Origin of the sequence: Candidatus Methanosphaera massiliense, assembly GCF_028890305.1 — an archaeon.
GTDB classification, from domain to species: domain Archaea; phylum Methanobacteriota; class Methanobacteria; order Methanobacteriales; family Methanobacteriaceae; genus Methanosphaera; species Methanosphaera massiliense.
Genome location: NZ_JARBXM010000001.1, coordinates 1,260,858 through 1,318,528 on the forward strand (window position 1 = coordinate 1,260,858; position 57,671 = coordinate 1,318,528).

At 27.3% G+C, this 57,671-nt stretch carries 69 protein-coding genes and 1 pseudogene (1 of these 70 only partly in view); 31 read left to right on the forward strand and 39 right to left on the reverse strand.

Annotated features, from left to right (window positions below):
- Positions 1–129: 129 nt before the first annotated feature.
- The 3 genes from OTK55_RS06055 (at position 130) to dtd (ending at position 4,136) form a co-directional block, all read left to right on the forward strand.
- The gene (locus OTK55_RS06055; protein ID WP_274871235.1) at positions 130–780 is read left to right on the forward strand and encodes a queuosine precursor transporter; all 651 of its coding nucleotides are present in this window, start codon (positions 130–132) and stop codon (positions 778–780) included.
- 170 nt (positions 781–950) lie between these two features.
- A complete protein-coding gene (locus OTK55_RS06060; protein WP_274871237.1) occupies positions 951–3,680 on the forward strand; it encodes a bifunctional glycosyltransferase/CDP-glycerol:glycerophosphate glycerophosphotransferase in 2,730 nt (909 codons plus the stop codon).
- Positions 3,681–3,689: 9 nt separating this feature from the next.
- Positions 3,690–4,136 carry a D-aminoacyl-tRNA deacylase gene (gene dtd, locus OTK55_RS06065; protein WP_274871238.1) on the forward strand — a complete coding sequence of 149 codons (447 nt, stop codon included), beginning with the start codon at positions 3,690–3,692 and terminating at the stop codon, positions 4,134–4,136.
- 22 nt (positions 4,137–4,158) lie between these two features.
- On the opposite strand, the gene OTK55_RS06070 is transcribed toward dtd, so the two are convergent.
- The 5 genes from OTK55_RS06070 to OTK55_RS06090 all read right to left on the reverse strand — a co-directional run bounded on the left by OTK55_RS06070 (position 4,159) and on the right by OTK55_RS06090 (position 5,363).
- Positions 4,159–4,314, reverse strand: a complete 156-nt coding sequence (locus OTK55_RS06070) for a 4Fe-4S dicluster domain-containing protein (RefSeq protein WP_326520468.1) — start codon at positions 4,312–4,314, stop codon at positions 4,159–4,161.
- A gap of 24 nt (positions 4,315–4,338) precedes the next feature.
- Positions 4,339–4,623: a hypothetical protein gene (locus OTK55_RS06075; protein ID WP_274871239.1), complete on the reverse strand. Its 285-nt coding sequence runs from the start codon at positions 4,621–4,623 to the stop codon at positions 4,339–4,341.
- Complete coding sequence (locus OTK55_RS06080) at positions 4,598–4,780, reverse strand: hypothetical protein (protein WP_274871241.1); 183 nt, start codon at positions 4,778–4,780, stop codon at positions 4,598–4,600. The genes OTK55_RS06075 and OTK55_RS06080 overlap by 26 nt, the downstream gene beginning before the upstream one ends.
- Before the next feature lie 104 nt (positions 4,781–4,884).
- On the reverse strand, positions 4,885–5,085 hold the full coding sequence (locus OTK55_RS06085) for an aldo/keto reductase (RefSeq protein WP_274871778.1): 201 nt from the start codon (positions 5,083–5,085) through the stop codon (positions 4,885–4,887).
- A gap of 20 nt (positions 5,086–5,105) precedes the next feature.
- Positions 5,106–5,363: an aldo/keto reductase gene (locus OTK55_RS06090; protein WP_274871242.1), complete on the reverse strand. Its 258-nt coding sequence runs from the start codon at positions 5,361–5,363 to the stop codon at positions 5,106–5,108.
- 181 nt (positions 5,364–5,544) lie between these two features.
- Here OTK55_RS06090 and OTK55_RS06095 point away from each other — a divergent pair, with 181 nt between their 5' ends.
- Positions 5,545–6,066 (forward strand): DUF308 domain-containing protein, encoded by a 522-nt coding sequence (locus OTK55_RS06095; RefSeq protein ID WP_274871245.1) that lies wholly within the window; start codon positions 5,545–5,547, stop codon positions 6,064–6,066.
- Positions 6,067–6,243: 177 nt separating this feature from the next.
- Positions 6,244–7,671, forward strand: a complete 1,428-nt coding sequence (locus OTK55_RS06100; protein ID WP_274871246.1) for an SAP domain-containing protein — start codon at positions 6,244–6,246, stop codon at positions 7,669–7,671.
- Here OTK55_RS06100 and OTK55_RS06105 read toward each other — a convergent pair.
- From OTK55_RS06105 to thiM, 3 genes are all read right to left on the reverse strand, one after another.
- Complete coding sequence (locus tag OTK55_RS06105; protein ID WP_274871247.1) at positions 7,668–8,612, reverse strand: zinc ribbon domain-containing protein; 945 nt, start codon at positions 8,610–8,612, stop codon at positions 7,668–7,670. The genes OTK55_RS06100 and OTK55_RS06105 overlap by 4 nt on opposite strands.
- 80 nt (positions 8,613–8,692) lie before the next feature.
- The gene (locus tag OTK55_RS06110; protein ID WP_274871779.1) at positions 8,693–8,998 is read right to left on the reverse strand and encodes an MTH1187 family thiamine-binding protein; all 306 of its coding nucleotides are present in this window, start codon (positions 8,996–8,998) and stop codon (positions 8,693–8,695) included.
- Positions 8,999–9,016: 18 nt separating this feature from the next.
- Positions 9,017–9,883: a hydroxyethylthiazole kinase gene (thiM, locus tag OTK55_RS06115; RefSeq protein ID WP_274871248.1), complete on the reverse strand. Its 867-nt coding sequence runs from the start codon at positions 9,881–9,883 to the stop codon at positions 9,017–9,019.
- A 106-nt stretch (positions 9,884–9,989) separates the two neighbouring features.
- Between thiM and OTK55_RS06120 the strand changes: the two genes are divergently transcribed.
- Positions 9,990–10,265 carry a hypothetical protein gene (locus tag OTK55_RS06120; RefSeq protein WP_274871249.1) on the forward strand — a complete coding sequence of 92 codons (276 nt, stop codon included), beginning with the start codon at positions 9,990–9,992 and terminating at the stop codon, positions 10,263–10,265.
- Positions 10,266–10,271: 6 nt separating this feature from the next.
- Here OTK55_RS06120 and OTK55_RS06125 read toward each other — a convergent pair whose 3' ends face one another.
- The 7 genes from OTK55_RS06125 to OTK55_RS06155 form a co-directional block, all read right to left on the reverse strand.
- Entirely contained in the window at positions 10,272–10,673 is a 402-nt protein-coding gene (locus OTK55_RS06125) for a hypothetical protein (RefSeq protein WP_274871250.1), read from the reverse strand.
- Between the two features lie 102 nt (positions 10,674–10,775).
- Positions 10,776–11,411: a hypothetical protein gene (locus tag OTK55_RS06130; RefSeq protein ID WP_274871251.1), complete on the reverse strand. Its 636-nt coding sequence runs from the start codon at positions 11,409–11,411 to the stop codon at positions 10,776–10,778.
- Positions 11,386–13,449 (reverse strand): glycosyltransferase, encoded by a 2,064-nt coding sequence (locus OTK55_RS06135; protein WP_274871252.1) that lies wholly within the window; start codon positions 13,447–13,449, stop codon positions 11,386–11,388. The genes OTK55_RS06130 and OTK55_RS06135 overlap by 26 nt, the downstream gene beginning before the upstream one ends.
- Before the next feature lie 426 nt (positions 13,450–13,875).
- The gene (locus OTK55_RS06140; RefSeq protein ID WP_274871254.1) at positions 13,876–14,292 is read right to left on the reverse strand and encodes a response regulator; all 417 of its coding nucleotides are present in this window, start codon (positions 14,290–14,292) and stop codon (positions 13,876–13,878) included.
- 389 nt (positions 14,293–14,681) lie between these two features.
- Positions 14,682–15,026, reverse strand: a complete 345-nt coding sequence (locus OTK55_RS06145) for a response regulator (protein ID WP_274871256.1) — start codon at positions 15,024–15,026, stop codon at positions 14,682–14,684.
- A 29-nt stretch (positions 15,027–15,055) separates the two neighbouring features.
- The gene (locus tag OTK55_RS06150; RefSeq protein ID WP_274871257.1) at positions 15,056–15,775 is read right to left on the reverse strand and encodes a sensor histidine kinase; all 720 of its coding nucleotides are present in this window, start codon (positions 15,773–15,775) and stop codon (positions 15,056–15,058) included.
- On the reverse strand, positions 15,757–16,119 hold the full coding sequence (locus OTK55_RS06155) for a hypothetical protein (protein ID WP_274871258.1): 363 nt from the start codon (positions 16,117–16,119) through the stop codon (positions 15,757–15,759). Before OTK55_RS06155 ends, OTK55_RS06150 begins: the two co-directional genes overlap by 19 nt.
- Positions 16,120–16,544: 425 nt before the next feature.
- Between OTK55_RS06155 and bsh the strand changes: the two genes are divergently transcribed.
- Positions 16,545–17,522: a choloylglycine hydrolase gene (gene bsh, locus OTK55_RS06160; protein WP_274871259.1), complete on the forward strand. Its 978-nt coding sequence runs from the start codon at positions 16,545–16,547 to the stop codon at positions 17,520–17,522.
- 322 nt (positions 17,523–17,844) lie between these two features.
- Here bsh and OTK55_RS06165 read toward each other — a convergent pair whose 3' ends face one another.
- On the reverse strand, positions 17,845–18,387 hold the full coding sequence (locus tag OTK55_RS06165) for a hypothetical protein (RefSeq protein ID WP_274871260.1): 543 nt from the start codon (positions 18,385–18,387) through the stop codon (positions 17,845–17,847).
- A gap of 154 nt (positions 18,388–18,541) precedes the next feature.
- Between OTK55_RS06165 and OTK55_RS06170 the strand changes: the two genes are divergently transcribed.
- From OTK55_RS06170 to OTK55_RS06190, 5 genes are all read left to right on the forward strand, one after another.
- Complete coding sequence (locus OTK55_RS06170; protein ID WP_274871262.1) at positions 18,542–19,096, forward strand: hypothetical protein; 555 nt, start codon at positions 18,542–18,544, stop codon at positions 19,094–19,096.
- Positions 19,097–19,273: 177 nt separating this feature from the next.
- Positions 19,274–19,723, forward strand: coding sequence for a universal stress protein (locus OTK55_RS06175; protein ID WP_274871264.1), 450 nt, complete (start codon positions 19,274–19,276; stop codon positions 19,721–19,723).
- A 257-nt stretch (positions 19,724–19,980) separates the two neighbouring features.
- Positions 19,981–20,469 (forward strand): helix-turn-helix domain-containing protein, encoded by a 489-nt coding sequence (locus OTK55_RS06180; protein ID WP_274870716.1) that lies wholly within the window; start codon positions 19,981–19,983, stop codon positions 20,467–20,469.
- Between the two features lie 176 nt (positions 20,470–20,645).
- Positions 20,646–21,296 carry a transposase gene (locus OTK55_RS06185; RefSeq protein ID WP_274870718.1) on the forward strand — a complete coding sequence of 217 codons (651 nt, stop codon included), beginning with the start codon at positions 20,646–20,648 and terminating at the stop codon, positions 21,294–21,296.
- A 158-nt stretch (positions 21,297–21,454) separates the two neighbouring features.
- Complete coding sequence (locus tag OTK55_RS06190) at positions 21,455–21,859, forward strand: PH domain-containing protein (RefSeq protein WP_274871265.1); 405 nt, start codon at positions 21,455–21,457, stop codon at positions 21,857–21,859.
- 105 nt (positions 21,860–21,964) lie between these two features.
- On the opposite strand, the gene OTK55_RS06195 is transcribed toward OTK55_RS06190, so the two are convergent.
- The gene (locus OTK55_RS06195; RefSeq protein WP_274871266.1) at positions 21,965–22,552 is read right to left on the reverse strand and encodes a hypothetical protein; all 588 of its coding nucleotides are present in this window, start codon (positions 22,550–22,552) and stop codon (positions 21,965–21,967) included.
- A 146-nt stretch (positions 22,553–22,698) separates the two neighbouring features.
- Here OTK55_RS06195 and OTK55_RS06200 point away from each other — a divergent pair, with 146 nt between their 5' ends.
- Entirely contained in the window at positions 22,699–22,935 is a 237-nt protein-coding gene (locus OTK55_RS06200; protein ID WP_274871267.1) for a hypothetical protein, read from the forward strand.
- A gap of 160 nt (positions 22,936–23,095) precedes the next feature.
- Here the strand turns inward: OTK55_RS06200 and OTK55_RS06205 are convergent, their stop codons facing one another.
- On the reverse strand, positions 23,096–23,476 hold the full coding sequence (locus OTK55_RS06205) for a DUF5655 domain-containing protein (protein ID WP_274871268.1): 381 nt from the start codon (positions 23,474–23,476) through the stop codon (positions 23,096–23,098).
- Positions 23,477–23,658: 182 nt separating this feature from the next.
- Here OTK55_RS06205 and OTK55_RS06210 point away from each other — a divergent pair, with 182 nt between their 5' ends.
- On the forward strand, positions 23,659–24,825 hold the full coding sequence (locus OTK55_RS06210) for an NAD(P)/FAD-dependent oxidoreductase (protein ID WP_274871269.1): 1,167 nt from the start codon (positions 23,659–23,661) through the stop codon (positions 24,823–24,825).
- A 13-nt stretch (positions 24,826–24,838) separates the two neighbouring features.
- Here the strand turns inward: OTK55_RS06210 and OTK55_RS06215 are convergent, their stop codons facing one another.
- The 3 genes from OTK55_RS06215 to OTK55_RS06225 all read right to left on the reverse strand — a co-directional run bounded on the left by OTK55_RS06215 (position 24,839) and on the right by OTK55_RS06225 (position 28,316).
- Positions 24,839–26,386 carry a coiled-coil domain-containing protein gene (locus OTK55_RS06215; protein WP_274871271.1) on the reverse strand — a complete coding sequence of 516 codons (1,548 nt, stop codon included), beginning with the start codon at positions 26,384–26,386 and terminating at the stop codon, positions 24,839–24,841.
- A gap of 183 nt (positions 26,387–26,569) precedes the next feature.
- Complete coding sequence (locus OTK55_RS06220; RefSeq protein WP_274871272.1) at positions 26,570–27,718, reverse strand: aldo/keto reductase; 1,149 nt, start codon at positions 27,716–27,718, stop codon at positions 26,570–26,572.
- 172 nt (positions 27,719–27,890) lie between these two features.
- Complete coding sequence (locus OTK55_RS06225; RefSeq protein ID WP_274871273.1) at positions 27,891–28,316, reverse strand: hypothetical protein; 426 nt, start codon at positions 28,314–28,316, stop codon at positions 27,891–27,893.
- Between the two features lie 484 nt (positions 28,317–28,800).
- Here OTK55_RS06225 and mtaA point away from each other — a divergent pair, with 484 nt between their 5' ends.
- Together mtaA and OTK55_RS06235 are read left to right on the forward strand one after the other, a co-directional pair.
- Complete coding sequence (mtaA, locus tag OTK55_RS06230; RefSeq protein WP_326520469.1) at positions 28,801–29,814, forward strand: methylcobamide:CoM methyltransferase MtaA; 1,014 nt, start codon at positions 28,801–28,803, stop codon at positions 29,812–29,814.
- Positions 29,815–29,946: 132 nt separating this feature from the next.
- Entirely contained in the window at positions 29,947–30,339 is a 393-nt protein-coding gene (locus OTK55_RS06235; protein ID WP_274871276.1) for an SAM-dependent methyltransferase, read from the forward strand.
- Between the two features lie 59 nt (positions 30,340–30,398).
- Here OTK55_RS06235 and OTK55_RS06240 read toward each other — a convergent pair whose 3' ends face one another.
- Both OTK55_RS06240 and OTK55_RS06245 read right to left on the reverse strand, forming a co-directional pair.
- On the reverse strand, positions 30,399–30,617 hold the full coding sequence (locus tag OTK55_RS06240) for a ferredoxin (protein ID WP_274871277.1): 219 nt from the start codon (positions 30,615–30,617) through the stop codon (positions 30,399–30,401).
- 120 nt (positions 30,618–30,737) lie between these two features.
- On the reverse strand, positions 30,738–31,265 hold the full coding sequence (locus OTK55_RS06245) for a nitroreductase family protein (protein WP_274871278.1): 528 nt from the start codon (positions 31,263–31,265) through the stop codon (positions 30,738–30,740).
- Between the two features lie 72 nt (positions 31,266–31,337).
- Here OTK55_RS06245 and OTK55_RS06250 point away from each other — a divergent pair, with 72 nt between their 5' ends.
- Complete coding sequence (locus tag OTK55_RS06250) at positions 31,338–31,541, forward strand: hypothetical protein (protein WP_274871279.1); 204 nt, start codon at positions 31,338–31,340, stop codon at positions 31,539–31,541.
- A 79-nt stretch (positions 31,542–31,620) separates the two neighbouring features.
- Here the strand turns inward: OTK55_RS06250 and OTK55_RS06255 are convergent, their stop codons facing one another.
- From OTK55_RS06255 to OTK55_RS06270, 4 genes and pseudogenes are all read right to left on the reverse strand, one after another.
- Entirely contained in the window at positions 31,621–32,232 is a 612-nt protein-coding gene (locus OTK55_RS06255) for a flavodoxin family protein (RefSeq protein ID WP_274871280.1), read from the reverse strand.
- A 141-nt stretch (positions 32,233–32,373) separates the two neighbouring features.
- The gene (locus OTK55_RS06260; protein ID WP_274871282.1) at positions 32,374–32,562 is read right to left on the reverse strand and encodes a hypothetical protein; all 189 of its coding nucleotides are present in this window, start codon (positions 32,560–32,562) and stop codon (positions 32,374–32,376) included.
- 15 nt (positions 32,563–32,577) lie between these two features.
- A pseudogene (locus OTK55_RS06265) lies at positions 32,578–32,715 on the reverse strand (flavodoxin family protein); the annotation flags it as partial.
- A 422-nt stretch (positions 32,716–33,137) separates the two neighbouring features.
- Complete coding sequence (locus OTK55_RS06270) at positions 33,138–35,138, reverse strand: Ig-like domain repeat protein (protein WP_274871283.1); 2,001 nt, start codon at positions 35,136–35,138, stop codon at positions 33,138–33,140.
- Between the two features lie 834 nt (positions 35,139–35,972).
- Here OTK55_RS06270 and OTK55_RS06275 point away from each other — a divergent pair.
- Positions 35,973–37,172, forward strand: a complete 1,200-nt coding sequence (locus OTK55_RS06275) for an MFS transporter (RefSeq protein ID WP_274871284.1) — start codon at positions 35,973–35,975, stop codon at positions 37,170–37,172.
- 14 nt (positions 37,173–37,186) lie between these two features.
- Here OTK55_RS06275 and OTK55_RS06280 read toward each other — a convergent pair whose 3' ends face one another.
- The gene (locus OTK55_RS06280) at positions 37,187–37,870 is read right to left on the reverse strand and encodes a flavodoxin family protein (RefSeq protein ID WP_274871285.1); all 684 of its coding nucleotides are present in this window, start codon (positions 37,868–37,870) and stop codon (positions 37,187–37,189) included.
- Positions 37,871–38,240: 370 nt separating this feature from the next.
- On the opposite strand from OTK55_RS06280, the gene OTK55_RS06285 reads away from it, so the two are divergent.
- Entirely contained in the window at positions 38,241–38,627 is a 387-nt protein-coding gene (locus tag OTK55_RS06285) for a putative zinc-binding protein (protein ID WP_274871286.1), read from the forward strand.
- 42 nt (positions 38,628–38,669) lie between these two features.
- Here OTK55_RS06285 and OTK55_RS06290 read toward each other — a convergent pair whose 3' ends face one another.
- The 4 genes from OTK55_RS06290 to OTK55_RS06305 form a co-directional block, all read right to left on the reverse strand.
- Complete coding sequence (locus OTK55_RS06290; protein ID WP_274871287.1) at positions 38,670–39,071, reverse strand: hypothetical protein; 402 nt, start codon at positions 39,069–39,071, stop codon at positions 38,670–38,672.
- Positions 39,072–39,095: 24 nt separating this feature from the next.
- Positions 39,096–39,275, reverse strand: a complete 180-nt coding sequence (locus OTK55_RS06295) for a 4Fe-4S binding protein (RefSeq protein ID WP_274871288.1) — start codon at positions 39,273–39,275, stop codon at positions 39,096–39,098.
- Between the two features lie 33 nt (positions 39,276–39,308).
- Positions 39,309–39,689, reverse strand: coding sequence for a hypothetical protein (locus tag OTK55_RS06300; RefSeq protein ID WP_274871289.1), 381 nt, complete (start codon positions 39,687–39,689; stop codon positions 39,309–39,311).
- A gap of 294 nt (positions 39,690–39,983) precedes the next feature.
- Positions 39,984–40,904: a manganese-dependent inorganic pyrophosphatase gene (locus OTK55_RS06305; RefSeq protein WP_274871290.1), complete on the reverse strand. Its 921-nt coding sequence runs from the start codon at positions 40,902–40,904 to the stop codon at positions 39,984–39,986.
- A gap of 174 nt (positions 40,905–41,078) precedes the next feature.
- Between OTK55_RS06305 and OTK55_RS06310 the strand changes: the two genes are divergently transcribed.
- Together OTK55_RS06310 and OTK55_RS06315 are read left to right on the forward strand one after the other, a co-directional pair.
- The gene (locus OTK55_RS06310) at positions 41,079–41,408 is read left to right on the forward strand and encodes a hypothetical protein (protein ID WP_274871291.1); all 330 of its coding nucleotides are present in this window, start codon (positions 41,079–41,081) and stop codon (positions 41,406–41,408) included.
- 89 nt (positions 41,409–41,497) lie between these two features.
- Positions 41,498–41,848 carry a hypothetical protein gene (locus OTK55_RS06315; protein WP_274871292.1) on the forward strand — a complete coding sequence of 117 codons (351 nt, stop codon included), beginning with the start codon at positions 41,498–41,500 and terminating at the stop codon, positions 41,846–41,848.
- 70 nt (positions 41,849–41,918) lie between these two features.
- Here OTK55_RS06315 and OTK55_RS06320 read toward each other — a convergent pair whose 3' ends face one another.
- Both OTK55_RS06320 and OTK55_RS06325 read right to left on the reverse strand, forming a co-directional pair.
- A complete protein-coding gene (locus OTK55_RS06320; protein ID WP_274871293.1) occupies positions 41,919–43,301 on the reverse strand; it encodes an MATE family efflux transporter in 1,383 nt (460 codons plus the stop codon).
- Positions 43,302–43,314: 13 nt separating this feature from the next.
- Complete coding sequence (locus tag OTK55_RS06325) at positions 43,315–43,764, reverse strand: MarR family winged helix-turn-helix transcriptional regulator (protein ID WP_274871294.1); 450 nt, start codon at positions 43,762–43,764, stop codon at positions 43,315–43,317.
- Positions 43,765–44,000: 236 nt separating this feature from the next.
- Between OTK55_RS06325 and OTK55_RS06330 the strand changes: the two genes are divergently transcribed.
- Together OTK55_RS06330 and OTK55_RS06335 are read left to right on the forward strand one after the other, a co-directional pair.
- Positions 44,001–45,119, forward strand: a complete 1,119-nt coding sequence (locus OTK55_RS06330) for an aldo/keto reductase (protein ID WP_274871295.1) — start codon at positions 44,001–44,003, stop codon at positions 45,117–45,119.
- 168 nt (positions 45,120–45,287) lie between these two features.
- Positions 45,288–46,952 carry an SWIM zinc finger family protein gene (locus OTK55_RS06335; RefSeq protein WP_274871296.1) on the forward strand — a complete coding sequence of 555 codons (1,665 nt, stop codon included), beginning with the start codon at positions 45,288–45,290 and terminating at the stop codon, positions 46,950–46,952.
- Between the two features lie 37 nt (positions 46,953–46,989).
- Here the strand turns inward: OTK55_RS06335 and OTK55_RS06340 are convergent, their stop codons facing one another.
- The 3 genes from OTK55_RS06340 to OTK55_RS06350 form a co-directional block, all read right to left on the reverse strand.
- The gene (locus OTK55_RS06340) at positions 46,990–47,400 is read right to left on the reverse strand and encodes a PadR family transcriptional regulator (RefSeq protein WP_274871297.1); all 411 of its coding nucleotides are present in this window, start codon (positions 47,398–47,400) and stop codon (positions 46,990–46,992) included.
- 220 nt (positions 47,401–47,620) lie between these two features.
- Complete coding sequence (locus OTK55_RS06345; protein WP_274871298.1) at positions 47,621–49,015, reverse strand: glutamate--cysteine ligase family protein; 1,395 nt, start codon at positions 49,013–49,015, stop codon at positions 47,621–47,623.
- Positions 49,016–49,153: 138 nt separating this feature from the next.
- Complete coding sequence (locus OTK55_RS06350; protein ID WP_274871299.1) at positions 49,154–51,511, reverse strand: right-handed parallel beta-helix repeat-containing protein; 2,358 nt, start codon at positions 51,509–51,511, stop codon at positions 49,154–49,156.
- A gap of 518 nt (positions 51,512–52,029) precedes the next feature.
- Here OTK55_RS06350 and OTK55_RS06355 point away from each other — a divergent pair.
- The 7 genes from OTK55_RS06355 (at position 52,030) to OTK55_RS06385 (ending at position 55,647) form a co-directional block, all read left to right on the forward strand.
- Positions 52,030–52,425: an acyl-CoA thioesterase gene (locus OTK55_RS06355; RefSeq protein ID WP_274871300.1), complete on the forward strand. Its 396-nt coding sequence runs from the start codon at positions 52,030–52,032 to the stop codon at positions 52,423–52,425.
- Positions 52,426–52,786: 361 nt separating this feature from the next.
- The gene (locus OTK55_RS06360; protein ID WP_274871301.1) at positions 52,787–52,921 is read left to right on the forward strand and encodes a hypothetical protein; all 135 of its coding nucleotides are present in this window, start codon (positions 52,787–52,789) and stop codon (positions 52,919–52,921) included.
- Positions 52,922–53,092: 171 nt separating this feature from the next.
- Positions 53,093–53,662: an MBL fold metallo-hydrolase gene (locus OTK55_RS06365; protein WP_326520470.1), complete on the forward strand. Its 570-nt coding sequence runs from the start codon at positions 53,093–53,095 to the stop codon at positions 53,660–53,662.
- A gap of 88 nt (positions 53,663–53,750) precedes the next feature.
- Positions 53,751–54,374, forward strand: a complete 624-nt coding sequence (locus tag OTK55_RS06370; protein WP_274871303.1) for an HAD family hydrolase — start codon at positions 53,751–53,753, stop codon at positions 54,372–54,374.
- Between the two features lie 25 nt (positions 54,375–54,399).
- Entirely contained in the window at positions 54,400–55,017 is a 618-nt protein-coding gene (locus tag OTK55_RS06375; protein WP_274871304.1) for an HAD family hydrolase, read from the forward strand.
- A 21-nt stretch (positions 55,018–55,038) separates the two neighbouring features.
- Positions 55,039–55,254: a hypothetical protein gene (locus tag OTK55_RS06380; protein WP_274871305.1), complete on the forward strand. Its 216-nt coding sequence runs from the start codon at positions 55,039–55,041 to the stop codon at positions 55,252–55,254.
- Between the two features lie 177 nt (positions 55,255–55,431).
- A complete protein-coding gene (locus OTK55_RS06385; RefSeq protein WP_274871306.1) occupies positions 55,432–55,647 on the forward strand; it encodes a hypothetical protein in 216 nt (71 codons plus the stop codon).
- Positions 55,648–56,068: 421 nt separating this feature from the next.
- Here the strand turns inward: OTK55_RS06385 and OTK55_RS06390 are convergent, their stop codons facing one another.
- Positions 56,069–56,491, reverse strand: a complete 423-nt coding sequence (locus OTK55_RS06390; protein WP_274871307.1) for a hypothetical protein — start codon at positions 56,489–56,491, stop codon at positions 56,069–56,071.
- 146 nt (positions 56,492–56,637) lie between these two features.
- Between OTK55_RS06390 and OTK55_RS06395 the strand changes: the two genes are divergently transcribed.
- Positions 56,638–57,228, forward strand: a complete 591-nt coding sequence (locus tag OTK55_RS06395) for an NAD(P)H-dependent oxidoreductase (RefSeq protein WP_274871308.1) — start codon at positions 56,638–56,640, stop codon at positions 57,226–57,228.
- A gap of 170 nt (positions 57,229–57,398) precedes the next feature.
- Here OTK55_RS06395 and OTK55_RS06400 read toward each other — a convergent pair whose 3' ends face one another.
- On the reverse strand, positions 57,399–57,671 hold the end of the coding sequence (locus OTK55_RS06400; RefSeq protein ID WP_274871309.1) for a pyridoxamine 5'-phosphate oxidase family protein. The gene runs 342 nt beyond the window's last position; only the last 273 of its 615 coding nucleotides appear in the window; its start codon lies off the right edge, out of view — the gene reads right to left on this strand; the stop codon is at positions 57,399–57,401.

Consider the following 57,671-nt stretch of genomic DNA (forward strand, 5'->3'; position numbering starts at 1 on the left):
CAATAATAGAAATTTATGGATAATTCAAACTAAGGGATATAAACTATTTTTTTTAGGTTAATATCTAATATACATATTTCAGTTAAAGAAAATTGTTTATATTTACTAATTAAAGGTGTAATGATTATAATGAATTGGAATTTTGATTTCACAGAAAAACAGATAATCATTACAGTATTCTTTTGTATGGCATTCACAATATCAAATCTAATTACTGTTAAAATTATAGATTTACACTTTTTAGGATTAGAAGTACCAGCAGGAGTACTTATTTATCCATTAGTTTATATTTTAACAAATGTAATTACAGAAGTATATGGTGAAAAAACAGCACAAAAAACTTTAGCACTAGGTATAGCTGCTGATGTATTATTCGTATTCATGACAACATTAATATTAGTATTACCATCACCAGCATTCTATACAGGTGATTCAAGTTTACAATTTGTATTTACACAAACACCTAGAATACTAATAGCATCATACATCAGTTATCTAGCAGGTAACCTTGTAAATGCAAGAGTAACAACAATTGTAAACCGTGGAACATCCTATTTACAAATTAAAAACTTAGGAGCAATAGCTCTTGGTGAATTAATTGATAATATAATATTCATAGGATTAGCATTCATAGGATCTGTACCAGTAATTGACATAGTTATCATGATATTCAGTCACTGGGTAATCAGTTTAATATGGAATGTAATAGCACAACCATTCACTGCTAGAACAGTTAAATGGGCTGCTAAAGGAAAACCAGAAGATACTGTTAATGCATAAATAAATAGGAATGATATTCTATTTTTATTAAACATATTCTTTTTTTATTTTTTTATATACTTTTTTTATACACAATATATTCTAAGAAAAAATATATTAATCCTTTAATAAAGATTATATTGACTAGATTAAAATAAAATATAATTTTAATATTAAGGGGAAAGACTATTTTGTCGAATAACATAAATTCAATTAATAATCCGAATAATAAGTCGTTTAAGATTTCAGTAATAATGGCTGTATATAATACAGAAAATTATCTGAATCAAGCTATTGATTCGATTCTACATCAAACAATAGGCTTTAGAGAAAATATACAACTTATATTGGTTAATGATGGTAGCACTGATGATTCAGAGGATATCATGAGAAGTTACCAGGAACAGTATCCTGATAATATAATTGTTATATCGCAGGAAAATCAGGGGCAGTCCGCTGCTCGTAATAATGGTTTAAACTATGTTAGAGGTAAGATTGTTAACTTCTTAGATAGTGATGACTACATATCAGAATCCGCATTTGAGGATGTTTACTACTTCTTTTTAGAAAACTATGATAAAACAGATGTTGTATCAATACCATATTATTCATTTGGTAGAATTGAACAACCTCATAAACTAAATTATAAATATGAATCAACTAGAATAATTGATTTACTAGAAGAACCAGATAATCCACAATTATCCGCATCTTCTGCATTCATAAAATATGATGTACTTAAAGACTTTACTTTTTCAACAGATTTGGTAGGATCTGAGGACGCTTTACTTATAAATATGATTCTATTAAACAAGAAAACATTAGGTGTAGTTAATTCTGCACAATACTACTATCGAAAAAGAAAAGATGCTAGTTCTACAATAGATGTTATCTACAAGATAAAAGAAGGTTATACAGATAGATTAGAGAACTATTTCATGGAACTAATAAACTATTCTATATCAAAGGTAGGTTATGTTCCAGAATTTATCCAGTACACATTAGCATATGATTTACAGTGGATAATACAACTTCCAAACCTAAAATATGTCTTTGATAAAAAAGGAGAAATACCTGAATTTTGGAAGATAATGAATGATGTAATTAGTTACATTGAAGACGATGCTATAATTAATAACAGAGGTATAGTTTCAAACCAACATAAATCATTCCTAATATATCTAAAAAACTTAGAACTAAGATATGAGATAAAAGATGATGATATTGTATTAATGTCAGCAGATCATCAATTAGATAAACTTAAAGACCATTCATTACATATAGATATAATAGAAATTAAAAATAACACGCTAAATATATCGGGATATACTCATACTCACTTTAAATCAGATAAAATAACAATACAAGCAGTAATTAATAATAATTCAGATAGATATCTAGGAAAAATGGTACATTATCCAACTCGTGATAATGTTAAATTCTTATCAATACCATGGACATTAATTTACAATTTTGACATAAAAATACCATTAGATGTTGTAATGAATTCACAAGTCAAAATTAAAGTGAATTACCACATTGACGGAGATACAAGTAATTTCAGCAGGGACAACTTAATCTCTGATTATCTAGAAATAAAATTCTCAAAAAATGCAAGATTATCTAAAACAAGCATATACTCTGTCAGAGATTCAAAAGTTATACTGTTTAAAAATAATTCATTTTATATTAGTAAATATGATTTCTTTTCAATACTTAGACATGAAAGAAGCATATTTAAAAAGATATTACAAGAAAAAAAATTTGGATACAAAGAAATTCTAAAAATTAAACTATTATATCTACTAAAACATTTTTTAAAGGGATATAGAAAGCCAATTTATCTTTTCATGGATCGTCCAGAGCAAGGTGATGATAATGGTGAACACCTATTTAAACACGCGTTAACTTGTAATGATAACATAAGAAAATATTTCATAGTGGAAGAGGATTCTAAAACATTTAAACCAGTATCACGATTAGGTGAAGTAGTACCCTACAAATCACTAAAACATAAATTATTATTCCTATTTGCAGATAAAATTATTACTTCACATCCTGACGAACCAGTAATTAATCCATTTTTCTCATACAGTCCAAATAAGGATGAAAGACATTTTATCAGTGGTCTTGGAAATGCTGAGATATACTTTTTACAACATGGAGTGACAAAGGATAACATTTCACCTTATCTTAAAAAGTATGATAAGAACTTATCATTAATAGTAACAGTATCTGACAAAGAACATGATTCATTTATGGATGATGGATATAATTATGATGAAAATATTATTCAAACACTAGGATTTCCACGATTTGATAATCTGGAAAGTCATCCATGTAAACAAATATTAATTATTCCAACATGGCGTGATTATCTTGAAGGAAATGAAGATTTATTCATAAATTCAGGATATTATACTAAATTAAACAATCTATTAAATGATGAAAGATTAATAAAATTAGCAAAAGAATATGGCTATAAAATAGTATTCAAGCCACATCCACGTTTAATGCATAAAATAAACGAAAAAACTAATAAAAGATATATTGATTTAATAAAATTTAATCAGTATATTAGATTAAGTACAGATGATTTATATCAAGAATTATTCAGCGAATCATCATTATTAATCACTGATTACTCATCAGTATTCTTTGATTTTGCATATTTAAAGAAACCAGTAATATATTATCATCCAAATAATGATTATCATCACTCAAAAAGTTACTTTGATTATGATAAGATGGGATTTGGTAGTGTTGAGATGAATGATAAATCATTAATTAATAAAATAGCTGAATATCTTGAAAATGATTGTGAAATGGAAGATATATATAAACAGAGAATTGACCAGTTTTTTAAATTTAAGGATAAACATAATTCACAGCGTGTCTATGATTGGATAAAGAATCACTAGGTGTAATATATGAGATTAGTTATACAGAGAGTAAACAATGCAAAGGTTGAAGTAGATAATAAAGTAGTAGGTAATATTGATAAGGGCTACATGGTACTAGTAGGCTTTGGTAAACATGATACTAGAAAGGAAGCTGACTACATGGTTAATAAAATTATGCATCTACGCGTATTTGAAGATGATGAGGGACGTATGAACCTAAATATTAATGATGTTCAAGGAGAGTTATTATTAATTCCACAATTTACATTATATGGTGATGTTAGTCATAATAACAGACCCTCCTTTTCTAATGCTATGAATCCGGAGGATGCTGAGAAGTTATTTGATTATTATTGTGATAAGTGTAGTGACTATGTTCATGTTGAAAGAGGTATTTTTGGAGCTTTCATGAATGTTAGCTTGGAGAATAATGGTCCTGTAACAATTCTTGCTGATAAAGAATATAAAAAATAAGAAAAAAGAAGAGAAGGTTAATTTAGCTAAATATTTCATTAGTTGCATCTGCTGCTGGGTCAAATTCCTCTGATACTTCTTTCATATATTTTGGTATATCCATGTGTTGTGGACATTGTTCTACACATGCTCCACATTTTATACAATCAGATGCTCTACCATATTCATCTCTTGTTATATAACTAAGGTAGTAGTTGAGTTGCTATGAGAAACCTTTCCATTCGGTCTGTTTTTCTGTATTATATAATTCAAAGTATTTAGATATGTATATATTTTTTGGACAACTGTTTATACAGTAATCACAGGACGTACATGGTATTGCTATTGCTGAATGAATAATATCTGCTACATTGTTTATTATTTCCTGTTCTTCATTATTAATTGGTTTAAGATTATTAAATGTTTCTAGATTATCCTCTAATTGTTCTTGATTACTTATTCCACTTAATACCATCATAACGTTATCTAATTCTGCTACAAATCTCAATGCCCATTACTCCACTTAATACCCTCATAACGTTATCTAATTCTGCTACAAATCTCAATGCCCATGATGCGGGTGATGCTTCACTATTATATTCTTTCATTAATTTTTCTGCTTTCGGTGGTACATTTGCTAAGGATCCACCTTTAACTGGTTCCATTATTATTACTGGTTTTTCGTATTTTTTTGATAGTTCATAGCATTTTCTTGCTTCTACTCCATTATCTTCCCAGTCAAGGTAGTTTAGTTGTAATTGTATGAATTCTATTTCGGGTGTTCTTTTAGGATTTTTTCCAGGTATTTAGAGTTATCGTGCATTGATATTCCAATGTTTTTTATTTGTCCTACTTCTTTTTTGTCTGCTATGAATTTGAAGCAATCAGCTATATCTAATGCTTTATCTGTCCATGAGCAGAGGTTGTGTAACATATAATAATCAAAGTATTCTACTCCTGTTCTTTCTATTTGTTCATTGAATAATTTTTCTAAATCTCTGGTTTTTTAACAAAGAATAGTGGAAATTTATCTGAAATTATGTAGGATTCTCTTGGATATCTTTTTACTACTCCTTCTTTAAATGCTACTTCACTTTTTCCATTATGGTAAGGGTATGCTGTGTCGAAGTAGTTGTATCCATTTTCCATGTAGGTATCTATTATTTTATTTAATTGTTCTTGGTCTATGTGTTCAGGGTTTTCATCTATTTGAGGTAATCTCATCATTCCGAATCCGAATTTTTTCATCATATCACTCCTCATTATTTAATTTTATATTAATTCTTGTTTTTAAATATTCACATATATGAATATAATAATTATGTAAGGAATAATTGTATTCTTTGATTAAATCATTTTATAATAAAATAGAGAGGTTTATATAAGATAATAAATTAAATATCTACTAATGAAAAACGGAGGTGTACTTATGGACATCGGTAATTGGGAGATTAACACACCTGCAATAATCATGATATTATTAGGTATTTTAGCATTAATCTTTCCAGCTGCATCAACTCAGACTATAGGTATAATAGTAGGTATATTATTCTTATTAATAGCAATTGTTTTAATCATAGCAGGTTTTGCTGAGATTGCTGTTTCAAGAGCTTTTGCAGGTTTTACATTGATAATAGCGATATTATGTATATTATTAAGTTATTTCTTAATGTTTAATCCGGCATCAGTTGCAATACTTGTAAGTGTAATAATATATTTACTTGGTATTATAATGATTATAGTTGGAATATTTAACTTAGTAACAGGTCAACTATTTAAACCATTAAGTGCAATGGGTATCACCGGATTAATATTTGGTATATTATTCATAGTAATAGGAGTCTTTGTAAGAAATCCTACTGTATTAGGTATAATAGTTGGTCTATGGCTAATAATATCAGGAATACTATCAATTTATGGAGATAATGATAAAAATTATATAGACATCTAATCTCCTTATTTAATTATTTTTTTTTAACCTATTTTTTCTTTTATTTTATTAACTAATTTTAATAGTAAATATTAACACTTATTTTTAATATAACATAAATTAATAACAATAATAAATATTTCTTTTTAGAAAAATCAGTATTAGAACCATAGAAATAATAAATGAGGTTAGATATTAATGGATTCAGTAGGTATGGATAAAATAAATGATTTAACAGAAGGTCCATTATTTGATGAGTTTATCAAGGCAACAGGTCTAACAAGTGATGATGCAATGTATCTTAAAAATCAATTAATAGATGATTATAATAATTATAGAATCAATGAAGATAGTGTGGAAGACCGTTTAAATGAATTAGTTAATACTATCTTAATTAGCAAGGGATATGATATTGGTTTGGATCCTGAGGAGAAACTCTTAACTTATTACTATAATCAAGATTATACATTAATGCATTGCACAGTATGTGGTAATCCAATACTCTATAATGATAATTACTGTAGCAAGTGTGGTAGTAGAACACAATATCATTCTAATACAAGTTTAGGCTTCTTTAATAATAGAAAGATTAATAATATTCCTGATAATAATACAATTCAAGAGGATTTCTCAGATAATACTGTAAATGAAATAATGTTTGATGATAATGTATTTAAGTATGCTATTGTAACGTATTTAAATATTTTAAATGATCCAAGTAGTGATAATTTGGATGATAACACATTTAACTACTATAATACCACTATTGATGATGTGAAACAGTTCTCATTAGATAATAATCTGATTAATGAAAGTGTTACTAAAGAGAATTTTCTCTCATTAGCAAATGGACTTAGTGTATCTCAATTAAAACAAATATTATCTGGCTATAAAATAGATACTAATGGAAATAAAATAGATTTAATAACACGTTTAATTGATAATCTTAATATAACAAATCTTAAAAAGATATTTGACACTAGAGCATATATATTGACTTCACAGGGATTGAATTTAATTATAGATAATCCACAGATATACTTCTACAATAAATTTCTAAAAACATACTCCTTAGAAAAATTTCAGCAACTATACCAGGAAAACAAAGATACATTGAATCTATCACAAATAGGCTTATTATACATGAATAACTATCGAAAGGAATATGCAAATAAACTAAAATGGGGATTATACAAGAATACATACTATGTAGACTATAATATATTCAAATATACAAATAAGAAAAACCCACAATTACTAAGCTTACTGAAAATACTCACATGTGATATAAACCTATGGGAAGACAACATACTTGATAAAGATTCACTACTACTAGCACCAGCAATAACAAATAATATATGTAAAATAGTTTATGATGAAAAGATACAACAAAGTGATTTGAAAGAATTTTTCATAAAAGCAGTAGATAGTCTTGAAATACCTGCATTACTCTTATCAAAAGAAGCAATGTTCCAATACTTAATAAAAATAATAAATAAAGAGCCACTTGATAAAATACAGGAAGAAATAAAAGAAAAATATAATAATTTAGAATCCAAGTATCATTTTGATAATCTAACACAACAACAGGAAGTAGTATATACTATTAATACCTTAATTAACTAACCTCTGTTTGCTTGTTCAAAGTTACCTGATAACATATATACAGTAATTATACCACTTGGACTCTGACTAAGCTCATTAAAAGTATTAATAATGATAGATTTAATAGCTTTCATCTTCTCCTTTCCGGTTTTATATTTAGGTTTATTATTTAACTCTGAATGTCCGGTACTAGGAATCATATGATCTTTCTTAAAAATATAATTAATTTCTTTTAAAAAATTTTCATCAAAGAAGGTTTTTAAAATATTAATAACATCATCAGCAATAGAATTGCCTAAAACATACATCTGCTCTACGATATTACTATCCAGGTTATTCATAGCTAATATTTGCACGACAGATTCATAATCCTTAGCAATATTATTAGTGAAATATCCCTCACATGTATAAGCAAGATATTCATTAGCAACTTTATGATACTGGTCAATCAGTACCATGTAAGCTACAAAACCCTCAATAAAGTCTGTTTTTCTAGAATCTAAAAAGTACATAATTAATTGTTCAAATATCTCACTAAATAAGTGGTGAGATAATTCATGTATTAATGTACAAATTTTCATTGATTCATTCAAATCGTTATCAATATAGATACTATTATAATTATAATATCCATAAACTCCATCTGCCTTATCATATCCTACCTTAGAGTATTGTTTTACAAGTTTTATTAGCTTATTAAGACAAGGTTCATTACTATATCTATTAAGATTCATCAAACCCATATCACGGATACTACGTATTATTTTATTATAAATATCTTCAGTTAACTCAGTATCAACAAGTTTAGACAGATTCTCATTTGTAAAGAACGTGTCACTATCATTATATTCAGCTCCATCTTTTATTCTTCTAGATTTCAAGACAGAGCCACAGTTTATACAATACTTTAATAGTGGATAATTCTCAGTACCACAATATGAACAATATTTACTATACTTCATTTTCTATCAAATCTTTCGATAATTGAATATCCTATTTTCATATTAAATAATTATAAAAAAATATTTTTGGAATAATATACTTATTCAAGCATATCATTAACAGTTTTAATCTTTGCATTTAATGTTCTATTTTCAACATCTCTTCTATCATCAACTTTAATAACAGTATATACTCTACCAGTTCCAGCAGTAAATACTGCTTCCTGAGCTTTAGCTATTGCAGTATATAATTCTTTATAATTATCTGCTTCAATTTGAGTTCCCATACCTGTTAACTGATAATTTAATCCTGAATCTTTTATTGCTTGAACTGCTTTTGTTACAAATTCTTTACATTCTGTATTATCTATTCCAACTGGTAATATTGCAAAATCTGCTGTTATCATCATTATCACATCCTAATATTAAATTTTATATAATTTTCCATATTTCATTATAGTTTCTTCATTCATCTTATATAATTCATCAATGAGGTATGTTCTAAAGGATCCACTCCCTTCATTGTTAATCTGTACTTTTCTATAAGCTTTTTCTCCAGCTATTGCCATTGATAAACTACCCATAATTGCAGCATCTAATGGGTTAGTAACAGCTGTAAATGAGCCTATTACACAGGTTAACATACAGCCGCTACCCGTGATTTTTGACATGATTGGTTCACCATTATCTATTAAGTAAACATCTTTTCCATCAGAAATCATATCTACGGGTCCAGATACAGCTATTATAGTATTTAAATTGCTGGCTATTTTTTTTATAATCTCACAGTTTTCCTTCATATTCATTTTATTTATAATATCATCATCAGCTACATCTACTCCTTTTGCTTTAGCATTATCCTCAATGATATCATATAAGTAGCCTATTGCCTTGATTTCAGACATGTTTCCTCTTATAACTGAGACAGATGACCTGTTTATAATATCTATTGTTGTATCATTTCTTAGTTTTGATACACCAACAGCCACTGGGTCTAATACTAAGGGGGTTCCTGTTTCTTTTGTATGTGTTGCTGCTACTTGCATAGGTTCTATCTGGTCTTCTAATAGTGTTCCTAGATTGATAACTGTTGTTCCTGCAATTTCAACAAATTCTTTCATTTCAGGAGTTTCATTTGCCATGGAAGGAGATCCACCTATTGCTAGTACTGCATTAGCACAGTCATTTATTGTAACATAATTTGTTATACAATGTATTAGTGGACATTTAGTTCGTAGTTTTTCTATTGTTTTACTACATTCACATAATTTTTCTTTATCTATCTTTGTCATATTGTTTCCTCTATTGTTTCTATTATTATCTTTGTTATTGGTAATTAATAATTATTATATATTAATAATGATAGAATAAAATAAATGTGAAGAAAATTATTGTATTATGATTAAAATGAAAACTAAAATTTGTCCTAGATGTGGCTCGGAGAATATAGAGTGGATTATACCACAAAATTGGTCTATGTGGTCATGTAATAATTGTGATTATACTGGTCCTGTAATTGAAGTAGATGAAGCTGTTGAAAAACAATTACAGGAAAACTGGAAAAATCACAAGAATGAAATATTAAATAAAAATAAGAATGATGAAGATGATGAAGAGGATGATTTATCTGATGAAGAATTAGAGGAGAAGTTAGATAAATTATTTGATGATTAAAATCATTTAATTATTTTCTTTTAGTTTCTTTTTCTTAGCTTTTAATTCTTCTTCTTTTTTGTTTCTTTTATCTACTTCTATCTTGTTAATTTTGGATTGTTTTCTTTCATAATAAGTTATTGGTATTAATATTAGAATTATTATGATTGCTGCTATTGTTATTCCAAAATATTTTCTAATTATTTCTTCTATAAATAATAGTAAAGGTAGTAGTATTATAAAACCTATACTTGCTGATTTAAAGGTTATTCCATGTGTCCATTTACATTTTTCTTTTGTTTTTCCTATAAATGGATCTGGCTGTTCTTTTTTTACTCCTTCATATTCACCTAATGATTTTGGAATCATATATAATGCATATATAAATGTTAGTAGTATAATATGTCCTGATATTTCTGTTATTGACAATATTTTATTCTCCAATCATATTTTTTTAGTAATTATACTTATGTTATAAGCTATATTTTAAGTTTAACCTAAATTTGTATTTATTATAAAAAAAGTAAGATATTAGAAATTAAGTTTAATTCCTAACATATTAGCAATGAAATGAAGGAGTATATTAATATCAGAGAAAAAACCATTATACTGTTTATTATGGATATTTGACATGAAATCTTCCATACGATCATCCAATTCTCGTCTATATGTAGTATTGTTATAATCATGCTCCGTGAAGTAATGTATTTGGACAGCATAATTTCCATCTTCTCTATGGAAGATATACGTCACGCCCATATTACTATTATTTGTCTCAGGTCCCCTGGAAGGATTCTTGAAATATTCTCTAGATACATTATTACCTCCTAAGTTAACAGTAGTACTATTCACCACTTCATAGTTTCCATGTTCTAATTCTCTTAATTTTCCCTCAGATACACTTGTTATATGACCTTCTGGCCAGTCATCCCATAAATCCCATACAACATAACGATTAGTAATAGAGTTATTGGTTTTAGCTTTATCAGTCCAGTTTACTTGTTCTGTAGTATTCCAGGCCTGTGGAACATTAACAGTACTATTTCCAAAAGTAAGTTGGTTCTCTGTATTCCAAGATAAAATAGTGTTAACAGCACTTAAATTAGTAATTATATAAATAAATATTATAACTATAATAAAGCTAATTAACATATCCTTCTTTCTCATTTTTTCCCTCTAATCTTTGATTTTTATTTTCTTCATTTTCTATGCCTTTATGGGTAGTTTTAGCCCATCTTCTCTCAACTCTTGTTATCATATCCCACATTGTTATAAAGAACAAGGGGATTAAGTGGAAACAATAAATCCAATACTCTATTAAATCCTTGATAAATTTAAGATATTTCTTGTCATCACGTATAAGTGCAATACTTATTCCAGGGAAAAATCCAACCGCTGAAATAATACCAATTATTAAAGGTGCTTCCATACGGATAACCGTAGGTATATGTAACACAAACCATCCAATTATATTAATGATAAATATTAAAAAACCAACGAAAATGAATAAATTAAATGCATAATTACTTATATGGAAAATAATACCCACCTTTTTGTAGAAAGGTAATTTACATGTAAGAATTCTGGAGAAATAAACAAATAATGTTTCGAAGTTACCCATAGCCCAGCGAACTCTTTGTTTCATAAAGTCATGCCAATTATCAACAGCTTCCTGGTAAACAGAAACCTCTGGACAATATCTTATCTCTCCACCACTAATTAATAGTTTAACACTTAGATTTAAATCTTCAGTAACAGCAAATCCATCCCATTTACCTGCTTTAATTATTGCATCTTTTTTAACAAATTGACCATTTCCGCCAAGAAATCCATTAAATTTAAGATTATCTTTAGCTCTAAGTATGTTTCCAAAACCTGAAAATTCTACATCTTGCATGTTAGTTAGGAAATTATAATCTTTATTATACATTCTTACTCGACATTGAACACCCTGTACTTTAGGATTATTTAGATATGGGATCAATTTAGTTAAAAAATCTGGTTTTACCCATGTATCAGCATCGAAAACTCCTAGAATAGAACCATAAGATAATGCTAATGCATCATTGAGTACAAATCCCTTACCTTTACCTGATTTAGGTGGTTTACGAGTAATTATTCTTAAATGAGGATATTCCTTCTTAAGATCAGATAAAATTTCACCAGTTTTATCATCAGAACCATCATTTACCACGATAAGCTCATAATTAGGTTTACCATTATATGTATAATCCATATTCACAATACTTCTAACGGTATCTTCAATAGTATACTGTTCATTATGTGCTGGAATAATAATTGATACAAATGGTGGTTTATCATAGGGTTTTGGTTCTTCCATTTTAAATAAACTTATCACTGCTAGAAATATCATCATTACAGAAGGAATAAAAATAATCCATTGCAGGAATGTTACATTCTTTGCTATAATACCTGATATTATAAGAATTATTGAAAGAACTAGAAGTAATCCAGAATATAATTTCTCAATACCTAATTCAATATTTTTCTTAGTCATCCTTGATTTAACATCAATTACTGTTTTCACGTTAGATGTGTGTTTTTTAAGAGCAACTTTAATAACAAATTTAATTTCATTAGTTGAATATTCATCAAAAATAAATCCATAATTTGTCTCTATAAAATTACTTTGAGTTAAATTATCCTCGATATTGAAGATATAAATTATAGGAATATCTAATTTGTTAATTAATTTACCTAACTCTTCACCATTTTTTTTACCATTTATATCTAAACTTAAAAAAACAATATCTGGCAAATTCTCCTCGATAAAGTAAAGAGCTTCTTCACTATTATCTGAAATACCTACAAGATCATAATGCTCATTTGTTAATGTTTTTTCAATGTTTCTTATAGCTTTTTTATTCTTAGAAACAATATATACCTTAGGAATTCTTTCATTTAGGCTCTTGATAGTCGGTTCATCATTAATATTTATAGTTAATTCTTTAGCATCATCAACATCTTTTAATGAAGAAATTTCACTATTAGCAATTTCATAAATAAGATTATCATCAGATATATTTTTATCTAAATCTACTGTTTTATTACCTTCATCAAAAGATTTATCCTCAGTGAAATCAATACTATTATCAGAATTTTGTCTTTTATTAACTTCTTTCTGGTTTGAATCATCTTTATTTAAAAAACTATCTAATTTTAAATTTTCATTATAATCATCCAATATTACACCTCTTTTATTTTTTTAATGTAAAAAAAAAATAATCTCATTTGATGTGAAAAAATATTTCATTAGATTTTTGTTTTAATAAAGGGTTAAAACCTATGATATTTTTATTAATCTTTTAGAATTGTATATATCTTATTTAAATTAATCTAAAAGTATTATTTAATATTTACTCTTATTGATATTAATAGTTTAGTCTATTTTAAATAAATAAAGAGTACGTTCTATTTTTCTGTTTATGAAATAAAAAAAATATTGATTTAAATTAAAAAAAATATAAAGAAAATAGATATTTCTCAAATATAATAAGTAGGAAAGAATATTTTTCCATTTATATTAAATAGTAATAATTTTGATAGAAAAAAAAGCAATATACTAAATTTAAATGAAATAAGAAATAGAAAATTTAATAAAATTAGATCTTTATTTTTTTACAAATCCATGGGCAATGTTAAGCTTTTCAGCATCGATTTTCGCACGTTTAATTGCAAAGTCTATACTCATACCAATAGTTTTCTTATTAAATGGCTTTGAAATAAATCCATAAACAGATAAATCATTTATTATCTTATTAAATGTATCATCATCAGTGTATGCGGTTAGAAAAATAACCGGTAAATTAAGTTCTGAAAGTTTTTTAGCTGCTTCGATACCATTCATTTCACCTTTCAATTTAATATCCATAATTGTTAAATCAGGTGATGTCTCAGCTGCAATATTAATTGCATCTTGACCATTATCTGTGATATCTATAACGTTATAGCCTAATTCTTCAAGAGTAAATTTTAAATCGAGTGCTGTAATTGATTCATCTTCTACAATTAATATAGTATTTTTCATAAAAATCATCTAAATATTTGACTTGAAAAAATTTTTATAAATTAATTATTTTAAGATTTAATATCATGATAATATTGTCTTATTTTTCCTTAAATCATGATTAAACTAGATATTTTAAATATTTTTTTAAAATCTAATATAAAAGAATATGAAAGTCCTTTTTATTATTACTTCGAGAATTATTTTATCTATTATAATTTAAATATTTATTTATTTTTAACTTTATAAAATATTATTTTAAAGCCAGCCAGTAAAGTTATTATGGAAAAATTAATTAACCTAATCTGTTAACTTGCTTTTTTTTATAAAAAAAATTAGAAATGGATTATTAAATAATTATATTAATTTAACATGACTCAATACTTCTATATATTAAAATTTTATAGGATTCAACTATCTAATATAGAATTGATTTTTTTAAATAAGTCCTCGAAAGTAAATGGTTTATCTATAAATTGCACTTTTCCCGTTTCTATTAACTCATCTAATTCTTTTGTATGATCCTGACCAGAAATGAAAATAAATTTATAATCATCATCTTTATATTTATTGTAAATATCCATTCCATTGTAACCATGTTTCAGTTTTAAATCTATAATAATTATATCCGGTTTTTTATCTGGAATGTATTCTAATGCTTTATAATAATCATCAGTTTGATAAACAGTAAATCCTTTATCTATTAATTTATAAGATAAATCTAAAGCTATTATAGCTTCATCTTCGATTACCATGATCTTTGTTATTTTAACACACTCCTTTATTAGTTTTTACGATAAGGAAATTTAATTTTTGAAATAAAACCTTTTTCATGTTTGTTGATAATAATTATTTTACCATCAATTTGTTTAACTAGAGCTGTTATAAGTATTTGACCTAATGAGTCACCATTATCACTGTCGTTTAATCCAATACCGTTATCTTTATATGTAAACAGGATATTTTCGCCTTCTGTTTCTAAATGACAAAAGATTTCTTTTTCACCTTCAAAATCATCAGGAAAAGCATGTTTAATTGAATTTATACACTCTTCGTTAAGAATTAATAATAATGGAATCATTGTCTGAACATCTAATGATAAATCTTCTTCAATAGTATACTTGAAATCGATTTCGAAACTAGAGTACATTTCTGAAAAGAGGTCTTTAAATTGATTAAAGAAGCTAGATAAATCAACATATCCCAAATCATTTCCATGATAGATTTTTTCATGTATCAAGGCCATTGAAGAGATAAATAGTTTCATAGAATCAATTATACTATGATCAGAATATCCAAATCTTTGTTGAAGATTTATTAAACTATTTAAAATTTGTAAGTTATTCTTAACTCTGTGATGAACTTCTTTAAGTAATAAATCCTTTTGTTTGGATGTTTCCATAAGACCTATTTTATCTTCAATTACTCCTTTATCATGTATAATAGTAACAAATAATCCTGGTTTATCATCTATAGTAACACTTACTAAGTATGCTGTAAACATATTATCTTTTCACCTGTATCATAAAAAATATTATCTATAAAAGCAGATTTAAACTTAGTATCTTTTAAAGCATTATTTAATTGCTGAACACGTTCAATAGTATTTTCATAATCGATAATTCGACTAAAAAACGTATTTATAAATTTTTTCCATTCGAAATTATCTAAATAGTTATTTCCAAATCCCAGAAGATTAAAAAAGTTATCTTCATATTTAATTTCATGATTATCCAATGTGAAACATAAGCAAGAAACAACTTCATCAACGTCTTTATTAATAAATAAATGTACATTGAAAAAAGGTTCAAAGTCTTTAATTAACTCTTTTTTTTCTTCATTATTCATGCTATCCCAACATTATCTAGAAAATTGATGAAATATTTTTTTTATAAATTCTTCATATTCTGTTAAAACGTTCTATGAGTTATATTATATACCTTTTTTGTATTTTCTTTTAAATGAATGATAGTATCCTATTTCAACTTATTTTTAAGATTAAATGATTATTGTTAAAGTTATGACTTTAATAATCTTTTTCAAAACCTTTTTTAATTAAATTATATTATCTAATTAATATGATTAAACAGGGATAATGATTCAATTGAACTGATAAGTTATACGTTCAAGTTATAAAATTTTTTGATAAATCATTATTTCTAGTTAATCTTTAGTTTGAGTGAAAAATACTTAGATTTTTAAGAAAAATTAATAGTTAAGTTATAACATATATTTTATTATAATATTAAACAATTAGTAATCGAGGCAGAAAAATGTGTACAGCAGCAAATTATATATCAAAAGACCATTATTTCGGACGTAATTTTGATTATGAATTGTCCTATAATGAAAAAATTACTATAACTCCTAGAAATTATCCTTTGGAATTTAGAGTTGAAGATACAATAGATAATCATTATGCTTTTATTGGTGTTACTGCTGGTATAGAAACTTATCCATTATATTATGATGCAACAAATGAAAAAGGATTAAGTGTTGCCGGTTTAAACTTCAGTGAGTTTGCAGATTATAAAGAGGTAGATAATGAAAAAACTAACGTAGCATCTTTTGAATTTATTCCATGGATATTATCACAATGTAGTAATGTTAAAGAAGCAAGAAAACTACTGGATAATCTAAACATAGTCAACATTCAATTTTCAGACGAACTTCCTAATTCATCACTGCACTGGATTATCTCTGATAGGAATGAATCCATCACTGTAGAAACAGTTAAAGAAGGATTAAAAGTTTATGATAATCCAGTAGGCGTTTTAACAAATAATCCTCCATTTGATAAACAACTATTTAACTTAAACAATTATAGATATTTATCTAGTAAAACACCAGACAACACATTTAGTACAGAATTAGATTTAATGCCATACAGTAGAGGAATGGGTGGATTAGGATTACCGGGGGATTTATCTTCAATGTCCAGGTTTGTAAAAGCAAGTTTTACTAAAATGAATTCATTATCCAGTGAAGATGAACTTGAAAGTGTAAGTCAATTCTTCCACATTTTAGGATCAGTAGAACAACAAAGAGGCCTTGCATTTATCAGTGAACCAGATAAATATGAAATTACAATATATTCTTCATGCGTAAATACTGATAAAGGAATTTATTATTATAAAACATATGAAAATAGTCAAATTAATGCAGTTAACATGAATAATGAAGATTTAAACTCTGATACATTAATATCATATCCATTAATTAATAAACAAAATGTAAATTATCAAAATTAGGATATTAGATAAAATTCTTGATTATTTTCTATCCAATTCCTTTTTTTCAAAGAAGATTACATCTATTATATATGATCAGTGATATTCTGCTATTTTCTTGTTAAAACTTGTAAAATAAAATTTAACTTAAGTATATACTCTTTTATTAATATATATTATTAGATTCTTTTGTTTATCTTAAATAATTCCTGATTAATAATATAAAACAATAATATACTTAATTTATTATAATAAAATAATTTAAACATTGATTAAAAAAAATGAGTAAAGGATAACTATTTTTTAGAAATATTAAATTTACTATTTCTTTCTATCCTATAAATTAAAAGTTACATGTTTGTGTTCCTGATTCAATATTTAGATAACAAGTTACACTATCTGATCCACTAGGACCTGAAATAGTAACTACACATGTATCTGGATAATATTTAGATGCTACAGCAGCGGTTACATGGACATAACCATCAGAATCAACGGTTTTTGAAACATCATTACCATCATTTAAGGTATTACCGTCACGTGAATATAAAGTACTAATAGTAACAGATTCCCCGGCATGTTCCTTACCTACATATACATCTGCATGACTCTTACTACTTAAACTAGAACCTGTAGTAATTTGTACTTGTTGAATATTCATAGATGTAGCTGTTGTTGCTGTAGTATTTGCAGGATTACTTGCAGTACTATTAGCTGTACTGCCATTTGATGTAGAATTAACAGTACTGTTATTTTGTTGAAGGTTTATTGCTTGTTCTGGATGAGTTAAATCAGAATTCGTGATAAACGTGTAAATACCGAATGCACCAATAGCTACAACAGCCACTATAATAATTGCAATTATAACGCCACTAGATTCTCTCAAAATAATACTCTCCAATTATATTAGTTTAATATAATTATTATTTTTCTTAAAACTAAGTAATAAAATTTCACATAGAACCAGGATATAAATATAATTTTTAAATATCTAATTGTATATAGAAGTAAACAAGAAGTAATAATAATTATTTAGAAGGGTGAATATTATTCCTGATAATCTAACTATAATAACAATGATAATATTATGGGTATTCTTATGTGTAATTTCACAATTATTCAACATAATAATATTATTATTAATAGCAGTAGCTTTAATACTCTATTTCATAGCTTATATTATAATATATAGACCATTTAAGATACTAAGACAGAAACATAAGGACAGTGTTGAAATAGATAATATTCATAATCAGAGATTATTGTCCCTTGATGATGAATCTGAGAATAATAAGGAGTATACTGAGCAAGCATATATCAGTAATGTAAATCCTAAATTCGTATACTATCATAATAAAAGCAATGATTCAATAACCCTTCTAAACAGAGATAATGGTAATTTATGGTTAATACAACCATCTAACAGAAATAAGGAATATCCTAAATATAAACTAAAATATCAGAGAACAGATAAAGCTATTGACATGATTGAAGAGTTGTTAGCTAATGATGAGGATTACTTCGAAAAAGATGGGTTATTACTAACTAGTAACTATTATCTTGAGAACAAAATATTACCTGGAAATTTCACATAAAATTTCCATTTTTACTTTAACTCTTTTTTTCTTAAATAAATTATACATTTAGATAAACTACGTATGATAATTAATTTTACTTGAAAAATGTATAATATAATACAATAACTAAATAACATTTATTAATTAAATAAATCATATAATAATATATATAATCAACAATAGGGGTGATATTTTATGTATAAAAAAATATTATTACCAACAGATGGTTCTAAAAATTCATACAAAGCAATAAAACATGCATATGAAATAGCTAAAGATGAGGATGCAGAAATACTAGTATTAAATGTAGTGGATAGTAAACATCTAACTAGCCTTCCAGAAGATGCATTAACTGATGAAGCACTATCTGTATTTGAAAAACAAAGTGAAGTAGTAACAGAAAGAGTAGTAAAGCAGATAGAAGAGATTGATTCAGACTTTGCTACTAAAGTATCAACACTATCAGTAGAAGGAAACCCAGTAGATGCAATACTAAAAGTCAGTGAGAAAAAAGACATAGACTTAATAGTAATTGCAAGCAGTGGTAAACACATGCTAGACAGATTCCTTTTAGGAAGTGTAACAGAAAAAACAATCAGATACTCAAAAGTACCTGTACTAGTAATACCTACAACAGAAAAATAAATATTTTAGGATATCTATCCTAAATATATTTCTTAAAACTCATTTTTTTAGATTATTATTGAACAATATCAATAATTTATAATAAATTTTTACATTAACTATTATTAAATAATATATGCTTTTTATAATGATTAATAATCATGTGATGTAACAAAACATTTATATATTAAAATTAATTAATATTCCTATAAGAAAAGATTATAGAATTATAGTTTTTTACTAAAAGTTTATACCTAATGGATTATAAATGTATATTCATGGAAAAATTTAATAATAAAATTGAAAAACATTTAGAACTTTCAGAAATTTCAGACATGCTGAAAGAGTACAAGGAATATTACACTGTTTATAGGCGTCTTTTGTTAATTAACATGGTTGCAAATGGTGAAAGTATTGCTAAAGCCTCAAAAAACATTAATATTTCAAGAAAAACAGGCGAACGTTGGGTCAAACAATATAATGAAAATGGCGTTGATGGTTTATTTTCAAATTATTCCAATTGTGGAAGAAAATCATATTTAACTGATCAACAATTAAAAGAATTGAATGAAATCATAACTGGAAATGAAGAGAAATATAATTTAAAAGATGTACGAAACTTAATTAAAGAAAAATATGGTATAACATATAGTGAGAAGCAAGTATGGGTTATTACAAGACAAAAATTAAATTTAAACTATGGAAAACCATTCATTAAATACAACACACGTCCTAAGAATCCTGAAGAAGATCTTAAAAAAAACTAAAGACAACAGACATACAAACAGAATATTTTGCTTTTTTAGATGAAACATCTTGTCAAAATGTTCCAAATGTTACAAGAATATTATATGCTCCTGGAGAAAAAAATATACAAACAAAACATCCAGTAAAATTTGGAATAAATGTAACTGGATTTCAAGGAATCAATTGCAACTCATATATGGAGGTAAATACAAAAAACAATGCATTTCACTTTGTAATTACCTTATGCCATTACCGTATTGAAAACATGACTAATAGATTAGGTAAACAATTAATCAAAGATGCAATAAACAATGAAAACTTATCTGATGAAAAAATAAAAAAATATCTATCCTCTAAATCACTAAATGAAATGGATTTGATAAATAAAATCAATGATGAACTATATAATGACAATTCCAAACAAATTTCCATAGAAAAAATTCAAAAGATTTGCAGGAAAGAAGACAACAACAATTCAAGAAAAATAGGGTATGAAAAAAGATTAAGATTACTGAATAACCTATCAAATCCAAAAATAATGGAAATAAACTCAAAAGAAAAAAGAATAAATATTATTTTAGATAACGCAAGAATACATCATGCTAAAATTGTTGAAAAAGCCTGTGAAATATTGAACATAAATTTAATCTTTTTAAAACCATATTGCCCTGATTTAAATCCAATTGAAGATGTATGGCGTAAAATTAAATCTAAAATATATAAATCAATGTATGAAAATTTAAACAAATTAATAGAAATATTTGAACGTGAATTCTATAAAATAGTTGATTTAACATCATTTTACACAAATTGGGTTAATGAATATTTAGGTATAAACATTTGGTAAAATACTATAATTGATTTTTAAAAAAATGTTATATCTTCAATAAACTTATTCTAAAAGAAATTAAAGTGAATAGCAAAAATAAAAGATAATCATTAAATATACTTCTTTTCTCTACTTATTAAAGATAAAAATTATTTAATTATGCACATGGTGAAATTATGGCTTTATTTGATAAATTAGCAGGATATGCAAGTGTAGAAACAGGTACCGATTACGTATCAGAATTCTTTGTAGAAGGAGAAGAAATCATACAACAATTTCAATTCCTACGAGACCAAATTATACTAACAAACTATGGAATATATGATGTAGATGTACAAGGATTAACAGGAAAAAAGGTAGAAGTAAAATTCTTCCCGAAAGATACAATAAAAACAATATCATTTGAAACAGCAGGTACACTAGATTTTGATGTAGACATAAAAATAGGTGTAACAAACAATACAACAGTAACAGCAGAAGGAGCAGCATTCAGTGCACCTCTTTCATTTAAAGTACCCTCAGAACAAGCAAATGAAGCAAAACAAATTGTTAATCTAGTAAAAATACATTACTTATTATAAAAATAGATTACATATTTTATTTCTTTTTTTATTTTTATATATACTACTAATTTTGGAATTTTTTTTTTAAAAATAGAATAATAGATGAAGTAATATCATCTATATTTAAAATGATCTATAATAACCTACACCATGAGAACCAAATATTAGTCCAGATTGATGTGATTTCTGATGACTATATTGATAACCTTGTTGAATACTCATTGAATCTATCTCATCAGCAGTTTGTTGTTCAAGATACTCTTGTCTTTGTTGATTATAATCATCAAAGTATTGTCTTTGGTCAGCTGTTAAATCATTATCACTAATGTCAAGAGATTTTATTTCAGTACCATTCTTGTAATACATGAAAAGTACTCCAAATACATCAGAATCTGTGAGTTTATATCTGGTTGTCTGAATAGTTTCATTGAATTTAAATGTACCTTTGGTAGCATATGCAATACCTCTTACACTACCAGGACTTAGTCTATAAGTAGCATTATCCTCAGTATTTGTACAAAAAGCATGTTGAAGACCAAGATCACCCTTGTAATCAGTAGTATTACCATCAGAATACTCAAATACAAAGTCTACTGGGAAGAAATCATGTTTAACCATTCTGTCCTCAGAATCATCAGCTGAAACAATAGTAGTTAACAGGCAAGAAACCATCAAGAATATTAATATTAAAGATAATTTCTTAATATTCATTAGTATTCATCCTCCATATTAATTGAAATTTAGATAATAATTTGTCATTACAACTATAAAATTATATCCTAAATAATAGAATCAATCTAATTAAAAATTTTTTATACTTACCACCAAACTTACTACCTCTTGCTGGTGAAGGAGCAATGCAGGCTGTTACTATAGTTACTAAGCAGCCGTTTCATAGAATTAAAATAATATTTGACACTACAATGGTAGTAGTATCATTATGTGTTTGTTTATTTATGATACATTCACCAGGTAGCGTTAATATTGGAACAATTATATCCGCATTTCTTGTAGGTACAGTCTTAAAATATATTGTGAAAATATTTGAGCACTATAAAGGATATAATCCAATGGTTATAAATCATAATAAATAAAAAAAATTAGTTGGATGAAGATGTAAAAAAAGTAATATTAATTCTTATCCTTCTTTTGTTTTCGGCGTTCTTTTTTCTCTTTTTCTAGTTCCGAATCTTTAATCTTGTTAACTAGTTCATTTACCTTATTCATATAAGACACCTTATCAAATAGTAGATGTTATAATTTTAATCGTTTAAAATAGGTGAATGCTTGTCGTACTAGACTAATACCGTATTGTTTTTCGAAATCACTGTTAATATGATAGTTTATTATGTCAACACCATTTTTACCTTTATAGTAGTCAACTTGGCATGCCTGTGATAAATCTATTATTCTGGCGTATGGCATTTCAATTCTAATAAGAACATAATCCTCTTCTGGTATAATGGTGGCGAAATTCATGTTACGTATATAATATGAGATAGATGAATCATCTCGTTTTTCTGTTATTTCACCGCTAAGTTTTTTAATTCTATCAATTACATCATTTAACACATTTATTAATGGGTATTCCTTGTCATTGATTATCTCTTCAATAGTTTTATCTTGAAATGTCATATTATCACCTTTACTCTATTTATTATATTAGTCTCTTTTATTTTAAAAAATTATCACAATAAATGTTTATTATAATTATTAAATTGTTTTCAAATCCTTCTGAAATAATAAAAATAATAGTATAAAAAAGATAAATTAAATTATATAGAATTTTTGATTATTTAAAAAATAAAAGTGATAAGATGAATACAAATATTTTAATAATAGGTGCAGGTATTGCTGGATTATGTGCAGCAAAGGAAGCTACAGCTAAGGGAGATAAAGTTGTAGTAATAGAACAAAAGGAGGACGTCTCTACAAATGGTGTTGAGTACATAACAAAAACTAATCTGCGACAGCTTAATATTAAATCTAATCCTGACTGGATTCTAAATACTACGGATGGTTTTACATTAAATTCACCAGATAATAATAGAATTGTATTAGATGATTCAACTATTGCTATGCCTGAAAAATCATATATTGTTGATTTAGATAAATTTAATAAGGATTTAAAGAAAATGGCATTAGATAGTAATGCTGAAATATATTTTAATACAAAGGCTACAGGTATCAGTAGAAATGGTAGTAGTGTAGTTGTAACTGTAGATAATACTGATATAGGAGAAATAACTACTGATATACTTATCATAGCTGAGGGTTTAGATTCTAATATGACAAAAGAAGTTAATCTGGACTATGATTTATCAGATAAAAACACGCGTAGTATAGTTCAGTATAAAGTTAAATCTGTTAATGTTGGTGCTGATAATAATATTAATATGTATTTTGGTAGTGTAGCACCTGGTGGCTATGCATGGATATTACCAGTGGATGAAAATAATGCATATATTGGTTTAAGTACATTAAATAGTAATGATTCAGATTCTGAGGAGTTATTGGATAACTTTTTATCAGAGAAATTAGATGATTATACTATTATAGATAAAGAATCCCGTATACTTCCGATTAATGGTATTAGTCGTGAACGTGTTGATGATAATATTATGATAACTGGTGATGCTGCTGGTTTTATTAATCCATTAACTAATATGAAATTAGAGGATGTTATTGCTTCAGGAATATATGCTGGTGTTGTTGCTGGTGAGTTAATATTCACTGGTGAGGATCTTGACAAAGTATATATGCAGAAATTTACAATGTATACTGACATGTTGATTAATGAAGATACTGAGCGTTATAATGAAACTAGGAAATTTTTATTATCTTTAAGTGATGATGATTTTAATATAATCGCAAGTCAGTTAGAGAATGCAGAAATGTATGAATCAGATATAGATAATATAATACGATACATGATAGAAAACTGTTCTAAGCCCGGATTACAATTAAAAAAGTTATACGCATAAGGGTTGTTAAGGATTACTTTTTAAGTAATCTTAGTAATTCTTTCTTTGAATCTACACATGTGTAATCTTCATGTGGTAACTTTTTCTCATTAAATCCATAGCAGACATAATGTGTTTCAGGAGTTAAGAATTTACACCATTTTTTCCTTGAAAGTTCATGATATACTACTAAATAAAATCCTACATCAAACCATTCACTATCCTGTAGTGCTCGGTATAATCTTATATTAATGAATGTTTCATTAAATGGCCTGGTTTTGAGTAGGATATACACGTAGGGTATCCATAATATTAACTTCTTTTTTAATGAACCTTTTAATTTATAGTATTCAAGGGTAACCTTGTTACGTATAATTAATTTTTCTTTTAACTCATTGTATTTATTAGTGCTTTCCTGTTTATATTCCTTAAATTGAGTATCTTCTTCAATAATCTTCCTATTTAACTTATCTAATTCTACTTGATAATCTGCTATTTTCTTATCATTAGCTTGTATTTGGTCTTCTTCGCTTAGGTAATCTATCTTATAATCTTCAAGTAATTTATCATTATCATGAATCTTCTCGAGATGATATTTTAGTTCATTCTGATATTGGGCAATCTCCTTATTATTGATGGATATCTGATTGATTTCATTTTTCAATTTTTCCTCATACTCTTTTATCTTTTTTTCTTGTTCAATAATCTTATTTTTGTGTATGGTAGATACATCATAAAAACTAGTATCTATAATTTTATTAACATTACTAATAACATCTCTTAACTGCCAAGGTTTTAATGTTTCATGACCCTTATTTCTACCAATTATCCTGACATTAATATTATTTTTATCATCTTTTTTAATGTAAGGTAATTCACATAACTTCTGGAAGAACGAGAAATACTCCTTATTAAGATCTAAATCAAATGTATAATCAAGTAATACAACAGAACGTGGAATATATTTCTCTTTTTTTATTAGTTCTATGATTGATATTCTATACTCATAATTATCATGTATCTGCTTAAGTGACATATTCTTAAATACATGTTTAATAAGGGGTTTAGGATATGACCTGAATATTTCAAGTTGTGGAACTTCTGCTATTGAAATAGAATTTTTAACGAGAATTGATAACATGATAGCCATATATCCACCTGATAAACTACCATAAAACATGAGGTTACCATATTGATTATTAACATCATACTTGTAGAGGTTCCGTGATATTTTAGAAATGATTTCTGCAATAGTTTCTAAGTACCAGTTATCAATTGTACCTAATCCCCATCCTGTTGTTATTTCATTATTTATGTAAGTTGTAGGATCATTAATGAATATTGTTGATTCTTCAAAGTACCAGTTATATCTTTCATAATAAGGTTTTGTTCTGTCATGTTTGTTAGGAATACTGCCCGGTGCTAGAATTAGTAATTTATCGCTAGTATCCTTTAGATTAACAAGAAATTCATATTTAATATCATCTGCATATACAACTAGGTTGAATGGCTTATTCACTGGAAAATTATATCCTTCGAGTGATTCTAGGTTGCATTCAATTATTTTATCAGGTATGTTCATTATTTACGTCCTATAAATTGTTTTAAAATTTTGTTATATTAGATGAAAAGATATTATATTATATTTCTATAATCTAAATTATTTATACATTAATAATCTATAATAATAAAAAAAAGTTAAAAAGAAAAGGAGTTTAGAAGTTTAGAGAATATATGCTATTTTATCATGTATTTGAATTGATTCTTATTGATTAAATAATTCTTCTGCTTTATGCATATAGTCAATGACATCCACATCAAATGGACAGTTTTTTATACATTGACCGCATTCAATACAATCTGAAGCGTGTGCTGACAGGTTATTATAGTGTTCTCGTATACTTTCAGGTATTTGTTCATGTATTCTTGCTAAATCATAATACTTGTTTACCATGGCTACGTTAATGTTAACGGGACATGGTGCACAGTGTCCACAATAGGTACATTGACCTTTGAATGAATGATTAGGTGCATTCTTTAATATTTTGGTGTAGTCACGTTCATCCTCATTAGCTTCGTAATATGCTAATGAATCATCTAATTCCTTAATACTTTTTACTCCTACAAAGACTGATTTCACTGCTGGACGTGTAAGTGCATATTCTATACATTGGATTGGAGTGAATGCCACTCCAAATGGTGAGTCTTCATCGTTGAATAATCGGCCACCTGCAAAGCATTTCATTACATTTATTGCTGTATTATTATTTTCACATTTCTGGTATAATTCTGCTCTTTCAGGTGCAATGCTTGATAAATCACGTGTATATTTCTCTTTATTTGAGTAATCTTCAATATCTTCTGTAGCAGGCATTATATCATATGCAGGGTTAATGCTGAATAATATTAATTCTATTTCTGGTTCTTCTGCTGCTAGTAATGCTACATCAGGGTTATGTGTACTTAGTCCTATGTGGTGTATGGTGTTATCTTCTTTTAGTTGTCGTATGTATTCTATGAATTCTCCATTCATAATTTCATGGTACTCTTTTATTTCATCTACGTAGTGTATCATTCCAAAGTCCATGTAATCTGTTTTGAATTTTTTTAGTAAATCTTCGAATGCTGGTTTTACTTTATCGATTTCACGTGTACGAACGTATTGGTTATTTTGCCATGTGGAACCAATATGACCCTGTATTATCCAGTTTTCACGGTTGCCTTCAATTGCATTTCCTAGTTTTCTTCTTATATCAGGATCTGACATCCAACAATCTAATGCATTTATTCCTTTTTGTTCACAGTATTTTACTAATTTGTTAACTTCTTCGTCAGGTAATTCTCCCATCCATTCAGCACCGAAGGATAGTTCACTGATTTTTATCCCGGTATTTCCTATTTCCCTGTATTTCATTAAAAAATCTCCTTTTCTATTTATTATATTTATATATTTACATATATTTATATTTAAAGTGAATATATCATTAATATAATCATAAAAATTAGAACAGATATTATTATTTAAATGAATACTTGATAAAAAAAATAGTAAATGGTCAGGAATAGATGAATATAACATAATTATTTTATGATAAATCATCAATAATCTGAAATAGATTCTCATATTCGTTTAATGTTTTCTGTAATTTTTTCTTATTCATAGTGATTATTTGTATTTCATCCTTTTGTGGGGTAATTTCTGTTTTAGTTCTTAAATCATTATTATCTTTAAATAATTTATCAACTAGTGTTTTTATTTGATTGTATTTTTCTTCAGTTATATTATACATTCGATGATTTTCAAGTACATCCATTGCATGGACAATACCCTTATTAATAGTTTCAGCACAGTGTGTTATTTTTATTTTAGTATCTAAGTAGTATGGTGTATCTATTTTATCTGATTGTATTAGTATGTTGATGATGCAAGTTATGTGTTCTTCATCTGAGTTATCAATAATGTGTTGAAGTGTTTGGAATTGTCTGAGGTTTGCATTGTTAAATGTTTCCATTTTAATCTTTTCCCTATAAGTTTTTTGAATTTATATTTAGTATTATGTTATTTTTAATTTATATTCATATATTAAGTTTTATTAATTGAATTAAGTAGAATAATATAATCAATATTTTCAATTTTTCTTGTTAGGTTTTTCCCTAATACTTAATTTGATACTTTTTCTATTAATTAATTATATTTAATAAATAATTAACTAATATTACTTTTTTTTATTTGAATATTGTATATTAGAATTACAATAATTTACACATTAGATTTTATAATTCGAATATCTATGATTTAATAATAATATTCACAATGTTTAATTAAACAATGTAGATATAATATTACTAATTAATTTAAATTTAATAACATAAAGCGCTTATATATAGATGATTAAATAAGCAATTGTCTAAATAATGAACTTTATCATAATAACTTAACTTATGACAAAGAAATTCATTAAATCTTAAATATTGGATAAAGTGGTGAAAATGGATATAAATTATAAAAAAAATCTAGAAGACGTGTTAAATGGTAAACAAACAGATATAACTCCAGTTATTACTGTTACACAATCAGGTATATTAGATGCAATGGAATTAACTGGAACATCTTGGCCAACAGCACATAAAGATCCCGAACAAATGGCAACTCTAGGAGCATCATTATATGAACTAGCAGGCTTAGAAGATGCGAAAATACCATTCTGTCTAGCGGTAGAAGCAGAATCAATGGGATGTGAAGTAGATTTAGGTTCTGGTGGTAGAACACCTGAGGTAGTAAAATCACCATTTGAAAAACCAGAAGATATAGAAATCCCAGAAAACTTCGAAGAATCAGGCAGAATACCAGTAATATGCGAGGCAGTAGAAATATTGCATGAAAGATATGATAATCTACCCGTATGTGTAGGTATCACAGGACCATTTACAGTAGCCGGCCATTTAATAGGTGTGGAAGAAATACTAAAAATGATTAACCTAGATTTATTTGCAGTAGAGGATGCAATAGAAGTAGCAGCAGAAGCAGTATCAGCATATATCAGGAAATTAAATGAAGTAAAACCTGAAGTGATTTGTGTAGCAGATCCAACATCATCTGGTGACTTGCTTAGCCCTCTTGATTTTGAACAGTTATGTAGGCCTGCTCTTGAAGATATTGAAGAGGTTATGAAATCACAGAATGTCTTACATATATGTGGTCATACAGCCGGTATATTAAAGGACATGTTATCCTGTGGATATAATGGTATAAGTATAGAGGAAGCAGTTGACATGAACTTTGCTCAAAAGGTAAAACATGACTTAGGAGATAAATGTCAAGTATGTGGTAATATTTCAACAAGTAAAACCTTGTTTAGAGGAACACCTGAGGAAGTAAGAGAAGAGGTATTACAAGCATTAAATAAGGGAGTAGATGTAGTAGCTCCTAGTTGTGGTATAGCAGCTGCTAGTCCATTAAAGAATATTCAAGCTATGGTTAATGCTCGTAATGAATTCTTTGGAATATAATAATAATTTACTTATTTTTTTTTATTTATCTATTAATTATTGACTAATTTTTCTTGTTTAATTAATAAAAGATTTAAATATGTTATTAAAAGATAATATAATTATAAAAATGATAAAAGATGGCTTGAGAATATGAATGATAAAATAGAATACAAACCAATAGGATTTATACATAGTAAATACACTAATCCACAGGAAATGCCTAAAAATTACACAGAATCAAAAGATGTTGAAGCATACATTGAGTTAGATGAAAAATACATGAAAGGTATATCTGATTTACGTATAGGTGATGAATATATATTATTATTTCACTTCCATAAATCAGAAGGCTATGATTTAACAGTGCCTTGGCGTGGAGTGGGACCTATGAGAGGATTATTCTCTACACATGCTCCAAGAAGACCTAATCCTATAGGAGTATCTATAATCGCTGTAACAAAAATTGAGGATAATAAGATATATTTCACAGGCGTCGACATGTTAGACGGTACACCTGTTCTTGATATTAAAAATCATAATTAAAAAAAAGTTATATTTAAGTATAAAAAAATAAAAAAAGAATAGTTTTATGATAATTACATTTAATCATCATATACTTCTATACATTCACCTTGACATTTTTCTGCAGCTTCTTCATAAACTGATGCATCATCTACTTCTATTTCATCCATACCATCGTCTCTTTCTGAACCGATTATTGTAGCTTTGTCATCATCATCAAAAGTGAATTTTGTTTCATCTACTTCTACACAGTTTCCACAACTTGTGCATTCTTCTCTGTCTAATACTACTTCTACCATAATATCTCCTCATTATAATTTTTTAATAATAATATATACATTCTATTATTATTAAGTTTTTGTTACTATTATGGTAAAAAATTACTTAATCAATCAAATCTTTATTATTTGTTTTATTAACTACCATCTATCCCAATGAATTTTATTAGTATCCATTTTATCTAATGGTTCTTGCTTCTTTAATGGATATCCTAATGCTATTAAAGAGAATGGAATAATAGTCTCTGGTAAATTAAAGTATTTTATGAGTTTATTCATTCTTTTTTCTACTGGATGTATAGCTGTCCATACAGCTCCAAGCCCCAGTGCTTCTGCTGCTAGTAATATATTTTCTGTTGCTGCTGAGAGATCTTGTATTGCTAATTCTTCTAATCCTTGATATGTTTTTTCAGTATCATATAATACTATTATACCAGCAGTAGCATCTTTAAACATTCCAGAGTATTCATGTATACTTGCCATATCAATTAGTGTTTGTTTATCTTGTATTACAATAAAATGCCATGGTTGAAGATTTAATCCAGAGGGAGCACTTATTCCTGCTTTAATTATTTTATCTAAATCTTCTTTTGTTATCTTTTTATCAGTGTATTGTCTGACACTTTTTCTATTGTATATATTATCTAGTATTATATCGGTTTTATTCATATTATTTTTCCTCTTTTATAGTTAAAGTTAATTATCTTTTGATTATATAAATAGTTTTAATGGTTGATGATTATGAAAATGGAAATAAATATTGATCCTGAACTTCAAAGACGTGCACGTGCCGTATGTAGAAATGTTAGTGGTTTAACCTTAGCTGGCTATTATGAATATTTGATAGAAATGAAATTAAGGGATTTACCTAGTGTGGATAAGATTGAAGATAAGCGTCCTAGATTGGATAGTTATAATCCTGATGAATTGGATGATTTATGGTAATCGTAATCTATGAATCATCTTTTATTAGATTATTTATTATATCTATATTTTAAAAAAAAAGTTAAAGATAATAAAAGTATTATCTTATAAAGTTTGTAAACATTACCTCTTCACATTCTGGTTCTGTTTCGTGTTGTATTGATTTTAGTAACCATGCCATGTTTTTTGCTAGAGTTCTCATGGTTTGTAATCCTTCAAGGTCTTGTTTTACTTCTTCTGGTGTATTACCATGTACAGCGTTCCAGTACTGACTTGTTACTATAGGCATCTTGGATATTGCGAAGTATTTATTTAATCTATCGAATGATACTGTACTTCCTGATCTACGACAACTTACTATTCCTGCTGCTGGTTTATTAGCAAATTTTTCTGCATCTGCATAGAATACTCTGTCTAATAGTGCACTGAGAGCTCCATTTATACTTGCATAATATACTGGAGATCCTATTATTATACCATCTGCTTCTTCGAATTTCTTGATTAATTCATTACATGAATCGTTATCAAATACACATTTTCCAGGATTTTTTTTACATACTCCGCATGCAATACATCCCTGTACTGGTTTTGTTCCTATCCAGAATATTTCAGAATCTACATCATTTCTTTCTAATTCATTTGCTATTTCTGTTAGTGCTGTGTATGTACATCCTTCTTTGTGGGGACTACCATTTACAAGTAAAACTTTCATTTATAATCACCTATATATTTATATATATTAATATATGGATACTTTTATAAATAATTAATCGTAAAATTAAGAATTTAAGAATTAGCAATAATTACAAATAATAATCAAAAAATAATTAAAGAAAAGATAATAATAAAAATATCATCTTATAAAGTTTGTGAAGGTCTTTTCTTCATAATCTGGTGTTGGTTCATCTTTTAATGATTTAAGTAACCATGCCATGTTTTTTGCTAGGGTTCTCATTATTTGTAATCCTTCAATATCCTGCTTTACTTCTTCCGGTGTATTACCATGTACAACATTCCAGTATTGACTAGGTACTACTGGCATTTTATTATATGTGAAATACTTATTAAGTCTGTCAAATGATGCACTTGCTCCTGCTCTACGACAGCTTACTACTCCTGCTCCTGGCTTATTTTCAAAGTTAATTCCACCAGCATAGAATACCCTGTCAAGTATTGCTGAGAGTCCTCCATTAATACCAGCAAAGTATACAGGTGAACCTAATCATACCATCAGCTTCTTCGCATTTCTTGATTAATTCATTACAGATATCGTCATCAAATACACATTTTCCAGGATTCTTTTTACATACTCTGCATCCAGTACATCCACGTATCTGTTCTGTTCCTATCCAGAATATTTCAGAGTCTATATCATTTTTTTCTAATTCATTTGCTATTTCTGTTAGTGCTGTCTATGTACATCCCTCTTTATGGGGGCTACCATTTATTAGTAATACTTTCATTTATAATCACCTATAATATATTTACATATATAAATATCATTTTGTATTATAAATAATTACTTAAGAAAAATAAGAATTAAACATATAAAGAAAAATTCAGAAATAAAAATTAATCATAATAATTTTAAACAAAAAAAGAATAAAAAAAGGAATATTAGAATGGTAGAGATGTATAATACTTAATTGTTCCACATTTAGACCAATTAACAATATTACCAAACGTGTTACTACTTGATGATGCATCACAATTATACCATACTCCATTAACATATACCTGTGCCCATACGTGACCTACTACTAGACCACTACGGAATGTACATGTAGCATGACAATACCTTGCCGGTATATTACATGCACGCATCACAGCAACCACTAGATGTGCTAAATCACAACAATTACCACTACCACGGGTTAAGGTACCAACAGCACCATAACGAGTGTTAGAATAGTAAGTATAACTTGTAATACTATTCACATAACTAAATATATAAGATGCAATAGTTTTAGTATTAGAGCTAGATACCTTAGATAAGATAGTATTAGCTAAACTAACAATCTTACTATTAGTAATGTCACAATTTGAAGTAGATTTAACATAACTTTCATAACCAGATGGAACTGAAATCTTAGAATTACTACTATTATTACTTGTAATATTCAGTTTAAGTGTTCCGTTAGCTCTTGAACTAGAATAATATTCATTATCACCATACACAACAGTAATAGTATATGAGGATGAACCCCAACTAGAAGGTATAGTGTAATTAATCTTAGCTACACCATTGGTTACATTGGTTGAACCTATTGTTTTTCCATTAATCTTAAATGCAACAGTACCATTTTTCACATAGGACCCATTACTACTTTTTATAACAGCTGAAAAGGTAGCAGTAGACCCTGGTTTAACAGTAACAGTATTTACAGTTATAGATGTTGTTTGTTTATGAAGAACTGTAAGAGTACTATTTGCTCTAGAAGCAATATATTTACCATTACCACCATATACTGCTGTTATAGTATATGTTGAATCCTTATAACTTGATGGTATTGTATAAGTTATTGATGCTCCACCATTAGATACTGTACCGTATCCAATTGTTTTTCCATTGATTTTAAATGCGACAATTCCAGATTTTATGTAAGAACCATTATTTGTGGTTATAATTGCTTTAATTGTTGTTGTTTTACCTGCTAATACGGGTGTTGTTTTAATAGTTATTTTTGATTCGACAGTTGGAGTCAATGTTAAATTTCCATTATTTTTTGATGATGAATATATATTATTTCCACCATAAACAGCTGTGACTGTATATAGTGTAGATCCATATGTTGATGGAATAATATAATCCAACTTAGCTCCACCGTTGGATACATTAGCATATCCCACTGTGTTTCCATTAATCTTAAATGCAACAAGTCCATTTTTTACATAAGAACCGTTACTTGTCGTAATTACTGCTTTTAATGTTACTGATGACCCTGATTTTCCAGTCACTGATGTTACTGTAGTTTTTGTATCATACTTGTTAATATTTAAAGTACCAGCCGCACTAGCTGAACTGTATTTTGTAGTACCGGAGTATATAGCAGTAATATTATATGTACCTGCAGAAAAGCCGTTTAATGGATATACATAACTAGCTTTTCCATTACTTACTGTAGTGTTTCCTACAGTCACTCCATTTATTTTAAAAGCTACTGTTCCACTATTCACATATTTACTTGAATTATCTACGACGGTAGCTTTCATTGTATAATTGGAGTATCCATATAATGTAGTATTTGTTACTGACATTTTTGTGCTAGTTTTAGATGAGCTACTATTACTGCTTTTTAAGGACTTTGTTTGAGTATTACTGTTAGTATCAGAACTTGAAACAGAAGTTGTGTTTTTCACTGTTGAACTTGATTGTGTTGAAGTTACTGAATTCGTTTTCACTGTATTTTCATCAGAAACTGTACTAGATGTATCTGATGTGCTTGGCGTTGTAATCTTTTCACTTACAGTATCTGTATCTGATGCTTCACTACTTGCTGTTGTAGTTTGTAAGCTAGATGCAGTTGATATACTGCTATGTGTTGTATCATTGGATGCAGTGTCTGTAGCTGCTACTGATCCTATTAATAATATCATAGTTGCTAGTAATAGAATCATTCCAAAATATCGCTTAATTATAAAACCTCCTTATAATTATATAATTTGGATATAATTACATTCATATAGTTAGTTAAATTATTTTTTCATAACTAACCTATTATATATTTAAATTGTTTATGACTAATAAATTTATTCTAATGGAAAATGTTTTTTAAGCTTTTTTAATCCATTTGTTATCTTTAAATAAAAAATAGAACCCATATAAACAAATTCGATTGATTGAGATTTTTTTTATTAATATCTAATTATATGACCTTTGTTATATCATTATAAGGAATTTTATCCTTATTTTACCGTGTTTTATACTTTCTGTCTGTTCTTTATTTTATTTATTAATGATTTATCTTCTTTTTATATTTTTTACAGATGAAGTTATCTCTTTTATAGGATATTAATCAGAGTATATCTTATCATTATTAATACTCATGGAATAACTTTATTCTTATGCTGATTATAATTAACTTCTTCTTTAAGAAATTTCTATTTATATAGATAGTAGAGACATGAGTCAATACTGTTATTAAATGGATAATAGAACTAGATTAATTGATAATAATCCTTTTTATTTAATATAAAGATTTTTTTAGTAGTTATAATTAATATAGTTGATTAATTCTCTAGGTTAACGTATTTCAAAGAGAAATGATATATATTTTAATAGATATTAATTCTTAAAGTTAACGATATTAAAATAAGAGCATACATCTAATACTATCTATTTTATCCAAAAACCTGCTTAATATAATAGATTAAAATAAGCATGCTTTTATTAAATATTATTTAAATACTATTAAGAATCAACAATGACAAAATTAATATTAGAGAATAAATATGATTAATGAAAATACAAGGATGAAAATTGGATTCATAGTAGCCAGTATAACAATAACAGTATTATTCATTGCAAGCAGTACGGCAATACCCTTCTATGCAACATATCAAACATTATATAACATACCAAATAATATCATATCATTCAGTACAGTTGTATATTTTATTGGAAACGTATTTAGCTTAATATTTCTATCAAAAATAAGTAACTACCTAGGAAGAAAACCAACAATCAGAATAACATTAATCTTAAGTATACTAGGATGTTTAAGCTTCATCTACGTAAATAATGGACAGTTATTATTGTTAGGACGGTTATTACAGGGAATTTGTTGTGGAATGACAGCAGGTAGTATACAAGCATATATTATAGATACCTCACCCGAAAATTCAAATATAGGCGTAATAATAGCAACAAACATGCCATTAATTGGATTTAGTATAGGAGCAATAAACTCAGGGGTAATAGTAGACTATAATCCATCACTAATCTCAACAGTATTTCTGCCAATAATACTAATTCTAATAATCTGTATAATCTTGATATCATTAGGAAAAGAAACAGTAACACCTAAAAAAGGAGTAATAAAATCAATAAAACCAGAAATCAGCATACCTCATAATATCAGAAAATACATACCAATTACCATAATAGCCACAATATCAACATATTCCATCACAGGATTCTATCAATCATTTAGTTCAATAATGTCATTAATGCAATTCGGAACAAATAGTAAACTAATAGCAGCAATAGTATATGCTAATATAATGGCTCCACAAATATTAGGAAGTAGTCTAATAAACCATTTTGGAAATAAAAAAGGTCAAAAATATGGTATAATTGGATTTACAGCATGTTTAGTAATAATAAACATATCTTTAATAATGTCATGGATAATACCATTTATCATATCAAGTATTCTAACAGCAATATTCTGTGGATTAACATTTACAGCTACAATGAATAACTTAGTAGAAAAAACTAGTCAAGAAGACATGGCAGGAGTATTATCAACATCATACCTAATAACAGATGGAGGAACGGCACTAGTAAACATGATGATAAGTATTATAATTACATATACAACATTAATAAATGTATCATTATTGTATCTGGTATTTGTAATTATATCATGTATATTAACACTTAAATTATCTAAAAATTTATCAACAAAAAAAGAAAATAGAGGAATATGAATGATTAATTCCTTTTAATTTCCCTTAATAGTATCTTCTGCTATTTGAACACCCATTTCATAAGCTTTCTTAAGATCACGGGGAAATTGTTTTTGTTGATGAATAGCTTTATCTTCTTCTTTAAATAGATAATTTTCATATTTGGAATAATCATCAAATTGATACGTATCATATACTTTTAAAGAGTAAACATCTTTTAAAAGAAGACCACTTAAACCAGATTCCAATGGTTCATAAATAGTTTCTTTATATAATTTATCGGATAATTTCTCATCAACATTCATAGTGTAAATTAATCCCATAGGAATACTCTTTTCTAATAATGGTCCTCCACCATAAACATATTTTGGAAATCTAAATCTTTCAAGAAAACTTTCTGTTTCACCATTAATATTACTAAAATAGATAGGAGTACCTATTATAATACCATCAGCATTCCATAATTTTTCAAGTAATGGTTTAAGGTCATCATTTATAGGACAAGTTCCATAAAAAGGACCATCTATTCGTTTACAAGCAAAACAAGACATACAACCTTTATAATCAAGAGAATATAAATCAATTATTTCAACATTAACCTCAGCATCTAAATCACAAGTTTTATCCAAAATACCAGCTACTGCTTCGTCTAATAGTTTTCCAGTGTTATTATTTTTACGAGGACTACCATTTATAACATAAAAATTCAAGTTATTCACTCCTTATTTAATATAATATTTAATATCTATCTTTTGATTAATTAATATATTAATATAAGGATTACATGTATATAAATAGTACAAATTTAATTATGGAAAATAATTATTTTAGATAAAGTAGCAGTAGCCTCTTGTAATGGTAGGAGTTCAGTGAGACTTGTTGCAAGGGTAAGTTATGAAATCTTTCAAAATCAGATATTTTTTATTTCCTTGTTTAGTAGATTATATTATATACCATCTAATTTATATATAGATATTAGTACATTTTTAATAAGATTTATAATGTTATTATTCTCAATTTATTTATTTTTAATTGTTTAAAAAGATAAAAATATAATTAATATGTAAACAAAAATTAAGAGGTATTCACATGTCAGAAAAGGTATCCGTAGCAGCATGTAGTGGTATGAGTCCTATGGGACTTGTTGCAAGGGTAAGTTGTGATGATCTTTCAAAATCAGATAATCATATTTCATCAATATGTATGTCAAGTGTATCAGCAAACCGTGATGGATACATAAATTATATTGATAAATACCCAATAATAGCAGTTAATGGCTGTAAAAATAATTGTGTTAATAGTATACTTAAACAAAAGAAGATAAGTGTTTCACGAACGGTAATTGTCAAAAAAGTACTTGACGAAGCAAATCTTAAAGCTAACGATACATCACGATTAGATATAGAAGGAGAAAAATGTGTTGATAAGGTAAAAGATGTTATTAATGAAGTTGTAATAAAAATGAGTAAAAAATAGAGAATAATATTCTAGAATTAGTCTAGATTATTCCTATTTTTTTTATTCTTCGTTTGTAACTACTACATTCTTTTTTAATGTGAATAGGATAGGACCCTTTGCATCCACATAATAATCTGATGGAAAATGTGCTGGTTCTGGATTTTCTTTTATGCTGATATGATTCATATTCATAGTTGCACCAATATCCTTTTTATGGAATACTTCATAGAATGCTTCATCTATAGCGCCAACTATCATTTCTATATCATTATCAGTTATTTCATCCTCATATTCATATGACCATTCGTCACCATTTTTATATTCAATGTCTTCTATTAAACCTAATTCATTATTAATTATACGGAAGTCAACAACTTTATCGTTATAACTACATTCGCATAGTTGAATAATTTCCTTAACATTATTTAATAGTTTTGCATCATTAATATTTCTTATTTCCATGATTACATCCCCACCAATTCTTACTTATTTTGATATTGCATCACTAGGACAAGCTATTATGCATAAACCACAGTCTACACATCCTGGAACTTTAGGTTTGGGTGTATTATCTACATCCTGAAGCATGTTTAATGCACATGCATCAAAACATGTTCCACAGTTATTTATCCCTTGACATTTGTTTTCATCTATTTTTACTGTCATATATGTCAAATCCTCTTTTTGATTATATTTTTGTTATAAAAACCTACGTTGTTTCTGATTATTTGTTAATCTGGTTAACTCTTTATAGAATTCGTGCATTACTATTTTATCATTGAATTCCAGATAGATTTTAGAAGCATTTACCTGTACTGTTAATATATTTCTAGTACTTGTAATTATTGTATTAATAAGATCTATAGACTTATAATAAATTAAAGTGTTACCTAACCACTCTGTTTCATCTAAGTTATATTTTATTATTTTAAGTGTACCTCTTTGTAATAGAAGCATGCATTTTAAATCTAATTTGTCTTTGTCTATTTTTTCATGAATTCTAGCATAATACACGTATTTTTTCTCTTCTAATTCTTTAATGTATTTATATTCATCCTTATTAATGTTTAATACTTTCATCCATGTTTCAATAGTGTCTTCTATATCTATTTCCCCCCTTTCTTTAGAAAATTATAGTTATTATTATATTTATTTTATTAATAATTTAATACTTGTATTTAATAACAATGTTAATAAAATTATATTAAAAAAAGATTAAAGGAATATTTATAAAATATTAGTTTAAATAGATAACAATAATAAATTAAGAAGGAAAATAACTGGATAAAAGGAGTATTATTATACTTTAATTTAGTTTTTCATAATTTTAAAAAAAAGTAGTAATGGAGGTTATACCTATTTAATTATATCTTTTTAGGCATTTTCTGTCATTATGGGTACTACTTGTTTTTTACGGGATACTACGCCTTCAAGAAGTACAGTGTTATCTTCTAGTTTTACGTTGTATGCTTTTTCTACAAGTTTTGCTTCTTTACCTAATGCTATTACTTGAGAGTTACTGTTTATTATGTCAGTGATTAGAAGCATGAATATATCTAAATCTTGTTCTTTGATGATTTTATTCATTCCTTTTTCTAATTGGTCTTTCATTTGCATTACATCATCAATACTTGCAGTGTTAACTTGGTTTACTATGGATTTAATGTCTTTAAAGTCTATTTGTTTTGCATCTAATTGTAGTATTTCATCAATTGTAAATCCTGATAGGTCTGTTCCAGCTTTTAACATGTCTAGTCCATATTCTTCATAGTCTATTTCTGCTATTTTTGATAGTTGTTCTACAGCTTCTTTGTCTTCTTCTGTGGTAGTTGGTGATTTTAGTAGTAGTGTGTCTGATATTATTGCTGATAGCATTAATGATGCTATTTCTTTTGTTATTTCTATATTGTTTTCCTGGTATAGCTTGTATAATATTGTTTCAGTACATCCTACTGGTTCTGTTCTAACATATAATGGATAGCTGGTGTTAAATGCGATTTTATGGTGGTCTATTATTTTCTGTATTTTCGCATTTTCTAGGTTATCCACTGATTCTTTTGGACTGTTATGGTCTACTAGTATAACATTTGCATTATCATCTATTTTTTCTAGTAGTTCTGGTGCTTCTAGGTCTAGGTAGTTTAGTACGTATTCTGTTTCCTTGTTTATATTTCCTAGTCTGTATGCTTTTGCTTCTGTATTTCCTAGTTGTTGTTCTAGGTTTGCCATTACTATACTTGATGTTATTGTATCGGTGTCTGGACTTTTATGTCCGAATACATATGTTTTTTCCATATTTTTTAATCTCCATTAATAGATAATGATTTCTCATTTATTATTTATATATTTCTTTTTTATTTTATTAGTCTTTTATCTTAATTTTAGTTAAGTATTTATGTTAGTTGGGTTAAATTATAATAAAAGTGGGTAAAGGACATATGCAAAGAAAATTATGGAGGTTTTTTAGTTATGAATAATGATACTAAGTTATTATTAGTGTTATTAGTTGTGGCTTTTGGTATAATTCTAATATTATTTGGATCTTATTATTTAGATAATAACTCAGCTAATAATACAACTGTAGCTAATAATACAACGGATGATAATGTTACTATTGTTGGAAGTAGACAGATAGATAATAGTAGTAATACTTATGAAGTATTGTATTCTAATGGTTATGTTCGTAGATTTACTGATAACCAATTAGTAATGAGTTATTGGCAGGATAATTATACACGTAATGATAGTTTTTCATTATATGTGAGTGATCAAAACACACTTAATAATTCAAATGGATAGAATACTTATACTTTTTACCACCATAATTAATTTTTTACTATTTTTTTTAGAGGTAAATCTAAATAATTACTTGTTACAGATGATTAACTATGACAGATTATAGTATAGAATCATTAGGAATTACAGGAGAAATTAGATTTATAGATAATTATCTTGAATATTTTATTGGATACTTGAATAAGCATCAGATTGGATTATATAAAAATGAGTATGAAATAATACAGGATTCAATGAAATTCTTTGAAGATTTACTGAATAATAGTAGTGATAATTTATCACAGAATGATTTAGAAGATATTCCTAAAACATTAAATATTATGTGGACAGCATTAACTAATCTAACTGAACTATACACATTAAATAATATACATGTTGCAATGGAGAAACCATCATCTATCATTGAATCAAAAGTAAATCCTTTAATAGAAAAAGATAATTAATTTAAAATAGTTTTTAGAAAAGTGGTGGGTAGTAATTGTATATGAAATAATTCATATACCTTTTTTTATCTTATTTTGATTGAGTATAATTATGTTCTAGACGACTAATATAGAATCTTGAATATAGGAATGATATTATACCACCTAAAAGACCACCTGATACTACTCCAAGGTAGACTCCTTGTTCTCCCATTCCAAGCAATATACCCAGTATATAGGCAACAACTACTTCTAATAATAATGCTCTTATGAATGTTAATGTTAATGAGGTGAATCCTTTTCCTACTCCCTGGAATAACATTGCTCCTAACATACCAAGACATACTCCATATATGAATATTATCATTAAACGTATTAGACTTGCTATTCTTGGTGCAAGGGATGCTGTTGAACCATAAGCAAATATTATACTTATTTGTGGTGCAAATATATAGAATATCACTGCCATAATTGTAGAGATTAATAATCCTAATTTTAAAGTGTAATAGAATGAATCATTTAATCTCTTGAAGTCATGTGCTCCATAGGATACTCCAATTACTGTTAGTAATGCTGTACCAAATCCTACTAATGGTATCATTGATAATTGTATTAAACGCATTCCTGCTGTATATGTAGCTACTGCAACGTTTCCTGATACTATTACAAGGAAGTAATTTATACATATACCTAATACACTGAATATTAAATTTTCTGCTGTAGATGGTATTGCTACAGTTAATATGTTTTTATATATGTATCCGCTAGTATGATAGTTACTAAGGGTTAAATCGATGAAGGTATCTTTCTTTACATGCATCCAGTATAATAATACCGCACAGCTAACTGTTGCTGATATAACTGTTGCCCAAGCTGCTCCTGCTATTCCCATACCTAGTATGTATATGAAAATCGGGTCTAATACTATATTTAGTATTGCTGTTATAGCCATAACATACATAGCACGTGTTACATCACCCTCTGACCTTAGGATTGCTGCTCCAACGTTACTGTAAATAAATACTATCATAAACATAAATACTATGTTTCCATAATCTAGTGCTAATTGTGTTGAAGATCCAGCACCCATAATCTCTAGTAATGTTGGTAGTATTATATACATCACTACTGATCCTAGTATACTAATTATTAATGTCAGTACTAGACTATGTAATGCCGCGTTATTTACTCCATCTTTGTCTTTAGCTCCAATATATCTTGCTATAAGACTGTTTGCTCCTGCTCCTACTCCATTACCTAATCCTACTAGTATCATGAATAAAGGGGTGATAAATCCTATTGCTGCTAATGCATCTGATCCTAAACCTGCTACCCATATACTGTCTGCTAAGTTATATGCCATTACTAGAAACATACTGACCATCATTGGCCATGCTAATTTTTTTATTGCTTGTTTATAGTCTCCAGTTATTAGTTCTATATTACTATTGTTTCCTCTATCCTTTGAGTTCATATTCTCCTCCTTTTTATTTTCCTTCATCATATTCTTTTGATATTTCTATAATTTTTAGTAGATAATCTATCAGTTCTTCTCTTGAGATTGGGGAATGTTCCATGATAGCTTCTTCTCGTTCGCGTTCTTCTTTTTTTAGAAGGTTTGCTAATTCATTGCCTTTTTTGGTTATTCTTATTTTGTTTTGCCTGCGGTTTTCATCGTCCTCGATGCGTTCTATGTATTGGTGGTCTTCAAGTTTTCGTATATATCTTGTAAGTAATCCCCCATCCATATTTAGTATTTCTGAAATTTCTTTTTGGTAGACGTATTCCTTGTTTTTTAGTATTAAAAGTATCATAGCTTGTTTTATGTGTATTCCTGTGTTTTCTAATAGTTTATTGTATGCATTGTTTTGTAATTTGATGTATATGCTGAATAAGAATGTCATTGATAGATTTTCTTTTTTGAATGAATATTCCATTGTCAACCCCCTTTCATTGTCAATTATTATTTATTGTAATTTTTGATATATATAATTATTGATAAAGTCAAGAGTTTACAGAGTAATAAAAATAAAGTTTATATATATAATCTTTGATAAAGTCAATAATATACTTAGTATACAGAATTTATAAATACTAATAAAAATAAAATAAATTACAATTAAGATATTTAAATATTTATGATTATTAATATGTAAAATAAGGAGTTAAAAAAATGAGTAAAGACGTAATACTAGGATTTGGAGCAATGAGATTACCTCTCACAGACAAAAATAATGATTCAAAAGTTAATGATGAAGAATTCTCAAAAATGATAGACTACTACATGAATCAAGGCTACAACTACTTTGACACATCATACGCATACCACCAAGAAAAATCTGAAGAACACCTAAGAACACAACTAGTAGAAAGATACCCAAGAGAATCATTTAAAATAGCAGATAAAATGCCAACATGGCTACTTACAGGACCAGAAGACAATGAAAGACTAGTAAACGTAATGCTAGAAAGATTAGGAATAACATACTTTGACGTGTTTTTAATACACAACATAAACAGTGCTTTTCTACCACTAGCAGAAAAAGCAGAAACATTCCAATACATAGCAAAAATGAAAGAAGAAGGAACAGCAAAAAAAGTAGGAATAAGCTACCATGATAAATCAGACTTACTAGAACAAATACTAGAAAAATATGGAGACATACTCGACGTTGTACAACTACAACTAAACTACCTAGACTGGGAAAGTAACCTTACAGAAGCACGTAAAAACTATGAACTATGCGAAAAATATGGATTAGATGTAATAGTAATGGAACCAGTAAAAGGTGGAACACTAGCTAAATTACCTGACAATATAGAACAAGAATTCAAAGAATACAACAATGAATACACATTACCACAATGGGCACTAAGATTTGCAGGAACACCAAAAAATGTTAAAATCGTATTAAGTGGAATGAATAACTTCCAACAAACAAAAGATAACTGTGAAGTATTCAAAGACTTCAAACCAATCAATGATGAAGAACATGAATTCCTACAAAAAATTGCTGATGAGATAAATAAATTAATACCAATACCATGTAGTTACTGTGGATACTGTAAAAAACAATGTCCCAAAGAAATACCAATACCAGACTACTTTGAATTATATAATAACCAATCACTATATAAATTAGAATCAATATCAGCAATATACGGTACAACATCAGCAGTAAATACACCCGCATCAGGATGTATTGAATGCGGAAACTGTTTAGATATTTGTCCACAAAAAATTAACATACCAGAAGAACTTAAAAAAGTAGCAAAAGAATTCGGACAATAAAAGAAATCATTTCATAGTAGATATAAAAATAATAATTATCTACTTATATCTCCACCCTTTTATAACAAAACTATTTCTAAACATTATTTAATTTATATAAAGAGTAAATTTACTAAATACTATGAAAAATAAAATAAATACTATCTACCAAAACAAGGGAATCATACAATGAAATGGAAAACATACTTTGACGAAGAAAGAATAAAAAGAGGATACCAATACTACCAGGAAGGAAAAGTATACAATACAATAATAACACCTAACACTATAACCACAAAAGTAGAAGGATCACACTCCCATACATATGAAGTAAAAATAACATTAAATAAGGATAAACAGATAGAATCAATGTACTGTACATGCCCATATGCTTATTCTATGGATTACTGTAAACACATGGTAGCAACACTATATAAGTATGAAGAAATAACAAAAAATAAAGATTCAAACATCACAAATAATATAAAAAATCCTCAACAACAATTTAAACAATTATTAGATAATACAAGTGAAATAGAATTAAAAGAATACATATACCAACGATATAAGGATGATGAAGATTTCATAAAAGATTATAATCTACAATTTAAGCCAGATACAACACGAGAAGACTACTATGAAGCACTGAATTTATTAAACAATATCTTTAGTACAGATACAAGAAAATTATATAATGAAAATGCTTATTATGAGGAGTTACCATTAAACAAGTATCTCTATGATTTCTTAAATAATAATGTAAAAATTTTCTATGATAAATGTGAATTTGATTATCTTCAAAGATTAATTTATATAATCTATGAGAATATATCATTAAAAGATGAAATAACTCAATATATTGACGTGGATAATATATTAGACATGACTGACTACTACCTAGAAAAGGTCATAGAATCTGATAATGAAACTAAAGATGATGTATTTAATTATATACTTAATAATATACAATATGAATACAATAAGTATACATCAATACATTTAGCTCAAGTATGTATTAAGATGTATGATAAGAAAAGTTATCTTCAGAAATTAAGTGATATTATTTCCTTAAAAATAAAACAGTACGATGATAATATTCCTGTGGAATTATTAGCTCAACAATATGAAATATTAAAGAAAATAGGTACTCCAATTGTTAATATTGAGAAATACTTGGAAAAATTTAGGAATTATAATCTTATTAGACAATATTATATTGATTATGAAATTAATGAGAATAATTATTATAAAGCTATAGAATTATTATGTGAAAAAAGACAATTAGGCAGTGAATTATCATTAGATGAGAATAAAAAACTATTACAATTATATGATAAAACAGAAGATAATGTTAACTATAAAAAAGAGCTTAAAAATATTTTAAATAAGTACACTATTAATGATATAGCTTATGTTAATAGATTAAAAGAGACATGTACTCCTGATGAATGGAAGAAAGAATATTCTACTCTTGTAAATAGTTATCAGCGTAGTCATAATTATGATTTTCTTAATGTGATTTATGTTAATGAGGAGAATTATGATGCATTATATGAAAATCTTATTAATCATTTCTCGTTAGATTCTTTTGAGGAATATAAGAAGTATCTTGAAGATAGATACGGTATGGATATATTAATGCTGTATAAAAACAGAATATTAGAAGAGGCCAAGGTTGCTAAACATAGAGGTGCATATAATTTAATAATCAGGTATATTAAGGCTATGCTTTCTTATAAGAATAGTAAGGATATTGTCACTGAATTAATTAATATATTAAAAAATAAGTATAAGAATAAGAATCTCTTAATCACTGAGTTAAGAGATATAGAACAGGAATATCAACTAGATTAGTTTATTTTTTCTTTTTTAAAATTAATAAAAAGGAAATTTAACTCATGACATAATCTGTGAATTGTTTCCAGGGTTCTCTCTTCATGCTTTCCTGTAGATTAGTTTTATGATGGTCAAACACTTTTTGTCCTGTTTCTGTTATTTTATAAATTTTTATATTTTTCTTTTCATGTGTTCCATCATATTTTTTTATTAATCCATCATGTTCCATGTCTTTGAGTATAGGGTATATTTTATTTGATCTGCTTTTATTTATTAATCCATCCTCAATTTGTGGCTGGAAGAATGTATCTATTTCTTTCATTAATCCGTAACCATGTAAATCCTTGTTTTTTAATGTCCATAATATTAGTATTCTGAATAATCCATTGCTTAAATCTCTTAGGAATATTTTTCTTTGTTTATTTACTATATTCTGGTAGTTGTCTCCTTTTATCTCATTATCCATAATAAAAACCCTCTATATTAATAATTATATATATTTTTATATATATATTCCTTTTTATATATTCCATTTTTAAAAATATAAACAATTTAAGGTATAGTATCAAATATCAAAAATAAAAGTTATAATACACAGAAAAATAAAAAAAAGATAGTCAAAGGAGGTTAATAACTAATCAATCGTTTAATAATCGAAAAATATTAAAATCGAGATTTAATAAATATTAATCTAATTTACCGTATTCTTTAATGATTGAGTCTAAACTAATATTATTATCAAGTGCAGATAATAATCTTTTACCAGGATTTGTTCTATTTTTTATATTCTCATAAATCGGTTTAAGAAATACCTCTTCACCATAGCCTCTTTCTTTAAGACCCTCACGTGATAAGTCAACAATCTTTTTACATAAATCATATAATTCATCCTCAGATATGAATTTAGGAAGGTCTTTTTTAATAAATAATTTTCTTAACTCACTTGATGAATACCCATGATTATAAAGATCAGAATTATCAAATAATTCATTTAATTCATTAACTTTATGTTTTAATCCAATTTGAAATGCAGGAGAAGATATAGTATCCTTTATTGGCTGAGTACATACACTTCTATATTCTATAGTTCCACGGAAAGTGAGGTCTATGAACTTAAATGATCTTACATAGTCAATATCATCTAATGATGGAGTAAATTCAATCGTTTTATACTCTCCATTATCATAATAGTCTCCAGTTATTTTATCTTTACTAAAATAATCATATAAATTCATTGAAGTAAAGTTAATATAATGGCCATCTCTAACTACACAATAAATATTTAATGTGGACAGGTAATTTATTAAACTATTAATATCCTTTAATTTAAAGTCATACATTCCAATATTATGTGGATTTATTCCATGAGTACTATATTCCCAGAATATATCCCGATAACAGAGATAATCCGTATTTTCACCTAGAAATACGGAATTTGAAAATAGAATTGCTTTAATTGGTTCTAATTTTGTAGATATATTGATGGTATTAATTAATTCATCATATGGAACATCTAATTGTATTTGTGAAGCACTTGAGAATAATCCGTATTCTGGGTAGTGATGGAAGTACATTGGGTTTTTATATTGGGGATATGTTTTTAAATGATGGTAGAGCATTAAATATCTTTCATTAGGAATAGGTTCTTTAACATTGTATTTCCAATATGGATTGATACCCATTCCGACTAGTGTATGGTTGTTTTTTTCTAGTTCTTCCTTGATGAATTTGTAATATTTTCTGAAACGTTTATTAATAGTAAATAGGTCTTTTTCTTTTCCCATTGCAAATTCTATATTATTATAAGAGCAGTCAAAGCAGATTATATCATTGTTTGATTTGTTTTTTAAGGCATTGATGTTTCCTTCATAATCTGTTTCTTCTACGTCGAAATTGTTGAATTTATCTTTAAATATATTGGTTACTTTGTGAACAACATTAAAGTTCACGGGTTCTTTGTTTAAGTTAATGATTGGTATTTCTATTTCTATTCCTATGTATTCTTCCTTATTGTTTTTGGTAGGCTTTATATATTTTTGGTAAATTCTATTTTTTATATCTTCTTCTGTAATGTTAACCATTAATATCCTCTTTATATTTTTTATGTGGTGTGCTATAAAATTATTATAACTATTGTTATATTTTTAATGTTATATAAAATTAGTTATCATATATAAAATAAAATAATAAAAAAAATAAAATAAAAAAAGTAAGATAATTTATAAACGCTGTTTTTTAGTAAATCCATAAATCAGGGAACCAGCAACAATAATAATCAATAACACAACTTCACCTAAATTCAAATCATCATTTTTTTGATTATTATTAATAGGACTAATTTCACTAACAATACCAGTAGCCTCTGCTGTTGAAGAAACACTATTATCAGAGTCAACAAGTAGATTACTATTACTACTATCAGAGGAAGATGCATCTTCATGGGAATTAGAATTACCACTATCGCCTACAGCAGATGAACTAGATGCACTATTATCTGAATTATTAGTTTTAACCAGGTTAGAGCTATTAGTTATAACATTTGTATGAGTCATATTAGTCTGTTGATTATTATTAGTGTTAGTAGGGTTAGAATTAACAGGTACTGTAGGAGTTGTCTGATTTACTGGTGTAGTTGGATTAGTTGGTACTGTAGGAGTTGTTGGTGTAGGAGTTGTTGGCACTGTCTGATTTATTGGTGTGGTTGGAGTTGTTGGTGTGGTTGGAGTTGTTGGTGTGGTTGGAGTTGTTGGTGTTGTCTGGTTTGTTGGTGTGGTTGGAGTTGTTGGTGTGGTTGGAGTTGTTGGTGTGGTTGGAGTTATTGGTACTGTTTGATTAGTTGTAGTGGAACTATTTGTAGCTGTAGAGTTAGTACTTGTCTGATTTTCCTTTATTGTAGTGTTAGATTCGGTAGTATTTGGTGTTGGTGTATTAACTGGTATATTATTAAATACTTGGTTATTTTCTGCTGATATTGATGAATCAGTATAATGATTTATAGTATTATCATGAATAGTTGAGCCACTTGTATTATGTATTGTTACTATTGATACACTATTATCTATACTGTCTATATTATTATAGGATACAGTTGAACCTTCTTCAATATCTAAGGTTACACCAGGTCCTCTTTCTGTTACTATTGTATTACCCGTTATAGTGGTGTTAGTTCCATAGTATGCATATACACCAGTTGTTCTAGGTCTTAAGTAATCGGGTGAAGGAACTGTATTATTAGTATATCCTCTGCAATGAATATTATTGTTTATTATTGTAGTATTTGCACCAATAACACCAACACCCATCGTGTATATTCCATCAAGATTTATGTCATTATCTTCAATAAGTGTGTTATTTCCACCGAATTGTTCAATTCCATACATTTGAGCTGCTGAGCCAGTTATCCTGTTTCCTCGTAGTATATTGTTTGATGTTTCAGAATTTTCTATATTATACTTATATCCATGGTAATCGCTTTCTATTATAATAATACCATATGCTGAGTCTACTCTTGATGTATCATTATTGGTTCCATTTTCACATACTACATTAATTGTATTGTTTTCAACTGTACAATTTGATGCTTTTCCATCTACTGAAATCCCGTTAGCGTATCTTACTGAAATTACATTTATTGTATTATATGTTATCGTGTTATTATGGTAGTAAACCATTATTCCATAGAGGAATAGCTTTCCTCTGACATCAATGTTATTTCTTGTTACGAGGTTATTATTACCGAAGACATCTATTGCTTCTACTGTACCATAATCAGCATCTATTAATTTTCCTTGTTTTAGTTTAATAGTATTGTAGCTTATTGTATTGTTATCACCATATGCTATGATTACATTAGCCTTTCTTGATCCACCATATACTGTCCAGTCTATATTTAATCCGGGGTATGTAGCATTAAAGTAGTTATTAGTTATTGTATTATTGTTTCCGTTTATGTTTATTTCTCTGTAGTAATCAGTTGCTCGTTGTGTTTTATAATCTAGGAATGTGCAGTTTTCTATGATGTTGTTATTATTGTTTATGTTGATTACACTGGAGTATTGGCTAGAATCATCACTTTTAAATGATACATTATATATGTGTATTGAACCATCTATTACATCTATCATTGAATTTGATAATGTTACATTATTATTTGCTGTTAGTGTGATATTTTCATTGAATATTGTTAAGTATATATCATTTACTGATTCATTTATAACTATATTTGTATTTGCTTCGAATTCGTAATCATTGTATTCTTCTTTGTTGTTATTATTTATGTAGATTGTATTATTGGTTGTATTGCTTGTTTTTAGATATTTTTTATGGTTTGTTACTTCTTTTGTAGGAATATTTGTTGTTTTATTATCTTTTATGGTTATTTCTTCTTTGTTATTGTTTATTGGATCTTTTTGTTGTGGTGTTATTTTATCTGTTATTGTGTCGTGATTGTAATTGTTTTTTATTGTCGTGTTTGTGGTGTTTTGATCTGTTGCTGATACTATTGATAGTGTTAGTATTATTGTGATTAATATTATTAGGGTGATATATGTTTTATGTTGTTTTCTGAATTTATTCACCTCCCATAACTTTTTTTTTAATATATTATAAAACTATTTAAATATTTTTTATAATAATTTTATTTTTTATTATTAGTTTATATTTATCATAATCATATTAATAAAATTTAGGCGTATTTTTTCCTTTTTTCAGGCTATTTGAACTATTTTATTATAGATTACTTGATAAATTAGTTCATTAAAAAGGAAATTAGGATTATTTCAAATATTCTTTAAAAAAATAAAATATTAGTCTCCCTATATTAGGTAGGATTATTTGCCAGTTTATTTGCAAAAATAGCTATATTAGTGGATTAGTATTGTTATTAATATTCCTTAATATAAATAGGAAGAACGTAATTATTTATTCATCAGCTGTTTTTCATGAATCAATTTTCGTATTAGTTACTGCTTTAATACTCTTCATAACTAGAATTAGACTATCAGAAAATTAATAAGTATTGTTTTTTTTATTAGATATTCTTTTTTATACTATTTAGTACATACATATATTAATATAAGATAGTAGATGATTTATCATGTTTAAAAGTAAAATTGATGTTTGTTCCAGGGATACTGATGGTTTAGGCCATGTGAATAATACGTCTTTACCTATATGGTTTGAAACGGCTCGTAATCCTCTTTATAAAATTTTTAATCCAGATATGAGGCTGCGTCCTGATTCTTGGAATATTATAATGGTTCATCTCAGTGTAGATTATCTTGATCAGATTTATTATGGCTATGAAGTGGAAATTAGAACGTATGTTTCTAAGATTGGTAATTCATCTTTCACTGTTTATCAGGAAGCTTGGCAGAATGGTGTGAAGAAGGCTACTGGTGAAGTTGTTCTTGTTTATTTTGATTTTAATAATCAGAAGTCCATGAGGATTCCTGATGATATTCGAAAGGATTTGAGTGAGCATTTATTATAATTTTTTCATCTTAATTTTTAGGTATGCCAAAACCTTTATATAGTATAGTGTCTAATATAATATTGACTAAGAGTTAGGTTTACCTAAATTCTTAGTTGGATATAAAAAAATAAGATTTTTTCAGACAAAAAGAAAAAATCACCACTCCTTATTATATAAAAAACATAACATATTCAAAAAAAAAAAGGAAAATATAAACCGAAAAATCATCCTACCAAATACCAAACAAAATTATCTTTTCCTTTTTTACCCAAAATCTAATTTTAAATATAAACTAGAAAATCACTATTTTTATTATAAATAAATTTATATTAACTATTCTCTATATAATAACGTATAATCATATAATAAAGTGGTTACTATGATGAAAATACATGTATTACAAACAGGAAAAGTTAATATATCTGAATCACTAGCATTTCGTGATGAAAAAGTAAATCCTTCACTACCAAAACTAACAATACTAAGCAATTACGGTAGAAAAAATCGTAAATAGTTCCCTGTATCAGCATACCTAATAGGATATGATGACCAACTAATATTATATGATACAGGATGGCATAGAGATATATCACCAAATGGTAAATATAACAGGTTATCACAAATTAAACACCAAACACTAAAAGACTATCTAACAAACTAGGGATTAGTACCACCAGGTCAAGCAATCAATGAACAATTAGCGGATATGAATATAAAACCGGAAGACCTAGATTATGTATTATTAAGTCACTTAGACGTTGTCCATGTTTCAGGCTTAAAACATGTACAAGATGCTAAAAACATACTAGTAAGTAGGGATGAACTAGAATTTGCTAATAATAACAAGATTAGATATGTAAGTAACATGTGGAAGGGAGTAAATATGAAAACTTTTCAATTCAAAGAAAAACCACATGATACTAATGATGAAATCTATGGAAATGGTCCAGCAGGTAAAGTATATGACCTATTTGATGATAAAAAATTCCAATTAATTAATATACCTGGACATACACCAGGACTAGCAGCACTAAAAATAACAAACACAGACACTGGTAAATATGTATTATTATTCTCTGATGGAGGATATGCAGAAAAATCATGGTACGACATGATACTACCGGGAATAGTAGAGAACCTGAATCAGGCAATAGACTCACTAAAATGGATAAGACAACAAAGTCTAAATGATAACTGTATAGAAAGCTTAGCTAATCATGATCCAGACATAGAACCACATACTATAACTTTATAATCCTTCTATTTTTCATATACTCCCTTTTTTTTATATAATTTTTATTTTATCGTAAATTTAATAATCAAATTAAATCATATATAAGAATATGAAAACATTATATATATTTGATTTTGATGGAACACTAGTAGATTCCTTATATGATTCAATACATTGTGTGAACCAGGCACTAGAACAGGAAGGAAAGCCAGTATATCGTGGAAATCTTGAAACAATAATATACAAGGATTTCAGAAAATTCTTAGTAGATAATGATGCTGGTAAAAACTCTAAAGTATATCACTTATACAATGACATATACCGTAAATATGATAAACCAAACACAAAGCCATACGAGGGAATAATAGATGTATTAAAAACTCTTTCTAAACAAGGTGCAACACTAGCAGTATGCTCTAACAAGGAAAATAATTATCTAGTAGAATATACTAAAAAACTTTTTCCTAACATAGATTTTAAATATATATCAGGACATAGGGAGGGTATACGAGATAAGCCTAATCCTGACAGACTCTTAGAAATAATAGAAAAAGAGGGTACACCACTAGATGAAGTGATATATTATGGAGATAAAGATGTGGATATAGAAGCAGCTAAACAAGCAGGAATAGACATGATACTAGTAAGTTATGGACAGGGAAATGAGGAAGACTATAATAATGATTATCCACTAAAAATAATGGATTCACCAAGAGATTTACTAGACTTTTAATAATAAACTTATGGGAGTAATAACGTTGACAAAGAAATTATTCATATTTGATTTTGATGGAACACTTGTAAACACCTTCTATGATTCAGTGATTGCATATAATAAAGCATTAGAACAACATGGAAGAGAAGTATATCATTATGATAAGCTTGAAGACCTAGAATTTGATGATTTCATAGAAAATATGACTCGTGACGAGGAAATACTAGAAACATATGGCGAAATATATACTAATAGTAACATGGAATACACAAAACCATACCCTGGAATAATGGAAGTACTAGAAACACTAGATAATAACCCCGAGGTAGAATTAGCAATCTGCTCAAACAGGATACAAAACCTCCTAGATATGCTCACAGAACGATTATTCTCAAACATCAACTTCAAACATGTAATAGGATACAATGAGGGAGGCTACTTCAAGCCAAACCCTGAAATGATGAATCAAATACTAGACCATGAAAACTATTCCCGTGATGAAATTATATATATAGGCGACAGAGGTACTGATATTAAAACAGCAAAAAACTCAAATCTAGACCTAATTCTTGTAACATGGGGACAAGGAAATAGTGAAGCATACAATGATTCATATCCGTTAAAAGTTATAGATAACCCCAAACAATTATTAAACTTATAAAAATATGCGAGATAAAATACAATGATGATGAAATGTGATATATGTGGATGTGAATTTGACCATACAAAAGCAGGACACTGTGACTGTGGATTTGACTGTTGTGGCCTAATGCTAAAATGTCCACGGTGTGGAATACACATAGACCTTCCACCAGAACTAAAAAAAGAAAAACAAGAAGAACATGATAAAAAATCAATATTCACGAGACTAGAAAAAGAATTAGAAGACAAATTATGAATAAAATAAAATTCATATTAAATAGAAAAAAGAATAATTAACATATATATGGAGTATGTAAAAAGAGAATTGAGGGCTCTTGATAATATAAATAAAAGAATAAATAAGATTTAAGTAAAGTATTTGATGAATATGATGTGTCTTATTGTATTATCAATGTTTAATAGGAGAGATATAATGTCTATGGTAAGTATTATTCGTCCTGATCATCCTGAAAGTCCTGACGATATAGGAATAGTAAGAGAAGAAATTCAAGAGAAAAGAACAGATCCAGAAGCAATGATATTAAGAGAATTTATAAAATTATGTATGGATAATTTTAAAGATATGGATAAGTTAAACGAATTAGTTAATGAGTATTCTGAAAAATTAAGTATAACTCCAAAGAGTTAATACATAAACGGGCAATATTTGAAGGACTTATTGAAGATGATGAGCGTGAGTTGCGTGAAGAAAAATATGGAAAACATTAATAGGCGAAGAATACAATGAATTAATAAAGGAATACCTTGACAGACTATGCAGTGACACCATACATACTCATAACTAAAACAAAAGAATAAGATATAGAAGAATACAAAGAAGAAGTTTTTTTATAATACTATTAATTCGAAGATAAAATACAATAATTAATCCCAAATACTTAAAGATATATCACTGTTTTATAAATTTAATGATTGCTAAAACAAATCAAATCACATTAATAATAATCCAAGAACAATAATTGAAGTGAATATAGACACATGCTAACTGATGTAATCTACATAAAATGCTGTGTACTCGCAAGCTAATTTAAGGATAAATAAGATAGGTCCTAATCTCTTTTAAGATCTAGACCTTGAATAATAACCAATCCCTGTTTTCTAAAAACAGGATCACACTCAGATACATTAACTAAGAAAATAATATCACCTGTAACATTTAAGTTTTCATCTAAGTTAACTGTATGAACTTTACGTCCATCAACTATTTTTTCATTTATATCTAAGTATACTGGTTTATCAATAAGAGCTGGTACATCATCAACATCCCTTGGAGACATAATAATATTATATGAGACATTATCCTCAGCACTGTAATCAGAGACAAGGTACTCATAGATTAATATAGCTTCTAATGGATTATCACTTAATGAATTCCACCAATGATATATATCATCTGGTAAGATAAGCTCGTTATCAGATAAAACACCATCATATCGTAACTCTAATTCTCCATATTTATCAGTTATAATCATAAAATATCCATCCAGGACCATGTAAATTTTTTTATCTATAAACTATTTTATCTATCTTATAATTAATATGAATATCCATTATGATAAAAGATTTATCTAATATATAACAAATAGTTATAACAAAAAAGAAGTAGGAATAGTTAACTATGAAAACACATATAATATATTGTCATCCAAGTAATAAAAGCCTCACATACCAGATAAAAGAAAAATATATTCAAGCACTAACAGATGTAGGAAAAGAATACACAATATCTGATTTATATGCAAAGAATTTTAACTCAGATATGACTGAGGAAGAATATCTCAGAGAATCAAATTACACACTAGATACACCATCAAGTGACGTGTTAGAAGAACAAAAACTACTGGATGAAGCTGATAATCTAACATTCATCTTCCCAGTATTCTGGCTAGACTGCCCATCAAAACTCGTGGGATGGTTTACAAGAGTATTCACATATGGCTACAGATATTACTCAACAGAGGGCAAAGAACAAATGAAAACATATGATAATATAAGATTTATCATAACCATGGGCAGCGGATACAAAGATTTAGAAGCTGATGGAAAAATAAGTGCAATAAAAACAATCTTCGACGTCGATAGAATAAAAGATAAAGCAAGAAATACACAATTCTACATCTACACTAGTACAAGTCATGATAAAATAACTGATGAAAGAAAAAGAAAAATATTAGATGATGTATATAAAATAGGTATTAATTCAAACTAGAATAATATACATTTTATCTATATTATACAAAAATTAGGGTAATTGTATATAATAATATGCTGTTTAACAATGGATGATTCTTTTAAATTAGATTAAGAAATAATTTTATATTAATTATCTTGGATAAAAATTAAAACTAAAAAAAAGAATGTTAGAGAAAAGAAGATATTCTAGTAAGGATCTTCTATAGCATTAACAGGACAATTTTCGTAACATGTACCACAATCAAGACAATGATTAGACATTATATGATATGGACTTCCTTCTTCTATAGCATTTTGAGGACAGGTAGCTTTACATACATCACATTCTATACAATTATCAGTTATCACATATTTTTTATTGAAATATGTTGATTCTTCAGTGTTTATCTTGAATGTTTTCCGATATATTGGTTTTTGGGTTAAATCAAAGAATTCCATTTCTCCACATTCTACCTTAAA

Excerpts from the sequence above, each read along its gene's own strand:
- OTK55_RS06235 (WP_274871276.1), top strand. The coding sequence starts at position 29,947 with ATGAATGATAAAATAGAATACAAACCAATAGGATTTATACATAGTAAA.
- OTK55_RS06315 (WP_274871292.1), top strand. The coding sequence starts at position 41,498 with ATGACAGATTATAGTATAGAATCATTAGGAATTACAGGAGAAATTAGA.
- OTK55_RS06220 (WP_274871272.1), bottom strand. The coding sequence starts at position 27,718 with ATGAAATACAGGGAAATAGGAAATACCGGGATAAAAATCAGTGAACTA.
- OTK55_RS06205 (WP_274871268.1), bottom strand. The coding sequence starts at position 23,476 with ATGACATTTCAAGATAAAACTATTGAAGAGATAATCAATGACAAGGAA.
- OTK55_RS06215 (WP_274871271.1), bottom strand. The coding sequence starts at position 26,386 with ATGAACATACCTGATAAAATAATTGAATGCAACCTAGAATCACTCGAA.
- OTK55_RS06330 (WP_274871295.1), top strand. The coding sequence starts at position 44,001 with ATGAGTAAAGACGTAATACTAGGATTTGGAGCAATGAGATTACCTCTC.
- OTK55_RS06275 (WP_274871284.1), top strand. The coding sequence starts at position 35,973 with ATGATTAATGAAAATACAAGGATGAAAATTGGATTCATAGTAGCCAGT.
- OTK55_RS06120 (WP_274871249.1), top strand. The coding sequence starts at position 9,990 with ATGATTAAAATGAAAACTAAAATTTGTCCTAGATGTGGCTCGGAGAAT.
- OTK55_RS06055 (WP_274871235.1), top strand. The coding sequence starts at position 130 with ATGAATTGGAATTTTGATTTCACAGAAAAACAGATAATCATTACAGTA.
- OTK55_RS06200 (WP_274871267.1), top strand. The coding sequence starts at position 22,699 with ATGCAGGCTGTTACTATAGTTACTAAGCAGCCGTTTCATAGAATTAAA.
- OTK55_RS06305 (WP_274871290.1), bottom strand. The coding sequence starts at position 40,904 with ATGGAAAAAACATATGTATTCGGACATAAAAGTCCAGACACCGATACA.
- OTK55_RS06105 (WP_274871247.1), bottom strand. The coding sequence starts at position 8,612 with ATGAAGTATAGTAAATATTGTTCATATTGTGGTACTGAGAATTATCCA.
- OTK55_RS06175 (WP_274871264.1), top strand. The coding sequence starts at position 19,274 with ATGTATAAAAAAATATTATTACCAACAGATGGTTCTAAAAATTCATAC.
- OTK55_RS06195 (WP_274871266.1), bottom strand. The coding sequence starts at position 22,552 with ATGAATATTAAGAAATTATCTTTAATATTAATATTCTTGATGGTTTCT.
- OTK55_RS06390 (WP_274871307.1), bottom strand. The coding sequence starts at position 56,491 with ATGATTATAACTGATAAATATGGAGAATTAGAGTTACGATATGATGGT.
- OTK55_RS06340 (WP_274871297.1), bottom strand. The coding sequence starts at position 47,400 with ATGGATAATGAGATAAAAGGAGACAACTACCAGAATATAGTAAATAAA.
- OTK55_RS06380 (WP_274871305.1), top strand. The coding sequence starts at position 55,039 with ATGATGATGAAATGTGATATATGTGGATGTGAATTTGACCATACAAAA.
- OTK55_RS06395 (WP_274871308.1), top strand. The coding sequence starts at position 56,638 with ATGAAAACACATATAATATATTGTCATCCAAGTAATAAAAGCCTCACA.
- OTK55_RS06090 (WP_274871242.1), bottom strand. The coding sequence starts at position 5,363 with ATGAAAAAATTCGGATTCGGAATGATGAGATTACCTCAAATAGATGAA.
- OTK55_RS06320 (WP_274871293.1), bottom strand. The coding sequence starts at position 43,301 with ATGAACTCAAAGGATAGAGGAAACAATAGTAATATAGAACTAATAACT.
- OTK55_RS06345 (WP_274871298.1), bottom strand. The coding sequence starts at position 49,015 with ATGGTTAACATTACAGAAGAAGATATAAAAAATAGAATTTACCAAAAA.
- OTK55_RS06385 (WP_274871306.1), top strand. The coding sequence starts at position 55,432 with ATGTCTATGGTAAGTATTATTCGTCCTGATCATCCTGAAAGTCCTGAC.
- OTK55_RS06130 (WP_274871251.1), bottom strand. The coding sequence starts at position 11,411 with ATGAGAAAGAAGGATATGTTAATTAGCTTTATTATAGTTATAATATTT.
- OTK55_RS06185 (WP_274870718.1), top strand. The coding sequence starts at position 20,646 with ATGGAGGTAAATACAAAAAACAATGCATTTCACTTTGTAATTACCTTA.
- OTK55_RS06310 (WP_274871291.1), top strand. The coding sequence starts at position 41,079 with ATGAATAATGATACTAAGTTATTATTAGTGTTATTAGTTGTGGCTTTT.
- OTK55_RS06250 (WP_274871279.1), top strand. The coding sequence starts at position 31,338 with ATGAAAATGGAAATAAATATTGATCCTGAACTTCAAAGACGTGCACGT.
- OTK55_RS06080 (WP_274871241.1), bottom strand. The coding sequence starts at position 4,780 with ATGGAACCAGTTAAAGGTGGATCCTTAGCAAATGTACCACCGAAAGCA.
- OTK55_RS06190 (WP_274871265.1), top strand. The coding sequence starts at position 21,455 with ATGGCTTTATTTGATAAATTAGCAGGATATGCAAGTGTAGAAACAGGT.
- OTK55_RS06210 (WP_274871269.1), top strand. The coding sequence starts at position 23,659 with ATGAATACAAATATTTTAATAATAGGTGCAGGTATTGCTGGATTATGT.
- OTK55_RS06295 (WP_274871288.1), bottom strand. The coding sequence starts at position 39,275 with ATGACAGTAAAAATAGATGAAAACAAATGTCAAGGGATAAATAACTGT.
- OTK55_RS06180 (WP_274870716.1), top strand. The coding sequence starts at position 19,981 with ATGGAAAAATTTAATAATAAAATTGAAAAACATTTAGAACTTTCAGAA.
- dtd (WP_274871238.1), top strand. The coding sequence starts at position 3,690 with ATGAGATTAGTTATACAGAGAGTAAACAATGCAAAGGTTGAAGTAGAT.
- OTK55_RS06290 (WP_274871287.1), bottom strand. The coding sequence starts at position 39,071 with ATGGAAATAAGAAATATTAATGATGCAAAACTATTAAATAATGTTAAG.
- OTK55_RS06245 (WP_274871278.1), bottom strand. The coding sequence starts at position 31,265 with ATGAATAAAACCGATATAATACTAGATAATATATACAATAGAAAAAGT.
- OTK55_RS06335 (WP_274871296.1), top strand. The coding sequence starts at position 45,288 with ATGAAATGGAAAACATACTTTGACGAAGAAAGAATAAAAAGAGGATAC.
- OTK55_RS06285 (WP_274871286.1), top strand. The coding sequence starts at position 38,241 with ATGTCAGAAAAGGTATCCGTAGCAGCATGTAGTGGTATGAGTCCTATG.
- bsh (WP_274871259.1), top strand. The coding sequence starts at position 16,545 with ATGTGTACAGCAGCAAATTATATATCAAAAGACCATTATTTCGGACGT.
- OTK55_RS06225 (WP_274871273.1), bottom strand. The coding sequence starts at position 28,316 with ATGGAAACATTTAACAATGCAAACCTCAGACAATTCCAAACACTTCAA.
- OTK55_RS06325 (WP_274871294.1), bottom strand. The coding sequence starts at position 43,764 with ATGGAATATTCATTCAAAAAAGAAAATCTATCAATGACATTCTTATTC.
- OTK55_RS06155 (WP_274871258.1), bottom strand. The coding sequence starts at position 16,119 with ATGAATAATGAAGAAAAAAAAGAGTTAATTAAAGACTTTGAACCTTTT.
- OTK55_RS06240 (WP_274871277.1), bottom strand. The coding sequence starts at position 30,617 with ATGGTAGAAGTAGTATTAGACAGAGAAGAATGCACAAGTTGTGGAAAC.
- OTK55_RS06255 (WP_274871280.1), bottom strand. The coding sequence starts at position 32,232 with ATGAAAGTTTTACTTGTAAATGGTAGTCCCCACAAAGAAGGATGTACA.
- OTK55_RS06260 (WP_274871282.1), bottom strand. The coding sequence starts at position 32,562 with ATGCCAGTAGTACCTAGTCAATACTGGAATGTTGTACATGGTAATACA.
- OTK55_RS06095 (WP_274871245.1), top strand. The coding sequence starts at position 5,545 with ATGGACATCGGTAATTGGGAGATTAACACACCTGCAATAATCATGATA.
- thiM (WP_274871248.1), bottom strand. The coding sequence starts at position 9,883 with ATGACAAAGATAGATAAAGAAAAATTATGTGAATGTAGTAAAACAATA.
- OTK55_RS06370 (WP_274871303.1), top strand. The coding sequence starts at position 53,751 with ATGAAAACATTATATATATTTGATTTTGATGGAACACTAGTAGATTCC.
- OTK55_RS06270 (WP_274871283.1), bottom strand. The coding sequence starts at position 35,138 with ATGATTCTATTACTAGCAACTATGATATTATTAATAGGATCAGTAGCA.
- OTK55_RS06100 (WP_274871246.1), top strand. The coding sequence starts at position 6,244 with ATGGATTCAGTAGGTATGGATAAAATAAATGATTTAACAGAAGGTCCA.
- OTK55_RS06355 (WP_274871300.1), top strand. The coding sequence starts at position 52,030 with ATGTTTAAAAGTAAAATTGATGTTTGTTCCAGGGATACTGATGGTTTA.
- OTK55_RS06145 (WP_274871256.1), bottom strand. The coding sequence starts at position 15,026 with ATGGTAATCGAAGATGAAGCTATAATAGCTTTAGATTTATCTTATAAA.
- OTK55_RS06150 (WP_274871257.1), bottom strand. The coding sequence starts at position 15,775 with ATGTTTACAGCATACTTAGTAAGTGTTACTATAGATGATAAACCAGGA.
- OTK55_RS06360 (WP_274871301.1), top strand. The coding sequence starts at position 52,787 with ATGATGAAAATACATGTATTACAAACAGGAAAAGTTAATATATCTGAA.
- OTK55_RS06110 (WP_274871779.1), bottom strand. The coding sequence starts at position 8,998 with ATGATAACAGCAGATTTTGCAATATTACCAGTTGGAATAGATAATACA.
- OTK55_RS06300 (WP_274871289.1), bottom strand. The coding sequence starts at position 39,689 with ATGAAAGTATTAAACATTAATAAGGATGAATATAAATACATTAAAGAA.
- OTK55_RS06140 (WP_274871254.1), bottom strand. The coding sequence starts at position 14,292 with ATGAAAAATACTATATTAATTGTAGAAGATGAATCAATTACAGCACTC.